The 55,763-nt window shown below is 65.1% G+C and carries 59 protein-coding genes (2 of these 59 running past the window's edge); 26 read left to right on the top strand and 33 right to left on the bottom strand.

Translation table 11 applies throughout. From position 1 onward, the window contains the following. Positions 1 to 497, bottom strand: the 5' portion of a protein-coding gene (locus ACFYOW_RS36955) for a TetR/AcrR family transcriptional regulator (RefSeq protein ID WP_387294695.1). It extends 76 nt beyond the left edge of the window; only the first 497 of its 573 coding nucleotides appear in the window; the start codon lies at positions 495 to 497; the stop codon falls past the left edge of the window. An 89-nt stretch (positions 498 to 586) separates the two neighbouring features. On the opposite strand from ACFYOW_RS36955, the gene ACFYOW_RS36950 reads away from it, so the two are divergent. Beyond that, positions 587 to 1,735, top strand: a complete 1,149-nt coding sequence (locus ACFYOW_RS36950) for an FAD-dependent monooxygenase (protein ID WP_387294694.1) — start codon at positions 587 to 589, stop codon at positions 1,733 to 1,735. 21 nt (positions 1,736 to 1,756) lie between these two features. On the opposite strand, the gene ACFYOW_RS36945 is transcribed toward ACFYOW_RS36950, so the two are convergent. From ACFYOW_RS36945 to ACFYOW_RS36930, 4 genes are all read right to left on the bottom strand, one after another. Beyond that, a complete protein-coding gene (locus tag ACFYOW_RS36945) occupies positions 1,757 to 2,410 on the bottom strand; it encodes a TetR/AcrR family transcriptional regulator (RefSeq protein WP_387294693.1) in 654 nt (217 codons plus the stop codon). Positions 2,411 to 2,520: 110 nt separating this feature from the next. Continuing rightward, complete coding sequence (locus ACFYOW_RS36940; RefSeq protein ID WP_387294692.1) at positions 2,521 to 3,426, bottom strand: carbohydrate ABC transporter permease; 906 nt, start codon at positions 3,424 to 3,426, stop codon at positions 2,521 to 2,523. Next, on the bottom strand, positions 3,423 to 4,328 hold the full coding sequence (locus ACFYOW_RS36935) for a carbohydrate ABC transporter permease (RefSeq protein WP_387294691.1): 906 nt from the start codon (positions 4,326 to 4,328) through the stop codon (positions 3,423 to 3,425). Before ACFYOW_RS36935 ends, ACFYOW_RS36940 begins: the two co-directional genes overlap by 4 nt. Positions 4,329 to 4,410: 82 nt before the next feature. After that, complete coding sequence (locus tag ACFYOW_RS36930) at positions 4,411 to 5,661, bottom strand: extracellular solute-binding protein (protein ID WP_387294690.1); 1,251 nt, start codon at positions 5,659 to 5,661, stop codon at positions 4,411 to 4,413. Positions 5,662 to 5,819: 158 nt separating this feature from the next. On the opposite strand from ACFYOW_RS36930, the gene ACFYOW_RS36925 reads away from it, so the two are divergent. The 6 genes from ACFYOW_RS36925 (at position 5,820) to ACFYOW_RS36900 (ending at position 12,400) form a co-directional block, all read left to right on the top strand. Further along, positions 5,820 to 6,734: an SIS domain-containing protein gene (locus tag ACFYOW_RS36925; RefSeq protein ID WP_387294689.1), complete on the top strand. Its 915-nt coding sequence runs from the start codon at positions 5,820 to 5,822 to the stop codon at positions 6,732 to 6,734. A 30-nt stretch (positions 6,735 to 6,764) separates the two neighbouring features. Next, positions 6,765 to 7,814, top strand: coding sequence for an ROK family protein (locus tag ACFYOW_RS36920; protein WP_387294688.1), 1,050 nt, complete (start codon positions 6,765 to 6,767; stop codon positions 7,812 to 7,814). Positions 7,815 to 7,935: 121 nt separating this feature from the next. Beyond that, a complete protein-coding gene (locus tag ACFYOW_RS36915) occupies positions 7,936 to 9,084 on the top strand; it encodes an N-acetylglucosamine-6-phosphate deacetylase (protein ID WP_387294687.1) in 1,149 nt (382 codons plus the stop codon). Next, the gene (locus ACFYOW_RS36910) at positions 9,081 to 10,031 is read left to right on the top strand and encodes a hexose kinase (RefSeq protein ID WP_387294686.1); all 951 of its coding nucleotides are present in this window, start codon (positions 9,081 to 9,083) and stop codon (positions 10,029 to 10,031) included. Before ACFYOW_RS36915 ends, ACFYOW_RS36910 begins: the two co-directional genes overlap by 4 nt. Next, a complete protein-coding gene (locus ACFYOW_RS36905) occupies positions 10,028 to 10,855 on the top strand; it encodes a class II fructose-bisphosphate aldolase (protein WP_387294685.1) in 828 nt (275 codons plus the stop codon). Before ACFYOW_RS36910 ends, ACFYOW_RS36905 begins: the two co-directional genes overlap by 4 nt. 129 nt (positions 10,856 to 10,984) lie before the next feature. After that, complete coding sequence (locus tag ACFYOW_RS36900) at positions 10,985 to 12,400, top strand: glycosyltransferase 87 family protein (RefSeq protein WP_387294684.1); 1,416 nt, start codon at positions 10,985 to 10,987, stop codon at positions 12,398 to 12,400. A gap of 114 nt (positions 12,401 to 12,514) precedes the next feature. On the opposite strand, the gene ACFYOW_RS36895 is transcribed toward ACFYOW_RS36900, so the two are convergent. The 5 genes from ACFYOW_RS36895 to ACFYOW_RS36875 form a co-directional block, all read right to left on the bottom strand. After that, entirely contained in the window at positions 12,515 to 12,871 is a 357-nt protein-coding gene (locus ACFYOW_RS36895) for a DUF3349 domain-containing protein (protein WP_387294683.1), read from the bottom strand. Between the two features lie 12 nt (positions 12,872 to 12,883). After that, the gene (locus ACFYOW_RS36890; RefSeq protein WP_387294682.1) at positions 12,884 to 13,165 is read right to left on the bottom strand and encodes a hypothetical protein; all 282 of its coding nucleotides are present in this window, start codon (positions 13,163 to 13,165) and stop codon (positions 12,884 to 12,886) included. Positions 13,166 to 13,176: 11 nt separating this feature from the next. Next, positions 13,177 to 14,430 (bottom strand): anion permease, encoded by a 1,254-nt coding sequence (locus tag ACFYOW_RS36885; RefSeq protein ID WP_387294681.1) that lies wholly within the window; start codon positions 14,428 to 14,430, stop codon positions 13,177 to 13,179. Between the two features lie 90 nt (positions 14,431 to 14,520). Beyond that, entirely contained in the window at positions 14,521 to 15,771 is a 1,251-nt protein-coding gene (locus tag ACFYOW_RS36880) for a lipase family protein (protein ID WP_387294680.1), read from the bottom strand. A 213-nt stretch (positions 15,772 to 15,984) separates the two neighbouring features. Further along, the gene (locus ACFYOW_RS36875) at positions 15,985 to 17,496 is read right to left on the bottom strand and encodes an ATP-dependent DNA ligase (RefSeq protein WP_387294679.1); all 1,512 of its coding nucleotides are present in this window, start codon (positions 17,494 to 17,496) and stop codon (positions 15,985 to 15,987) included. 93 nt (positions 17,497 to 17,589) lie between these two features. Between ACFYOW_RS36875 and ramB the strand changes: the two genes are divergently transcribed. Continuing rightward, positions 17,590 to 18,996, top strand: coding sequence for an acetate metabolism transcriptional regulator RamB (ramB, locus tag ACFYOW_RS36870; protein WP_063046967.1), 1,407 nt, complete (start codon positions 17,590 to 17,592; stop codon positions 18,994 to 18,996). 441 nt (positions 18,997 to 19,437) lie between these two features. On the opposite strand, the gene ACFYOW_RS36865 is transcribed toward ramB, so the two are convergent. Then, a complete protein-coding gene (locus ACFYOW_RS36865; protein WP_387294677.1) occupies positions 19,438 to 20,670 on the bottom strand; it encodes an MFS transporter in 1,233 nt (410 codons plus the stop codon). Between the two features lie 75 nt (positions 20,671 to 20,745). Between ACFYOW_RS36865 and ACFYOW_RS36860 the strand changes: the two genes are divergently transcribed. After that, positions 20,746 to 21,591: a TetR/AcrR family transcriptional regulator gene (locus tag ACFYOW_RS36860; protein WP_387294676.1), complete on the top strand. Its 846-nt coding sequence runs from the start codon at positions 20,746 to 20,748 to the stop codon at positions 21,589 to 21,591. 199 nt (positions 21,592 to 21,790) lie between these two features. Then, the gene (locus ACFYOW_RS36855; RefSeq protein ID WP_387294675.1) at positions 21,791 to 21,928 is read left to right on the top strand and encodes a hypothetical protein; all 138 of its coding nucleotides are present in this window, start codon (positions 21,791 to 21,793) and stop codon (positions 21,926 to 21,928) included. A 90-nt stretch (positions 21,929 to 22,018) separates the two neighbouring features. On the opposite strand, the gene ACFYOW_RS36850 is transcribed toward ACFYOW_RS36855, so the two are convergent. The 6 genes from ACFYOW_RS36850 to urtA form a co-directional block, all read right to left on the bottom strand. Further along, positions 22,019 to 22,723 (bottom strand): GntR family transcriptional regulator, encoded by a 705-nt coding sequence (locus ACFYOW_RS36850; protein WP_387294674.1) that lies wholly within the window; start codon positions 22,721 to 22,723, stop codon positions 22,019 to 22,021. Between the two features lie 10 nt (positions 22,724 to 22,733). Beyond that, complete coding sequence (gene urtE, locus ACFYOW_RS36845; RefSeq protein WP_387294673.1) at positions 22,734 to 23,426, bottom strand: urea ABC transporter ATP-binding subunit UrtE; 693 nt, start codon at positions 23,424 to 23,426, stop codon at positions 22,734 to 22,736. Beyond that, complete coding sequence (gene urtD, locus ACFYOW_RS36840; protein ID WP_387294672.1) at positions 23,419 to 24,261, bottom strand: urea ABC transporter ATP-binding protein UrtD; 843 nt, start codon at positions 24,259 to 24,261, stop codon at positions 23,419 to 23,421. The genes urtE and urtD overlap by 8 nt, the downstream gene beginning before the upstream one ends. Further along, positions 24,258 to 25,406, bottom strand: coding sequence for an urea ABC transporter permease subunit UrtC (urtC, locus tag ACFYOW_RS36835; protein ID WP_387294671.1), 1,149 nt, complete (start codon positions 25,404 to 25,406; stop codon positions 24,258 to 24,260). Before urtC ends, urtD begins: the two co-directional genes overlap by 4 nt. Beyond that, positions 25,403 to 26,287 (bottom strand): urea ABC transporter permease subunit UrtB, encoded by an 885-nt coding sequence (urtB, locus tag ACFYOW_RS36830; protein WP_387294670.1) that lies wholly within the window; start codon positions 26,285 to 26,287, stop codon positions 25,403 to 25,405. The genes urtC and urtB overlap by 4 nt, the downstream gene beginning before the upstream one ends. Before the next feature lie 70 nt (positions 26,288 to 26,357). After that, complete coding sequence (gene urtA, locus ACFYOW_RS36825; RefSeq protein WP_387294669.1) at positions 26,358 to 27,638, bottom strand: urea ABC transporter substrate-binding protein; 1,281 nt, start codon at positions 27,636 to 27,638, stop codon at positions 26,358 to 26,360. 356 nt (positions 27,639 to 27,994) lie between these two features. Between urtA and ACFYOW_RS36820 the strand changes: the two genes are divergently transcribed. Then, positions 27,995 to 29,824: an acyl-CoA dehydrogenase gene (locus ACFYOW_RS36820; protein WP_387294668.1), complete on the top strand. Its 1,830-nt coding sequence runs from the start codon at positions 27,995 to 27,997 to the stop codon at positions 29,822 to 29,824. A 1-nt stretch (position 29,825) separates the two neighbouring features. Here ACFYOW_RS36820 and ACFYOW_RS36815 read toward each other — a convergent pair whose 3' ends face one another. Beyond that, complete coding sequence (locus ACFYOW_RS36815) at positions 29,826 to 30,710, bottom strand: nuclease-related domain-containing protein (RefSeq protein WP_387294666.1); 885 nt, start codon at positions 30,708 to 30,710, stop codon at positions 29,826 to 29,828. A 342-nt stretch (positions 30,711 to 31,052) separates the two neighbouring features. Here ACFYOW_RS36815 and ACFYOW_RS36810 point away from each other — a divergent pair, with 342 nt between their 5' ends. Together ACFYOW_RS36810 and ACFYOW_RS36805 are read left to right on the top strand one after the other, a co-directional pair. Beyond that, entirely contained in the window at positions 31,053 to 31,586 is a 534-nt protein-coding gene (locus ACFYOW_RS36810) for a carboxymuconolactone decarboxylase family protein (RefSeq protein WP_387294739.1), read from the top strand. Positions 31,587 to 31,857: 271 nt separating this feature from the next. After that, positions 31,858 to 31,989: a hypothetical protein gene (locus ACFYOW_RS36805; RefSeq protein WP_281197609.1), complete on the top strand. Its 132-nt coding sequence runs from the start codon at positions 31,858 to 31,860 to the stop codon at positions 31,987 to 31,989. Positions 31,990 to 31,999: 10 nt separating this feature from the next. Here ACFYOW_RS36805 and ACFYOW_RS36800 read toward each other — a convergent pair whose 3' ends face one another. Continuing rightward, complete coding sequence (locus ACFYOW_RS36800) at positions 32,000 to 32,767, bottom strand: TetR/AcrR family transcriptional regulator (protein ID WP_387294665.1); 768 nt, start codon at positions 32,765 to 32,767, stop codon at positions 32,000 to 32,002. Positions 32,768 to 32,914: 147 nt separating this feature from the next. Here ACFYOW_RS36800 and ACFYOW_RS36795 point away from each other — a divergent pair, with 147 nt between their 5' ends. Next, entirely contained in the window at positions 32,915 to 33,292 is a 378-nt protein-coding gene (locus tag ACFYOW_RS36795; RefSeq protein WP_387294664.1) for a VOC family protein, read from the top strand. A 362-nt stretch (positions 33,293 to 33,654) separates the two neighbouring features. On the opposite strand, the gene ACFYOW_RS36790 is transcribed toward ACFYOW_RS36795, so the two are convergent. Further along, positions 33,655 to 34,506, bottom strand: coding sequence for an SDR family oxidoreductase (locus ACFYOW_RS36790; protein WP_387294663.1), 852 nt, complete (start codon positions 34,504 to 34,506; stop codon positions 33,655 to 33,657). Between the two features lie 100 nt (positions 34,507 to 34,606). Here ACFYOW_RS36790 and ACFYOW_RS36785 point away from each other — a divergent pair, with 100 nt between their 5' ends. Both ACFYOW_RS36785 and ACFYOW_RS36780 read left to right on the top strand, forming a co-directional pair. Continuing rightward, positions 34,607 to 35,005, top strand: coding sequence for a winged helix-turn-helix transcriptional regulator (locus ACFYOW_RS36785; RefSeq protein WP_387294661.1), 399 nt, complete (start codon positions 34,607 to 34,609; stop codon positions 35,003 to 35,005). A 175-nt stretch (positions 35,006 to 35,180) separates the two neighbouring features. Then, complete coding sequence (locus ACFYOW_RS36780) at positions 35,181 to 35,597, top strand: PPOX class F420-dependent oxidoreductase (protein ID WP_387294659.1); 417 nt, start codon at positions 35,181 to 35,183, stop codon at positions 35,595 to 35,597. Between the two features lie 6 nt (positions 35,598 to 35,603). Here the strand turns inward: ACFYOW_RS36780 and ACFYOW_RS36775 are convergent, their stop codons facing one another. The 3 genes from ACFYOW_RS36775 to ACFYOW_RS36765 form a co-directional block, all read right to left on the bottom strand. Next, positions 35,604 to 36,305, bottom strand: coding sequence for a polysaccharide deacetylase family protein (locus ACFYOW_RS36775; protein ID WP_387294658.1), 702 nt, complete (start codon positions 36,303 to 36,305; stop codon positions 35,604 to 35,606). Positions 36,306 to 36,374: 69 nt separating this feature from the next. Further along, the gene (gene lpdA / locus ACFYOW_RS36770; protein ID WP_387294657.1) at positions 36,375 to 37,775 is read right to left on the bottom strand and encodes a dihydrolipoyl dehydrogenase; all 1,401 of its coding nucleotides are present in this window, start codon (positions 37,773 to 37,775) and stop codon (positions 36,375 to 36,377) included. A 349-nt stretch (positions 37,776 to 38,124) separates the two neighbouring features. Continuing rightward, positions 38,125 to 39,099, bottom strand: coding sequence for a dipeptidase (locus tag ACFYOW_RS36765; protein ID WP_387294656.1), 975 nt, complete (start codon positions 39,097 to 39,099; stop codon positions 38,125 to 38,127). A 169-nt stretch (positions 39,100 to 39,268) separates the two neighbouring features. Between ACFYOW_RS36765 and ACFYOW_RS36760 the strand changes: the two genes are divergently transcribed. From ACFYOW_RS36760 to ACFYOW_RS36750, 3 genes are all read left to right on the top strand, one after another. Further along, entirely contained in the window at positions 39,269 to 41,320 is a 2,052-nt protein-coding gene (locus tag ACFYOW_RS36760) for a prolyl oligopeptidase family protein (RefSeq protein ID WP_387294655.1), read from the top strand. A gap of 99 nt (positions 41,321 to 41,419) precedes the next feature. Further along, complete coding sequence (locus ACFYOW_RS36755; protein WP_387294654.1) at positions 41,420 to 42,298, top strand: alpha/beta fold hydrolase; 879 nt, start codon at positions 41,420 to 41,422, stop codon at positions 42,296 to 42,298. After that, positions 42,295 to 42,933: a TetR/AcrR family transcriptional regulator C-terminal domain-containing protein gene (locus ACFYOW_RS36750; protein ID WP_387294653.1), complete on the top strand. Its 639-nt coding sequence runs from the start codon at positions 42,295 to 42,297 to the stop codon at positions 42,931 to 42,933. The genes ACFYOW_RS36755 and ACFYOW_RS36750 overlap by 4 nt, the downstream gene beginning before the upstream one ends. On the opposite strand, the gene ACFYOW_RS36745 is transcribed toward ACFYOW_RS36750, so the two are convergent. The 5 genes from ACFYOW_RS36745 to ACFYOW_RS36725 form a co-directional block, all read right to left on the bottom strand. Further along, entirely contained in the window at positions 42,930 to 43,361 is a 432-nt protein-coding gene (locus ACFYOW_RS36745; RefSeq protein WP_387294652.1) for a nitroreductase family deazaflavin-dependent oxidoreductase, read from the bottom strand. The genes ACFYOW_RS36750 and ACFYOW_RS36745 overlap by 4 nt on opposite strands. A 66-nt stretch (positions 43,362 to 43,427) precedes the next feature. After that, complete coding sequence (locus tag ACFYOW_RS36740; protein WP_387294651.1) at positions 43,428 to 44,288, bottom strand: alpha/beta fold hydrolase; 861 nt, start codon at positions 44,286 to 44,288, stop codon at positions 43,428 to 43,430. 30 nt (positions 44,289 to 44,318) lie between these two features. Next, positions 44,319 to 44,951 (bottom strand): TetR/AcrR family transcriptional regulator, encoded by a 633-nt coding sequence (locus tag ACFYOW_RS36735; RefSeq protein ID WP_040696569.1) that lies wholly within the window; start codon positions 44,949 to 44,951, stop codon positions 44,319 to 44,321. 227 nt (positions 44,952 to 45,178) lie between these two features. After that, the gene (locus ACFYOW_RS36730) at positions 45,179 to 45,973 is read right to left on the bottom strand and encodes an HAD-IIA family hydrolase (RefSeq protein ID WP_387294650.1); all 795 of its coding nucleotides are present in this window, start codon (positions 45,971 to 45,973) and stop codon (positions 45,179 to 45,181) included. 57 nt (positions 45,974 to 46,030) lie between these two features. Beyond that, positions 46,031 to 46,414 carry a DUF2867 domain-containing protein gene (locus tag ACFYOW_RS36725; protein ID WP_387294649.1) on the bottom strand — a complete coding sequence of 128 codons (384 nt, stop codon included), beginning with the start codon at positions 46,412 to 46,414 and terminating at the stop codon, positions 46,031 to 46,033. Positions 46,415 to 46,474: 60 nt separating this feature from the next. Between ACFYOW_RS36725 and ACFYOW_RS36720 the strand changes: the two genes are divergently transcribed. Further along, positions 46,475 to 47,056, top strand: a complete 582-nt coding sequence (locus ACFYOW_RS36720) for a TetR/AcrR family transcriptional regulator (RefSeq protein WP_387294648.1) — start codon at positions 46,475 to 46,477, stop codon at positions 47,054 to 47,056. 1 nt (position 47,057) lies between these two features. Here ACFYOW_RS36720 and ACFYOW_RS36715 read toward each other — a convergent pair whose 3' ends face one another. Continuing rightward, entirely contained in the window at positions 47,058 to 47,324 is a 267-nt protein-coding gene (locus ACFYOW_RS36715) for a hypothetical protein (protein WP_387294647.1), read from the bottom strand. A 120-nt stretch (positions 47,325 to 47,444) separates the two neighbouring features. After that, positions 47,445 to 47,765 (bottom strand): ArsR/SmtB family transcription factor, encoded by a 321-nt coding sequence (locus ACFYOW_RS36710; protein WP_387294646.1) that lies wholly within the window; start codon positions 47,763 to 47,765, stop codon positions 47,445 to 47,447. A gap of 46 nt (positions 47,766 to 47,811) precedes the next feature. Between ACFYOW_RS36710 and ACFYOW_RS36705 the strand changes: the two genes are divergently transcribed. Both ACFYOW_RS36705 and ACFYOW_RS36700 read left to right on the top strand, forming a co-directional pair. After that, positions 47,812 to 48,081: a hypothetical protein gene (locus ACFYOW_RS36705; RefSeq protein ID WP_387294645.1), complete on the top strand. Its 270-nt coding sequence runs from the start codon at positions 47,812 to 47,814 to the stop codon at positions 48,079 to 48,081. Continuing rightward, entirely contained in the window at positions 48,078 to 48,992 is a 915-nt protein-coding gene (locus tag ACFYOW_RS36700; protein WP_387294644.1) for an MFS transporter, read from the top strand. Before ACFYOW_RS36705 ends, ACFYOW_RS36700 begins: the two co-directional genes overlap by 4 nt. A 45-nt stretch (positions 48,993 to 49,037) precedes the next feature. Here ACFYOW_RS36700 and ACFYOW_RS36695 read toward each other — a convergent pair whose 3' ends face one another. Next, entirely contained in the window at positions 49,038 to 49,496 is a 459-nt protein-coding gene (locus tag ACFYOW_RS36695) for a MarR family winged helix-turn-helix transcriptional regulator (protein ID WP_387294643.1), read from the bottom strand. Between the two features lie 123 nt (positions 49,497 to 49,619). On the opposite strand from ACFYOW_RS36695, the gene ACFYOW_RS36690 reads away from it, so the two are divergent. After that, the gene (locus ACFYOW_RS36690; protein WP_387294642.1) at positions 49,620 to 50,609 is read left to right on the top strand and encodes an SMP-30/gluconolactonase/LRE family protein; all 990 of its coding nucleotides are present in this window, start codon (positions 49,620 to 49,622) and stop codon (positions 50,607 to 50,609) included. Between the two features lie 218 nt (positions 50,610 to 50,827). Next, positions 50,828 to 51,910, top strand: coding sequence for a DUF6585 family protein (locus ACFYOW_RS36685; protein WP_387294641.1), 1,083 nt, complete (start codon positions 50,828 to 50,830; stop codon positions 51,908 to 51,910). A 155-nt stretch (positions 51,911 to 52,065) separates the two neighbouring features. Here ACFYOW_RS36685 and groL read toward each other — a convergent pair whose 3' ends face one another. Together groL and ACFYOW_RS36675 are read right to left on the bottom strand one after the other, a co-directional pair. Beyond that, a complete protein-coding gene (groL, locus tag ACFYOW_RS36680) occupies positions 52,066 to 53,691 on the bottom strand; it encodes a chaperonin GroEL (RefSeq protein WP_387294640.1) in 1,626 nt (541 codons plus the stop codon). A 224-nt stretch (positions 53,692 to 53,915) separates the two neighbouring features. Continuing rightward, complete coding sequence (locus ACFYOW_RS36675) at positions 53,916 to 54,203, bottom strand: hypothetical protein (RefSeq protein WP_245721169.1); 288 nt, start codon at positions 54,201 to 54,203, stop codon at positions 53,916 to 53,918. A gap of 185 nt (positions 54,204 to 54,388) precedes the next feature. Between ACFYOW_RS36675 and ACFYOW_RS36670 the strand changes: the two genes are divergently transcribed. After that, complete coding sequence (locus tag ACFYOW_RS36670) at positions 54,389 to 55,063, top strand: suppressor of fused domain protein (RefSeq protein WP_387294639.1); 675 nt, start codon at positions 54,389 to 54,391, stop codon at positions 55,061 to 55,063. A 44-nt stretch (positions 55,064 to 55,107) separates the two neighbouring features. Further along, positions 55,108 to 55,763 carry the beginning of an NAD(+) synthase gene (locus tag ACFYOW_RS36665; RefSeq protein ID WP_387294638.1) on the top strand. 1,402 nt of this gene lie beyond the right edge of the window, so the window shows 656 of its 2,058 coding nt (coding positions 1-656); its start codon is at positions 55,108 to 55,110; its stop codon lies beyond the right edge, outside the window.

The following is a 55,763-nucleotide window of genomic DNA, read 5'->3' as shown; positions in this document are numbered from 1 at the left end:
GTGTAGATCTGCAACGTCATCAGCCCGGCCACCTCGCCGGGCTCGATATCCGCGCGCATGGCACCGGCGGCCTGCGCCTCCCTGGTCATCCGCGAGACCGACTCGACAATCCGCCCCCGCACCTCGTGTAACCGCGGATCGGCCTGGATCTCGGCATGCAGATTCGGCTCGATCGCCGCCGCCAGCGCCCCGACCCGGCGCTGCGCGCACTCGTGCAGGAACCGCGAAAGCGCAGGCCACGCCGCGCCCTCCTGCTCCAATGCGGTCGCCGCTAATTGGGCCAGATCCGCGAGGTAGGACTGGGCCGTCTCAGCGATCAAAGCATCCCGGTCCGGGAAGTGCCGATACAGCGTGCCGACACCCACACCCGCCCGATCCGCGATCTCCTTCATGGGCACATCGACACCTTGCTCACGGAAGGTCACCAGCGTCGCGGCAATGATCTGATCCCGGTTGTTCCTGGCGTCTGCCCTCTTCGGACCGGTCGTCGCCCTCACCTCCAAGTCTAAGTGGACGAAATTCTTCCGCTTACTGTACGCTCCGTTTAACCGGACGAAATTCGTCCACTTAGCCGGAAGGTGTTGTCATGAACAAGACGGTTCTGATCTCGGGCGCGGGCATCGGCGGCTCGACCCTGGCGTACTGGCTGGCCGACCGCGGCTTCCAGGTCACGGTGGTCGAGCGGGCGACGAGCCAACGCTCCAGCGGAAATCCGGTCGACGTAAAAGGACCCGCCATCGATGTGGTCGAGCGCATGGGCATCATGCCGCAACTGCGTGCCGCGAATTCCGCTGTGTCCCAGATGAATTTCGTCAATGCGAGCGGCCGCCGCGTCGCCCGTGTCGACCTGAAAGCTTTCCAGGGATCGGCGGGCGACCGCGAAGTCGAGGTCCCGCGAGCCGATCTCGCCGCGATCCTGCTCGACGCCAGCCGCGACAATGCCGAATTCCTCTGGGGTGACTCCATTACCGGCCTGACCCAGCAAGCCGACGGTGTCGATGTCACCTTCGAACACGCCCGACCCCGCCGCTTCGACTTCGTAATCGGCGCGGACGGCCTGCATTCGGTGGTGCGCCGCCTGACCTTCGGCGACGAATCCGAATTCGTCCGGCATATGGGCATCTACATCGCCACCATCCGGCTCGATGCACCATTCGGCAGCGACCGCGAAGTTCTCATCTACAACACACCTGGACGGGCGCTGTCGGTGCACCCGACCAAGGACCGCGCCCTCGCGGCATTCATGTTCCGGCACAAGGGCGTACCCGGTTTCGACCACCGTGATATCGAACTGCACAAGCGCCTGGTCATCGAGGCCTTCACCGATCAGGGCTGGCGGGTCCCCGAATTGCTGGACCGCGTCCGCGACACCGATGACCTGTTCTTCGACTCCGTCAGCAAGGGCGAGCTGCCGGGCTGGTCGAACGGACGCGTCGCCCTGCTCGGCGACGCCGCATCCTGCGTCTCACTGTTCGGTGACGGCTCCACCCTCGCGATCTCGGGTGCGCACACGTTGGCGGAGGAACTGGCGGCCACACCCGAGGACCACGAGGCGGCGTTCCAGCGCTACGAAACCCGGCACCGGGTGCTGGTCGATCCCAAACTCAATGGCGTTGCCACTGCTGCATCGATGCTCATTCCGGCGACGAAGGCCGGAATTGCACTGCGCAATACCGCAACTCGGATCCTCCCCGCTGTGACGGCCATCCGCGATCGGGCCCGGTGCGCCGCTTGAAGCACAGGCCGAATCCCGCCGTCAATTCAGCGCAAGCCCGGAATTCACGAAATACGCGATCTCCTCGCATATTTCATCGAGTGACACCTCGGTATCGGGATGGGTGGTTCGCACCAACTCCTGGGCCAGCGAATTCACCGCGCCGATTACCGCGAGCGCGAACAGATCGAACCGGCGAGTCTTGGTCTCGCCGCGCTCGACGGCTCGCTCCGCCTCGCTGATCAGCAGCGATGAGAGCAGGCGGCGCTGCTGCCTGCGCCAATCCTCCACCGCCGAACTGACGCCGACCACTTCGACGTAACACACCCGCGCCGACCGATGATCGGCGCAGGTCACCTCGAGGTAGGCACGAAAGCTGTCGACGACCCGCCTCGAAAGCGGTTGGCCCGCGGTCTTCGACATACTTTCCAGCGACCGTTCGACCGCATGCGCGGTGATGCGATTGACCAGCGCGATCAACAAGGCCTCGCGACTGCCCATATCCTCGTAGAAGCTGCGGGTGGAAACATTCGCGACGGCACACAGCCGTTCGATCGAGGTGGCCGCATAGCCCTGGGTGCCGAATAATTCCAGCGCGGCATCGATGAGTCGTGCCTGCCGCTGGGCTACCCGCTGTTCCTTGGACAGCCCGCCGTAATTGCGGCCCTCCTTGGGTCCGTCATCCTGCCGTGCCACGGATTAGATGCTACCGGTCGGAAGCGCCTACCCCGGGCCATGGACATCCGGCCGCCTGCGCATTCATCGTCGAAAACGGCGGGGGCACAAGACCACCCGCCGTCGGACGATTACTTGACGCTGCCCGCGGTAAGCCCCGCGACCAGGCGCTTCTCGATGAACGCGAACAGGATGACCACCGGAACGATGCCCACCGTGGAGATCGCGAAGACGTACTGCCATGCCGTGTCGTACTGTCCGACGAATTTCGTCAGCGCCACCGACAGCGGCTGGTTCTCCGGCGTGGTCAGCACCACCAGGCTCGCCGCGAATTCGTTCCAGCAGGCCACCACCACGAAAATCGTCGCGGTGACGATGCCCGGCCAGACCAGCGGCAGGCTCACCCGGACGAGGATCTGCCAGCGACTCAGACCGTCGAGCTGCGCGGCCTCCTCGATCTCCACCGGAATGGCGGCGAAGAAGCTGTGCAGGATCCACACCGCGAACGAGAGGTTGAACGCGGCGTTCACCAGGATCATGGCCAGCCAGGTGTCATTGATGCCCAGAGTGAAGAACTGCCGGATCAGGCCGGTCACCAATACCGTCGGCTGCAACATCTGGGTGACCAGCACCAGCGCGAGGAATATCGCGCGTCCCGGAAACTTGTGCCGCGCCGTGTAATACGCGGCCGGGATGGCCACGAAGAGCACCAGCAAGGTGGCGCAGACCGAGATGACTACCGTGCTCACCAGGTTGTACGGCAGCGGTGTCTCCGGCGTGTCCCACATGGTGGAGTAGTTGTCCGGATGCCAGGTCTCGGGCAGATACGTCGGCGGGATGCGCAGGATTTCGGCGCGGCTCTTCAGCGAGCCGAGCACCATCACCACGAACGGGGTCAGGAAGATCACGGCAAGCACGACCCCGACCGCGGTAAGTTCCCACCGCCGCCGCCGAGTTCGGCCGGTCGGGGCCTCGACATCCGTGGTGTCCGGCGGGATGTCCACACCCTCGATGTGAATGTCGGCCTGTGTCGTCATGCGTCCACCTGCTGGGTCGGCTTGATGACCTTCACATAGATCGCGATGATGACCACGATCAGCGCGAAGTTGAGCACGCTCATGGCGGCGGCGGTGTCGAGCTGCTGGTTCTGGCGAATCAGCTTGAAGGTCAACGTCGTCGTCGTATCCGCACCGAAGCCCGCGATACCGCCGGTGATCACCTGCAGGATGGGCAGCGAGTTGAACACATTGATGATGTTGATGATCGTCGCCACCGCGATCGCCGGACGCAATTGCGGCAGGGTGAGATGCCGATAGCGCTGCCACGCATTGGCGCCGTCGACCCGGCCCGCCTCATCGATCTCGGCCGGAATCGATTGCAGCCCGGCCAGGATCGTGTAGGTGGTGAACGGGATCGATACGAAGACCGCGACGCCGATCGCCACCAGGAAGGCCGGTGTCGGCTGTTTGGTGAAGCCGTAGCCCCGGTCCAGCAGCCCGATATCGACCAGGAACCGGTTGGCGATGCCGACATCGGGATCGAGCATGTAATAGAAGATGGTCGTCGTCATCACGACCGAGGCCGCCCACGGGACCAGGATCGCCATCCGCACCGCAGTGCGTCCCGGGAAATCCTTGTTGAGGAACTGCGCCAGGCCCGCCGAGAGCACCAGGGTGATCAGCACGACGCTGACCACCCAGACCACGGTATGTGCCAATACCGATCCCAATTCGCTGATATCGAACAGGTTTCGGTAGTTGGCCAGTCCGGCGGGACCGCGGTCCTGTCCGTAGGCGCTCAGGTCCCGGGTGCTGGTCCAGACCATATAGCCGACCGGGAACGCGACAATCGCCGCGATCAGCACCAGAGTCGGCCCGATCCAGGGGACGGCCCGCAGTGTCGAATTCTTCCCTGAAAGTACCCGGGTTGCTCCGTTCAATTTGCGGCCCTCCCGGGGCCCTGCGGGGTCACGCTCCGCCACCTCCTCCTGGCCCGTCGCTCGGTCCGCTGGGCGCCCCACGCTATTTCGCTGCTTCCTGAATCCGCTGCAACACCTGAGCCGGATCCGCACCCTGGGCGATGGTGCCCATCTGCTGATGCATCGCGCCCTGCACCGCAGCCCATTTCGGGTTATTGCTCGGGTAGAACTTGGCCACCGGCAGGGTCGCCGCGAAGGCCTTGGTCACCGGGTCGTCGGCGAGCACCGCGGTGGCACTGGTCGTGATCGGGATGAAGTGCTCGTTCTTGACGAAGTTCGAGTACACATTCGCCGAGTAGAAGAAGTCGAGGAACTTCTTGATCGTCTCGGCCTTCTTGCCGTCCTTCTTGAATGCCATCAGGTGATCGGCCACGCCCAGTGTGACGGGCGCACCGTCCTTGGTCGGCGTGGGCGCGGTCGCGTACTTCAGACCCGGATTCTTATCGGCGATCTGGGCGATGGTGGGCGGCAGCCCCTCGATCATCCCGACCTTGCCCTGGATGAAGGAGTTGATGACGTCCTTGCGGTTGGTCGCACCCGGATTCGGCTGGGTGACACCGGCGTCGAAGATCTCCCGCATGGCCTTGACCCCCTCCAGATTCTGCGGGGTATCCACGGTGATCTTATCGCCATCGGACCAGTTGCCGCCGGCACCGAAGGTCCACAGCGACGTCTCGGCCTGCGATTCCTCACTGCCCAGCGGCAGACCGTAGCCGGAAACACCGCCGCCGAGCGCCTGGATCTTCTTGGCGGCATCGGTCAGCTCGGCCCAGGTCTTGGGCGGCGTGCTCACCCCCGCCTTCGCGAACAGGTCGGTGTTGTAGAACAGGGTGCGCGTGGAGGCGAACAGCGGCATCGCGTACTGCGTGCCGTTCAGCGACGCGTTCTTGGCGAAACCGGGCTGCACATCCGACAGCACATTCGGGGAGACGACCTCGGACACCGGATAGAGCATGCCGTCACCGGCGAAGCTGGCGTAGGCATCGATATTCAGCAGATCCGGGGTGGTGGACTTGGACTGCAGCTTGGTCTTCACCACATCGTTGATCGACTCCCAGGACTCCATCTGCAGGTTGACCTTGTAGTCGGGGTTCTGCTTCTGGAAATCGTCGATGATGCGGTCCCACAGCGCCTTCGTGCCATTGGCACCGTCGCTGTAGGCGGGAGCCAGGAAGTTGATCGTCGTATCGGAGTCGGCCGAATCCTTGGAGCCGAAACCACAGGACGAGACGGCGAGCGCGAGGCCAGTGACCATCGCGATCCCCGCGAGGACGCCGTGGAGAGGTCTTTTCACGAGCAGAACCTTTCAAATTTTCACTCCGGGCGCTACTGAAGCGCCGATGATGGAGCGAACGAATCGCTTGACCAACAGGCTAGACCCAACCGTGATCACATGTGACTGATTTGCTCGTTAATTTGACATGAACGATCACCGAGAGTGATCCTGTTGTTGTGCCGATTTCCGCTCACCCCACTCCCGTGACTCATCTGGCCGCCGAAGTCGCCACCCAGCCCGACGACTGGGTTCGCGCCGAGACCACCTCAGCCGAACACCGCGCCGTACTGCCCCAGCCGGGCGAGCGTGTCGCCGTCATCGGTTGCGGCACTTCGCTGTTCATGTCCCGTGCCATCGCGTCACTGCGCGAGAGTTCGGGGCAGGGCATTACCGACGCCTGGCCCGCAAGCGAAGTCCGCGGCGATCGCGATTACGACCGCTACCTCGTCATCTGCCGCTCCGGCACCACCACCGAGGTGGTCGATGCCATGCGGGCGATACCGGCGCACATTCCGCGCACCGTCATATGCAGCAGTCCGGGCACCCCGGTGCTCGACCTGGGCGATTCGATCCTGATCGACGAGGTCGACGAGCAGTCGGTGGTACAGACCCGTTTCGCCACCACCGCGCTGGCGATTCTGCGCTGGCATCTCGGCGAGGATCTGCGTCCGGCCATCGAGCAGGCCAGGGCCGTACTCGCCGAGGATCCAGCTACGGCACTGGCCGACGTGCGTCGTGCCGAGCAGATCAGCTTCGCCGGGATGGGTTTCGCGGCCGCGATCGCCGAGGAGGCGGGGCTCAAGCTGCGCGAATCCTGCCAGTCCTGGACCGAGTCGTATCTGCAGACCGAATACCGGCACGGACCGATCAGCATTTCCGCCCCTGGCCGCGCCGTCTGGGCCTTCGGACCGCTGGTCCCCAATTTCGCGGAGGACGTGGCCGTCACCGGAGCGCACTTCGAACATCGCGATATCGATCCGATGGCCGATCTGGTGCGGGTGCACCAGCTCTGTGTGCTGCGCGCCGCCGACCAAGGCCTCGACCCGGATCATCCGCGTAACCTCAACCGTTCCGTCGTTCTGGATCGGTGAGCGGTCGCTACCAGGAACTACTGTGCGGATATGGGAACGGAACAGCCCCCGACCACCGTGCACCGCGACGATCTCGCGGAGCGTGCGGTCGTGGCGACCTCGGCGGTGCCGGACGCCGCGGCAGCGCCGGGGCCGGTAGCGCAACAGCAACCGGTCACGGCGTTGACCGATAATCTGCTGGTGCTCGGCCTCGATGTCGGCGGCACCACGATGAAAGGTGAGGTCACCGATGCCGCGGGCACGGTGCTCGCATCGGGGGTGGTGGCCACGCCGCAGGGCGAGGCGGCCTTCGAAACCATGGGGGCACTCGGCGATCAGTTGCTGGCGGAGTTGACCGATGACCAGCGCGATCGCGTCGCGCGCGCGGCGGTACTACTGCCGGGCATCGTCGATCCGGTCCGTTCGATCGCGGTATTCAGCAGCAACGTCGGTTGGCGCGATGTGCACATCGGCGATCGGTTCACCGATCGCTGGGGTATGCCGGTGCTGATCGAGCACGATGTCGCGGTGGCGGGCTGGGCCGAATGGCGGTTCGGCGCCGGGCGCGGCCACGATGACGTCTGTGTGGTCATTCTGGGCACCGGCATCAGCGGCACCCTTTCCGTCGGTGGCCGTTTGATGCGCAGCGGGTACGGACAGACCGGCGAATACGGACACATCCCGGTGCGGCACGCCGACGGATTGCGCTGTCCCTGCGGCAATATCGGCTGCGTGGAGACCGTGGCGTCCGGCGCAGCCATCGCCCGCGCGTACGCGAAGCGAACGGGTCACGAAACAGCAAGCGCGGCTGATGTTTTCGCGATACTGGATACCGATCCCGATGCCAAAGCCGTGGTCGCCGAAGCGATCAGCGCGCTTGCCGACGGACTGCTCGGCCTCATCCATGCAGCCTGTCCGGAACTGATCATTCTCGGCGGCGGCCTGGCCGGGGCCGGACCCGCGCTGACCGAACCCCTGCACCACACCATTGCCGAACGCCTGCGCGTGGTGCCCGCGCCGCGGGTTGTACTCGGCGAGTTCGGTGTTCGCGCGGGGCTCATGGGTGCGGCATTGTTCGCCAGACAGGGAGCGCTCACGTGACTCGCGTCGAGAGCAGTGCTGGTCCAGTGTGTCGGCGGCGGCGCATCGAACCGATGGATTCGGCCCCACGCTACGAAAAGCTGGCCGGCAATATGGCGCTCGCCCATGCAAGGGTGCCCGCATGAGTCTCGAGATTCGTGGACGGATCGTATCGGCGACATCCGAATTCGACGACGGCGTCGTGTCCGTCCGCGCAGGCCGCATCGACAGAGTGCGCTCGCTCGTGGACTGGATTGCCGCGCATCCGGATTCGACCGTGCCGCCGTTTTCCGGCACCGTACTGCCCGGCCTCGTCGATATTCACAACCACGGCGGCTTCGGCCATCGATTCGACACCGTCGACGGCGCCGAAGCCCGCGCGGCCGCCGAGTTCCATCACACGCACGGCTCCACCACCGTGCTGGCCAGCGTTGTCACCGGCGCCGCGCCGGACATGATCGCGCAGGTCGCGACGCTGCGATCCTTGGCGGCCGACGGCACCATCGGCGGAATCCATGCCGAGGGACCGTTTCTGGCCGCCGCACGGTGTGGTGCACAGGATCCCCGGTATCTGCGCGATCCCGATCTCGAGCTGACCGAACGGCTGCTCGCTGCCGCCGGCGGGCATCTGCGGGTCATGACGCTCGCCCCGGAGCTGCCGGGATTCGACAAGGTCGCCCAACGTCTTTCCGACAGCGATGTGGTGGTGTCGCTGGGCCACAGCGATACCGATTTCCCCCAGTTCGGACAGGCCCTGCGACCCAATGGATTCGGGAGTCTGGTCACGCACTTGGCGAATGGAATGCCGCCACTGCATCACCGAACGCCCGGTCCGGTGGCTGCCGCACTCGTCGCCGCGGCGCAGCGCCAGGTCGTCGTCGAGCTGATCGGCGACGGGGTGCACATCGACTCCGGCTTCGGCGCATTGGTTTTCGCGACCGCACCCGGACGGGTCGCGCTGATCACCGACGCGATGCAGGCAGCGGGCATGCCCGACGGCGAATATCAGCTCGGTCCGCAAGTCGTGCACGTCGCCGATGGCGTGGCCCGGATAGCCAATGGATCCATCGCGGGCGGCACTGCCCACCTCCTGCGCTGCCTCGCCTGGACGGTCCAGGAATGCGGTGTGCCGTTGCGCGAGGCTGTGATCGCCGCCACTTCGGTACCGGCCGCGGCGGCGGGGCTGGCCGATGTGGGCGACCTCAGGACCAACCTTTTCGCCGACCTGCTGATAGTCGATGACAATCTACAGTTGCGCCGGGTGCTCAGACGTGGACAGTTGTTGACGTGATCCTCACCGTGACAATGAATCCCGCCTACGACATGACCTACCGGGTAGAGCATTTCGAGCGCGGCCAGGCCCATCGGGTCCGTTCGGTCGAGCAGCGCATCGGCGGCAAGGGCATCAATGTGACGCGGGTGCTCAATCAGCTCGGAAAATATGCCAGGGCGACGGGATTCGCCGACCACGCCTTCGCGGCCGCCGCCGAGCTGGAGATGCCGGTCGACTTCGTGCACGCACTGCCCTGGGTCCGGCGCACGGTGGTGATCAGCGAATCGGGCGACGGTACCGCGACCGCACTGTGGGAGCCGGGTGCACGGGTGTCGAATCCGCATGCAGCCGAACAGCTCTCGGTCCGCGTTTCGGGCATGCTGCCCGATATCAACGGCCTGGTCATCTCGGGATCACTGCCGGGCGGCATCGCCCACGGCCTGCCCGCCGAAATCGCGCGCACCGCCATTGCCGCCGGTGTGCCGACCGTCTGCGATCTCGACGGCGAGTCACTGCGCTTGGCCGCACAGGTCCCCGGCATCGTGCTGATGCCGAATACCGAAGAGCTGGAACGTCTCACCGGACGGGTCCCGGTAACCCCCGGCGAAGTCGCCACGGCCGCACTGCCGCTCATCGAACGCGGCGTGCGCGCCGTCATCGCCACCCGCGGCGCCGAAGGCATGGTCGCGGTCACCGCCGAGGGCGCGTGGTCGGCGGCCCTGCCCGAACCACTCGCCGGAAACCCCACCGGCGCGGGCGATTCCGCGACAGCCGCGGTGATCGCGGCCCTGTCGGATGCGAAGGACACCCCCGACTGGCCCGCCATTCTGGTAGACGCCGTCGCCACCTCGGCCGCCGCGGTCGTCATCCCGGTGGCCGGTGAAATCGACCGCCGCCTGCGTACCCAGATCGCACCGACGGTGATCGTCGAACGACTAGCCACCCCGCAGGAGACCTCCCCATGACCTCGAGACCCGTCGCGGACCTGATCGCGGCCGCCCGCCCGGGCGGTCTCGGCGCCTTCAATGTGATCACCATCGAACACGCCGAGGCCATCGCGGCGGCCGCCGAGGCGGCGAAACGGCCGGTGCTGCTCCAACTTTCGGAGAATACGGTGCGCTACCACGGCAATCTCGCCCCGATCGCGCTGGCCTGCTCGAGCATTGCCGCCGACAGCAGCGCCGATATCGCCGTGCACCTGGACCATGCCACTTCGTTCGAACTGATTCGCACCGCGGTCGACCTCGGTATCGGCTCGGTCATGTACGACGGCTCCACCCTCGACTACGCCGAAAATGTCGCTGCCACTGCCGATATCGTCCGCTGGTGTCACGACCGCGACGTCTTCGTCGAGGCCGAACTCGGCGAAGTGGGCGGTAAGGACGGTGCGCACGCCCCTGGCATCCGCACCGATCCGGACGAGGCCGTCGAGTTCGTCGCGGCAACAGGTGTGGACGCCCTCGCCGTGGCTGTCGGCTCCTCGCACGCCATGCAAACCCGCACGGCCGAACTCGATAACGACCTGATTGCTCGGCTGGCCGCGAAAGTCCCTGTCCCCCTTGTACTGCATGGCTCCTCCGGCGTCCCTGATGCCGGTCTGCGGGCCGCCGTCGAGCACGGCATGACCAAAATCAATATCGCCACCCGGCTGAATGTCGTTGCCACTGAAGCGATTCGGACCGTGCTCGCGGACAGCCCCACCGTTGCCGACCCGCGCAAGTACTTGAAGCCCGCTCGCGATGCGATCCGGTCCGAGGTCGAACATCTGCTGCGGGTGCTCGCGGGGTAGATCTCACCACCCCGGGGAAAGTATGGGCAGCCGTCGTTGGGCAGCGATGATACGATGGATTGCCTTTAGTTTAGCTAAGGATTTGCTGTCCGCTAGAGCTGTATCACCTGATGAAGGAATAACAACTCCATGGCTGTCATCCTGCAAACAGGAGAACAGCGCGCTGCCGGTGCGGAGACGCAGCTCGAGGTCTCGCACAAGTTAACGCTCAGTGCCGCAATAGTATTCGCCTCCCTGTCCATCGGCGCCTGGCTGCTGTTCGTGCGGCCCAACTGGCAGATGTACTGGCACCAAATCGATCTACAGGTCTACATGTGGGGCGGTACGGCCGCGGCGACTCATCCCGCGCTGCTGTACGACGGCCGCGGACCGATGGGCCTGCCCTTCCTCTATCCCGTTTTCGCCGCATGGATCTGTGCCGAACTCTCGCGATTCCCGATCAACTACATCGGGACCGGCGTCACGGTGCTCACCATGGTGTCGCTGTTCGTAAGCGTCTGGAGCGCGGCCAGACTCCAGCAAATGCGCCGCGGAACGGGTTTGCTGGCATTGAGCATCGCCGTCGCCGGCGCAGCGATCTGGTTGGAGCCCGTCCAGCAGGCGTTCCGGTTCGGTCAGCTCAGCGCGATCCTGATGGCCTTGGTCCTGGCCGATCTCGCCATGCCCAAGGAAAGCCGATATCGGGGCATCCTCATCGGCATCGCGACCGGACTGAAGCTGACCCCCGCGGTCTTCATCGTCTATCTGCTCGTCACCCGCCAGTTCCGTGCCGCCGCGACGGCCGCGGCGACCTTCGGCGCCACGGTCGCGATCGGCTTCTGGTACCGGCCGACCCAGGCACTGCAGTTCTGGACCACGACCACGACCTCGCAGAACCGAATCGGCTTCGCCTATGTGCAGAATCAGTCGATCAACGGCATGTTCGGCCGCCTGGAATGGTCGACCTGGGGCGACACCACGTCCTCGTTCGTCTGCGCCGGACTGCTCGGAGTCGCCGGAATGGCGGCCGCGCGCATCGCCCACCTGCGCGGTGACCAATTGCTGGGCGCACTGCTCGCGGCCACGGTAATGCTGCTGGTCTCGCCGATTTCCTGGACCCACTACTGGGTGTGGATCACACCGGCACTGCTGTGGCTGATCCACGTGCTGCGCCATCGGCCACTCGCCGTCCGTATCGCCGTACCCGGGCTCATCTACCTGTTCGTCTTCGCCTGGCCACTGCGATCCGACCAGGTCGGCGCATGGGATCCGGATCTGCCACTGCTGCCGCAGGGGCTGATCTGGCAGGTACCGCAGACCGATGGGCGGGAATTCCGTTGGACGGTATGGCAATTCCTACTCGGCGATTCGTACACCCTGCTCGCCACCATCGCACTGGTCGCCGCGATCGTCTGGCTGATCCCGCTCCGGCTGAACACCGTGGAGCTGCCCGACGAGGGGGTCGCGGACCGGCGGCGCGAGCGAGGGATGGGCGCCGCCGGTCGGCGGGAAGACGGTCCGAGCAGTGAACCGCCGGGGTCGAGCGAGTTGGAAGCCGTGGGGTAAGGCTCCTGTTTTACGAGGAGCCGCTTCGTTCGCCGACATTGATCATCCTGCTCCGATCACCTCGAGAATGCTGGCAATCCAGCTGTGAATCGTCTGGGAACCGATCAGCCGAAGCTAACAATCTGTCGGATCGGAAGATTCGGTATCGGTCAGTGGGGTCGCCAGCGGCCAGCCGCCGGCCGCCAGATGTGAGGCGACCCTGGCGATATCGTGCGCGTCCGGCTGCTCCTTGGCCATCCGCGCGATCGCCCCTTCGATATCGGCGTGGCTGATCTCGCTGTCCGGATTGGAGTCCACCAACTCCTCGGCGATCACCACCACCTCGTAGTCGGTCAGGTGGCGGTGCAGCACCGCGAACAGGGCGACGTAGTCCGACCGCGGAATCCCCTGTGGATAGCCGGCCCGCAGCCAGCCGATGACCCGGCCGAGCAGATTCGGCCGGACCTGAGCGAATTTCGCCGGATCAGTCACGGGTCACCCTTCTCACGCTCCGAACAGATGGATACCGAATCCAGCGGCCAGAAATGCCTTAGCGGTGTAAAGAATTCCGGTGACGATCGCGGCGACGATCAGCGCGAAACAGACGTAGGCACCGGCCAGTATCGAGTAATTGCGTTGGGCGGCACCGCCTTCCGCAGGCACCGTGTCGGCAGCCGACCAGAGCCGGACTCCGACGGCGAAGACGATCGGCAGGCCTGCGCCGAGCAGCAGAGCGGCGACGGTCACCTTCCACAGCGCGTCCAGATTCGTGACGAGTGTGTGCACGATGCGCCTCCTCAGACCTGGGCCGAACGATCGGTGGTTTCCGGCGCGGGCGATCCGGCGGACACGTCACGTGCCCCGTCCTCGACGACCGGCGTGGCGTCCTTCGCAACCTCGGTACCGGCGTCCGGCGTGTCGCCGGGCCACTCGTTGACATTGCCGGTGTCCACCGGATCCCGCCGCGACCGCAGGTACATCCCCGACGACAGCGCGATCAGCAGTGCGAATACCACCAGCACACCGGGCAGTCCGCCGATGACATGCGCGATGGCCCAGCAGATCGCACCGGCCAGACCCGCGAGCGGCAGCGTCAGCAACCAGGCGACCGTCATCCGGCCCATCACACCCCAGCGCACCTCCGCGCCCTTGCCGAGTCCGGTGCCGAGGATGGATCCGGTCGCGGTCTGGGTGGTCGAGAGCGGCAGCCCGAAATGGGCCGAGGTGAGGATGATGGCGGCGGAAGCCGATTCGGCGGCCAGACCCTGCGGCGAGTCGATTTCGACCAGTCCCTTGCCGAGGGTGCGAATGATCCGCCAGCCGCCGAGGTAGGTGCCCGCCGCGATGGCGACGGCACAGGCCGCCATTACCCACAGCGGCATTTCGTCGTTCTTGGTCAACGTGCCGTGCGCGACCAATGCCAGGAAGATCACACCCATGGTCTTCTGCGCGTCATTGGTGCCGTGCGCCAGCGAGACCAGCGACGCCGAGCCGATCTGGCCCCAGCGGAATCCCTCGTTCACCTTGTCGGGATCGGAATTCCCGGTGATCCGGTAGACGCCCCAGGTGCCTATCGCGGAGACCAGCGCCGCCACGATCGGCGCGAGCAGGGCGGGCAGCACGATCTTGGTCAGCACGCCGTCCGCGCCGTGCGCCCAGATCACCCCGCCCCAGCCGAGTGCGGCGATGGTGGCGCCGATCAGGCCGCCGAACAGTGCGTGTGAGGAACTCGACGGCAGGCCGAACAGCCAGGTGAGCAGATTCCAGAGAATGCCGCCGACCAGACCCGCGAAAACGATGACGAGCAGCGCCTCGCCCTGCACGGCGTCGAGCCGGACGATGCCCTTGGCCACCGTCGCGGCGACCGCGACCGACAGGAATGCGCCGAGCAGATTCAGGACCGCGGATACCGCGACCGCGACCCGTGGCCGCAGTGCGCCGGTGGCGATGGAGGTCGCCATGGCATTGGCGGTGTCGTGGAAGCCGTTGGTGAAATCGAATGCGAGTGCCGTGACGATGACGATCAGAAGTACCAATAGGTCCGCGCTCACCCCTCCAGTGTGCGGCACTCATGATCGGGATTGCCATGCGGTTGCCGCTTGTCGGGACGCATTTTCGATCGGCTACCGTGAATCTTCGCGCTATCTGCTGACCTTCGAGCAGCCGACCGGTTCGGGCGCACCGGCGAAGCGTTGATCGATCCAGGAATTGGCGGCCGAACCCCCGGTGTCGGCGACGATCAGATGCTCGCCGAGATGGGCCTCGAAGCGCACCGGAACCCCCAACCGGCACCAGTCGTCGTAGAGGTGTTCGGCCCCGGCGAACGGAATCCACACCTCGTTGATGCCGTGATACAGGAAAACCGGCACCCTCGGCGCGGCGGTGCCGAGGCGGTTCTCGGCCAGGATCTCCCTGATCATCGGCAGCTCCGTCGGGTGGGCCACATCGGTGAGCGTCTCCGCGGTTATGGGCGCGAGTACGCCGGCCAGCGCCGCGTTCAGAAAGCAGAGATCCTTCGCGAATTGCGATAGCCGCCAACCGTTGTCATTGAACAGGCCCATGATCTCCGGATACTCCCTGGCCAGACCGAGGGTCGCGGCCAGGAATACGCCGGAGGCGGCATTGGCGCCGTTCATCGTATTGATGAGCAGGCCGAAGTCGGCGGGCACGCCACCGACCACCGCACCGGCGAGGTTCAGCTCCCCCGCGTATTCCGGTGCGAGTTGCGCCGCCCAGCCCGAGGCGATGGCACCGCCGGAGTAGCCCGAGACCACCGTGGGCGCATCGGGCGACAGACCCAACTCGGGCGTCTGCACGGCGGCGCGTATCGAGTCCAGCACCGCATGTCCGGCCATGCGACCGGCCGCGTACGCCTGTCGCGGCCCCTGATGATCGGGCACGATCACCGCATAGTTCTTCGACAGCGACAGCTGTACCGAGCGGAGACCGGCCGCTAGCCCCAGCTTGAGCTGCTGCGACGGCGCACAGAGATGGCCGAGTGAATCGATCGGCATGTTGTAGGCGACGAGGGGTCGAGGCCCCGAACCCTCCCACGGTGCGAGGGGCACGAGCATGGTGGCGACCACCGGCACCGGACGCCCCTTGGCATCGGTCGACCGGATCAGCAGTTCGGTGGCGGTGACCGGCGTCGGCTCCGGCCCGATATCGACGACACGGGCCGCGACCACCGCACCCGGACGCAGATTTTCGAAACCCCGCGGCGGTGTATAGAAGGGGTCGGCAAGCGGCGTCGGCATGACGGAGGCGGGATCACGCGCGGGGCGCAAGATACCGGCGACCGGATCCGGCTCAGCCGCAACCGTTCCCGGCATACCGACCGCCACCACTGCCCCGATACAAGTCACCGCACCGAGCACCGCCACCTTCCGCATCGGCCGACCGATGGCCGACCACGTTCCCATCCATCGTTTTCGTGCCGCTGCGCGCAACGCCGAGTCCCCGTTTCCGAGCCTGTACCGGACCGAACCGGAGCCAGTCTGGACTATGACCAGTACAAATGCCGGGAGCAGGACCGCTGGGCCCGCATAACGATTCGGACGCTCGCGCGGATCCCGATGCGGGGCGTGGCAGCACGGACCGCCCGATCACGGCAGCAGCGCGCGGACCGTTTCGATGGTGTCGGCATCGGCGGCGGACTTATCGGGTCGATACCGCACAACGCGGGCGAAGCGCAGGGCGACACCCCCCGGATAGCGCGGACTCACCTGGACGCCGTCGAGGGCGATCTCGACCACGAGTTCGGGCCAGAGGTAGACGGTGTATTCATCGCGGGCACGCTCATGCCGCGGGAATTCGGCGGTCTGCCACTGCAATAGCGCATCGGTGAGGCCCTTGAAGGTCTTGCCGACCATCACCGGATCACCAGTCACGGAATCGCGCGCTCCGAGGTGCAGATTCGACAGATAACCGGTGCGACGGCCGTAACCCCATTCCGCGCCGAGCACCAATAGGTCCAGTGTGTGCGTCGGCTTGATCTTCTGCCAGGACCGGCCGCGGCGACCCGCGGCGTACGGCGCGGTCAACGACTTGACCATGACGCCCTCGTGCCCGGCGGCCAGCGCGCCGTCGAAGTACTCCGCGGCCGCCTCGGCATCGGGTCGGATCAGGGCCGGGATACTGTGTGCGGCCGCGACTTTGGTCAGCGCCGTGCGGCGCTCGTGCAGCGGCGCGTCGAGCAGATCTTGACCGTCGAGGTGCAAGCAGTCGAAGAAGTACGGGTGCAGCAGTAATTCCCTGGTCGAGCTGACCTCGGCGAAGCGGCTCATCGTCTCCTGGAACGGACGCGGCCGTCCGGAATCGGTGAGCGCCAACGTTTCTCCGTCCAGCACCACGCTCCTACAGTCGAGCTGGGCGACCAGATCGACCAGTTCCGGCACACCGGCCGTGATATCGCGCAGTGTCCTCGTGAACACCCACACCCGCGAACCCTCCCGATGCACCTGGATGCGCGCGCCGTCCAGCTTGTGTTCGACACTCACCTCGTCGCCGAATTCGGCCATCGCCTCGTCCAGCGTGGCACCGGGCGAGGCGAGCATGGGTTGGACCGGGCGGCCGACCTCGAGCCGGAATTCGCCCAGCGCCTCGGCCCCGCCGGTCAGCGCGGCGACGGCCGTGACCGGTAACTGCCCGGAGAGCATGTACGCCCGCCGGACCAGTTCGATCGGCACCGCCGCGGCCACCGCGACCGCCTCGGCGACGATCGCGGTGAGCGCGCCCTGGCGCAACTCGCCGCCGAGCAGACGCATCAGGAAGGCCTGCTGGTCGGCGGTAGCCGCGGTCCACAATCCGCGTAGCAATTGCTTGCGCCGGTTGGTCGAGCCGGGGCCGGAGGTGGTGGCCAATTCGCTCAGCGTGCCGTCGACCGACGAAACCGTCAGCGTCGCAAGCTCACTCGGCTCACATTCGAGTGCTGTCAGCGTACGCCAGCCGGTGCCGATGCGCCCCTGCCGTAGTTCACCGGAAACCCAGGCGACCACCGGCTCCAACTCGTCCGGGGCGGCCTCGGACAACAGCGCGGCCAGGGTCGCTATCTTCGTCTTCCGGGACCGGGTCGCACGGACGGTTTCCGAGGCCTGCACGACATCCGAGAACAGCATCACTCGACGGTAACCCGCCCCTGTGACATATCGCTCAGCTCTGCTGCTAATTACCCATTGGCAGGTTTGCGAATCCGCCCATAAACTGGACATATGGCCAAGACTTACGTCGGGGCGCGGCTTCGTCAGCTGCGGACCGAACGAGGGCTGAGCCAGGTCTCACTCGCCCAGAAGCTGGAGATCTCGGCGAGTTACCTCAACCAGATCGAACACGATGTGCGCCCGCTCACCGTACCGGTATTGCTGCGCATCAGCGAAGTGTTCGGCGTCGACGCGACCTTTTTCTCGTCCCAGGACGACACCCGGCTCATTGCCGAACTCCAAGAGGTCGTGATGGACCAGGAGCTCGGCATCGAGGCCGATACCCAGGAGATCGCGGATATGGTCTCCGCGCATCCGAGCATGGCGCGCGCACTGGTCAATATGCACAACCGGTACCGCAACACCTCCGCGCAGCTGGCCGCCGCCACCGAGGACCGCTTCGCCGACGGCTCCGGCAGCGCGGCGATCAGCAAACCGCACGAGGAAGTGCGCGACTTCTTCTACCAGCGGCAGAACTACATCCACGAATTGGATACCGCCGCAGAGGAACTCACCGCCCGCATCCGCTTCCACGGCGGCGATGTGAACAGCGAGATCGCCCGCCTGCTGCGCGCACACGATGTGCACATTATCGAGCGCATCGATCTCGGCGAAGGCGTATTGCACCGCTACGATCCAGAGACTCAGCGGCTGGAGATCGCGCCGCATCTGTCCGGTGGTCAGCGCACCTTCAAACTCGCCGCCGAACTCGCCTACTTCGAATGTGGCGACCTGCTCGAAAAGCTGGTCGAAGAGGGCAATTTCGCCTCCGAGGACACCCGCAAGCTGGCCATGCTCGGACTGGCGAACTACTTCGCCGCGGCAACCGTCTTGCCCTACACACACTTTCACGAGGTCGCCGAGGATTTCCGCTACGACATCGAGCGGCTCTCGGCCTTCTTCACCCAGAGTTACGAGACGATCTGCCATCGCCTCTCCACGCTGCAGCGGCCCAAGCTGCGCGGCGTTCCGTTCTCCTTCGTGCGCGTCGACCGCGCGGGAAACATGTCGAAACGCCAGTCCGCCACCGGTTTCCACTTCTCCTCCAGCGGCGGCACCTGCCCGCTGTGGAATGTCTACGAAACCTTCGCCTATCCGGGCAAGATCATGACGCAGATCGCCCAGATGCCCGACGGTCGCAAATATCTGTGGGTGGCCCGCACCGTCGAACGCCGCGCGACCCGATACGGCCAGGCCAGCAAGACCTTTGCGATCGGTCTGGGTTGCGAGCTGCGGCATGCGGGGCGCGTCGTCTACGCCGACGGCATCGATCTCGACGTGGCCAAGGCCACGCCGATCGGTGCTGGCTGCCGGGTCTGTGAACGCACCAATTGCCCCCAACGCGCCTTCCCCCCACTAGGCAAAGTCCTCGACATCAGCGAACACCGCAGCTCAGTCTCCCCCTACGTCCTCAAATAGCCCCACCCAGCACCCCACCCCGCCGAGCGTAGCGATCAAGATCAGGTGGCAGTGGTGGCGGAGGGTTCTCGGGCGATGCCGCCACAGTTTCCACGTGATCACATGTCCAACTGGGAGGGTCCGGTTCCTGGCGGCGTTCGGGTTGAGGGCTGCGGTGGGTCCTGTTGTTCTGCACCGACTTCTCGGGGTTGCTGGCCCCAGAGGGTTGGGCGTTCCGTGGTTTTGCCGGGGCAGTGCTGGGCGCGTCGGGTGCCGTACCCGGCTTACCTCCCGCAGTTGGGTAGGCAGGCCTGCGGCTTCCAGCTCGGTCGACCGGCTGTGGTTGCGTTCTCGAGAGGTTGCGCAGGGTAGTCAAATGGTCGTTGATGATGGGGTTTTGAGCCACCATTTGACTGCGCTCGACGGCCGCCCCCTTCTGGGGGCGGCCGTTGCGGTGAGTGGTCAGGCTGGTTGGGTTGGGCGCTGGATTTGTGTGCCGAGGAGGGTGAGGGCTAGTGCCAGGACCAGCAGGATTGCCAGGGTCCAGGCCAGGACCGAAAAGCCGTGGGGCGCAGCGGCTGCGGCGACCAGCGGGCCGGCGGTGGCGCCGACGTAGAAGCTGAACATCGCGACCGAGGATGCGGCGGCGCGAGCTTCGCCGCCCAACTCCCCCGCGGTCTGCAGGACCGCCGGTGCGATGACGCCCAGTCCACCGACGAGCACGGCGAGCAGGATGGTCAGCACCGCGAGATGGCTGCCCTCGAAGGTGGCGATCACCATGGCCGTCGCAGCGACCAGCACACCGAGCACCATCTGCCCCGGCTTGGTCAGACGCGAGAGTGGGATGGCCAGCAGCGGCAAGGCGAACATCACCGGCAGCGCACCCGCCCGCAGCGCGAGCAGTTCACCGGAACCCTTGACCAGACCGGTGATTTCGATGCCGGTGTACACACCGACCATCACGGCCATGGCCAGCGCGCCCGCGGCCAGCATCGGCAGCAGCGCCTTGATCCGCAGCACCGCGGGGATCGCAGCATAGCTGTGCACGAGCGGCTTGTCCCGTCCAGTGGGCGCGTCCTCGAGCATGACGGCGCGCAGGATGAATGCGAGCGCCACGAAGACTACGGCCGAGCCGATGAACATGGTGCGCCACGGGAACGAGGCGACGACGGCCTGCGAGGCGATCTGTGCCAGCACGGTCGCGGCGAGGAAGGAGGTGGCGACCGACATGGTCACCACTGCCCGATGCGCCGGTGCGATGCGGGTGGCGATATAGGCCATGATCGCGGGCGGAATCGAACCGACGACAAGTCCCTGCGCGACGCGCAGGCCGACCGCGATCGGCGCACTGAACGATAGACCGGTCAACAGTGTGACCACCGCCGCGGCGATCATGCCGGTGACCAGTACCCGGCGGTGGCCGTAGCGGTCCGACAGCGGGCCGAACAGCACGAAGCCACCCGCATAGCCGAAGGCGAAGGCGCTGATGATCCAGGTCATGACGCCCGCGCCCACATTCCAGTCGGCCTTCATGGCCGTGAACAGGGGGATCGGGATGTACATCTGGCCGGTGGCCAGCAGTGCGGACAGGACGAAAACGGGGAGGGTACGCCCGGTGTGCGCGCGTGGTGAGGCGCTGCGAGTGCGTGCCGGAGCCGGGATACCGGCCGGAAGCTGAAGAGTCGGCGTTGCCATGTGGACGAAGTTAGGCCCATGGCCGAGCAGTTGTCAACCAAATAGTTGGTTTAATGGGATGGTAAAGTCGCGGTCATGACGGTCACGATGAAACGGAGCGACGCGACCAAGCAGGCCCTGCTGCGCGCCGCGCGCGACGAATTCGCCGAACACGGCCTGGCCGGCGCCCGGGTGGACCGGATCGCGGAGGCGGCCGGGGTGAACAAGGAGCGCATCTACGGCCTGTTCGGCAGCAAGGACAAGCTCTTCGACGTCATCCTGATCGACACCATGCGCGAATTCTTGGATGTGGTCCAGCCCCTGGCCGAGACCGAACCCGGCGAGTACGTGGGCAAGCTGTTCGACTACCACCGCGAAAATCCGCAACTGCTACGGCTTTTGCTCTGGGAGGGCCTGCATCGCGGCACCGACGCACACGATATCGACGGCTGGCGCGCCCAGCACTACCTGCGGAAATTCGACCGCGCCAAGGAGCAGTTCGACGTCGACGCCAGCCACGCGGGCCGACTGCTGCTCGCCCTGTGCGGCCTGTCCAACTGGAGCCTCGCCGTCCCGCAGACCACTCGCCTGCTGCTCGGCGCGGATGCCGAGAACCAACAGGCGACCCGCGAATTCATGATGGAATTCGCCAGGGCGGCGCTGCGAACGGATAAGTCGATCCCGCACCGCGAGCCGGTCAACGAGTTGACCACCGAATCGACCAGCGTTGACGGCGCACCCGCGGCCGATGTCCCGACCGATCCCATAGACCGCGCCACGCAACGTCTACGCGAGGCCCAGGCCGCCGCCGACGCTGCCCGCGACGAACTCGCCACCGCTCTGCGCGACGCCCACACCGAAGGCACCAGCGCCAACCAACTCGCCCGCCAGGTGTCGGGCACCCTGTCCCGCCCCGTCGTGCTGAAGCTCCTCGCCGATTGAGCGCATTTCGGTTCTGACACAAGCGATTCGCGGTATCGACGCCGCTCAGGTCACGGCCGAACACTGATCGCACAACATCACGGAAAAGGCATCGAGAGGCCCAATAGACCTTGCGCCTCGCAATATTTGCGACTATCCCGCTTTCTGGTCCTACATACTCGGCACCTTCATCCCCTTCTTCTTCGCACTCGTCTGGGGTGTGCTGTTCGCCGCGATCTGGCCCTATATGCGCAGGCTCGGCCTCGAAGCAACCCTGGTAGCCCTGGACTACGCGATGATCGCGTGGATCGCGATGCACGTGTCGATCGCGATCGTGTCGAACAATCACCCCGACTAGGCGACCCCGCCGTGATCATCGGCGGCTTCTTGTCGCACTTCTGCTGCGCGATTCCTCGCCCGGATCGTGAAATACCTGCTGGCCGACGAGTCAATCTCGCACGGCGCGTGAGAGTTTCGTGAACTCGATCGCCTGCTGGGCGCGCGCGAGTACGTGGGTGCGCGAGCTACCGATGTGCGCGGTGAGCGTGCGCAGGGCGGCAGCGGGATCGCCATCGAGCAGTTGTCCGGCGATAGCGATGTGCTCGGCGGTCATGGTGGCGATCCGCTCCGGCGTCGGCACGTCCAGGGTCCGGACCGGGCGGACCCGGACGTAAACACCGGTGAGCGCGTCCGCCAGCGCTGTATTGCCCGCCGCGGCAAGCAGAGTCGTGTGGAAGTGCTCGTCCGCGGCGACCAGCGCGGGGCCCGGTTCGGGCGGATCGTCGCGAAATCCGCGCCAGACATCGAGTTCCGCACGCACCAGGGACAAGTCGTGTGCCGGTGCGGGTTCCCCGACGATGCCCATGACTCGCTGAATTCCCCTGGTCTCCAGAACAATCCGCAACTCGAACAGATTGCCCAGCTCCTCCAATCGCGGTCGATACGGATACAGTCCATCGGCGTGCCGCTCCACCAATCCGTCGGCCTGCAGCCGGGCGAGCGCTTCCCGCACGGGGGTGCGCGAAACCCCGTACGTCTCGGCCAGGCGTTCCTCGCCGAGCCGTTCGGTGGGCACGATCGTCCCGGTGGCCAGGTCCCGCCGCAGCGATTCGTAAACCTGCTCGCTGAGCGGAACCCGCCCCCTGCGCGTCATGGCGGCCAGCTCAGATCGCCATCGCCGAGCGAACCGAGGTCTCCGCGGCCGCTCCGCCCTCGCCGGCGGACGTCACGCGTCCGGACTGCAGCACGTAATAGCGTTGCGCCGCTTGCAGTGCGAAGCCGATGTGCTGTTCCACCAGCAGCACGCTGAGTCCGCCGCGACCGGTCAAATCGATGATGGTGCGCTCGATTTCGGCGACCACGGACGGCTGGATGCCCTCCGTCGGTTCATCGAGAATGAGCAGCTTCGGCTCGGTGATCAGCGCCCTGGCGATCGCCAATTGCTGGCGCTGGCCGCCGGACAGCAGGCCCGCCTTGCGATTCAACAGTTCGCGCAGCGCCGGAAACAGGTCGAGCGATTCGTCGATCAAGGCCTTACCGCGCTTGCGGCCATCGGCGACGACCTGCAGATTCTCGGCGGTGCTCAGCTGTGGGAAGCTCTGTTGCCCCTGCGGTACGTACGCGATTCCACGCTTGACCCGACGCGACGGCGACATCTTGGTGATCGCCTCACCGTTGAAGTTGATCTGTCCGGATTTGGCGCCGATCAGACCGACGGCCGTGCGCAGCAGCGTGGTCTTGCCCGCGCCGTTGTGCCCCATGATCGCCACCACGCTGTCGTCGGGAACGGTGATCGAGACACCATGAATCACCTCGGTCCGGCCGTATCCGGAATGGATGTCGATGAGCTCAAGCATCGGCGGACTCCTTCGCGATCAGCTCCTGCGCGGTCTGCGCGTCTTCGAGTTCGGTCCCGATGGCCGCGGCGGTGCCGAGGTAGACCTGCTGCACCTTCGGATCGGCCTGCACCTGTTCGACGGTGCCCTCACTGAGCACCTTGCCTGCGGCCAGCACGGTCACCGAGGTCGCGAAGGACCGCATGAAATCCATATCGTGTTCGACCACCAGGACAATGCGTTCACCGCCGATGCGCCGCAACAGATTTCCGGTTTCCTCGCGTTCCTCGGCGCTCATGCCCGCCACCGGTTCGTCGAGCAGCAGCACCGAAGCGTTCTGCACCAGCAGCATGCCGATCTCGAGCCACTGCTTCTGCCCGTGCGCCAGCACACCGGCAGGCTTATCGCGCAACTCACCGAGCCCGGTGATCTCCAGTGCCTCTTCGATACTCGGCAATACCGACTTGCGGCGGCGCAACAGCGTCAGCGCCGAACGGCCCGCACCCGCCGCGATATCGAGGTTTTGCAGCACGCTGAGTTGTTCGAAAACGCTTGCCGTCTGGAAGGTTCGGCCGATGCCCAGCCGGGCGATCTGGTGCACCTTCTTCCCGAGGAATTCGACACCGGACTTCTGCGCTGATCCGGTGGCGGGCACCAGGCCGGTGATCGCATCGATGAGGGTGGTCTTCCCCGCCCCATTCGGTCCGATCAGGAACCGCAGATCTCCTTGCAGCACAGTGAGATCCACATCGGAGACGGCCTTGAAACCATCGAAACTAACCGAGAGTCCGCGGATTTCGAGGTACTCACTCGACATGCCCGCGTTGCCGCCCAGCTTCGGGTCGTGCGCGTTCATCGGGATTCCACCTTCTCCTCGGTCACGACTTCGGGCAGCGGTTCATCGACCGCCACCGGAGTATGCGCGGCGGACTTACGAAACTTACTGTCCAGCAACCCTTTCAACATCGGCCATACCCCCGCCAGACCCGCCGGAATGAACCCGACGACCACAATGAACAGCACACCTTGCAGATAGGTCCAGCTGGACGGGAACTCCTCCGAGAGCGCCGTCTGCGCCCACGCGACGCCGATCGCGCCGAGTACCGGGCCGAGCAGTGTGGTCCGTCCGCCGATCGCCACACCGATAATGAATGCGATGGACGGCACGACACCGATATCGGCGGGCGAGATGATGCCGACGATCGGGGTGAACAGCGCACCCGCGATGCCCGCGAAGAATGCCGCGACAACATAGGCCACGATCTTGATATTGGCCGGGTCGTAACCGAGGAAGCGCACGCGTTCCTCCTGATCACGCACGGCGACAAGTAATTCGCCGTAGCGGCTGTGCATGAGCTGACGCACCGCGGCGACCACCACCAGCAGGGTGCCCGCCGCGATGAAGAACAGCATCTGCCGGTTAACCGGATCCGAGAGCTTGAAGCCGAAGAAGGCACGGAAGTCGGACAATCCGGTGAACCCGCCGATCTTCTGCTGTCCGGTCAGCAGAATCGCGAGCGCCGCGGCCAGGGCCTGACTCAGGATCGCGAAATACGTGCCCTTGACCCGGCGCTTGAATACGCCGTAACCGAGTGCCGCCGCGATCAGCGCGGGCAGCACCAGAATGCCGATCAAGGCGACCGGCGCCGACGCGAAAGGCCGCCAGAACGACGGCAATTCGCGAATACCCGCGATCTCCATGAACTCCGGCACCTCATTGTGCAGCCGGGCCGCATCGGCCATCTGCAGATGCATCGCCATGATGTAGGCGCCGATGCCGAAGAACACGCCTTGACCCAGCGTCAGCATTCCGCCACGGCCCCAAGCCAATCCGATGCCCGCCGCCACGATCGCGAAGCACAGGAATTTGGCGAGCAGGTTGAGCCGGAAGTCGCTGAGCACGGCGGGCGCGACCGCGAACAGCAGGATCGCGGCCACGATGAAGCCGCCCCACGCGGTCATGGAAGGATGTGCGCGCCAACGTTGTCCGAGTGTGGTCATGCCAGACTCCTCGTCCGAACGGTGAATAGCCCCTGCGGACGAACCTGCAGGAAAATGACGATGACGACGAACACGATCACCTTCGCGATCGAGGCCGTCGTGGAGTACTCGATATACGAATTCAGCAGTCCCAGTGCGAACGCCGCGATCACGGTGCCCTTGATCTGCCCGAGCCCGCCGATCACGACGACCAGGAAGGCGTCGATCAGGTAGCTCTGCCCGATGGTCGGGCTGGTCGAACCGATCAGCGTCAGTGCGACGCCCGCGACCCCGGCCAGGCCGGAGCCGATGAAGAAGGTGCTGATATCGGTGACGCGGCTGGAGACGCCGCTGGTCTCGGCCAGACCCCGGTTCTGCACGACCGCGCGGATGCGCCGACCGAGCGAAGTGGTCTTGAGCACAAGGGCCAGCACGGTCACCGCGACGACCGCGAGCACGAGGATGAAGATGCGCGTCTTCGGCACCACCGCACCGAGAATGGTGACACCGCCGCTGAGCCAATCGGGTGCGAGCACGTTCTTGGCGGGAGCGCCGAAGATGTCACGCGCGGCCTGTTGCAGCACGAGTCCGACGCCGAAGGTGACGAGCAGGGTGTCCAGCGGCCGGTCGTACATCCAGCGGATCAGGCCCATTTCCAGGGCCGCGCCGAGCAGTCCGCCGACCAGGAAACCGACGAGCAACGAAACGACCAGCGATACCCCGGCCGACGAGATTACCTTCTGCACGACATAAGTCGTGTAGCACCCGGCCATGATGAATTCGCCGTGCGCCATGTTGATCACGCCCATCTGACCGAAGGTCAGCGAAAGGCCCAGCGCCGCAAGCAGAAGAATGGATCCCAGACTCAGCCCGGTGAAGAGCTGGCCGATCAACACGTCCATATTTGGATTCCTAACGGGGTCGGCCGGGTGCGGGCACCCCCTAACAGAGACCGCACCCGGCACTAGTCGACTACTTCAGGCCCTTGGCCCACTCGTAGGACGTCAGGTACGGGTCCGGCGTCACAGCCTTGCCCGAGTCCCACACGGTGTAGATCAGTCCGTCCGGACGAATTTCGCCGATGCGAGCGGTCTTGGTGATGTGGTGGTTGGAACCGTCGACGGTGACCAGGCCCTCCGGGGCCTCGAAGGTCACGCCGTCGGCCGCGGCCTGAATATCGGCCACCTTGAACGACTTCGCCTTCTCCACGGTGTTCTTCCACAGGTAGACCGAGGCGTAGGCCGCCTCCATCGGGTCCGAGGTCGGCTTGTCGGCACCGAATGCGGCCTTGTAGTCCGCGACGAATTTCTTGTTAACGGGCGTGTCGACCGTCTGGTAGTAATTCCACGCGGTCAACTGTCCGGCGATATTCTGCGCGCCGATACCGGCGACCTCTTCCTCGGCGATGGATACCGAAACCACCGGCATATCAGTGGCTTTCAGTCCCGCATTGGTGTACTCGCGGAAGAACGCCACATTCGAGTCGCCATTGAGGGTGTTGAATACCGCGCCCGCCTTGGCATTTCGGACCTTGTTCACAATGGTGGAGAAGTCGGTGGAGCCGAGCGGGGTGTAGTCCTCACCCTTGATCTCGATGCCGTTCGCCGCCGCGTAGGCCTTGATCTCCCGATTGGCGGTCTGCGGGAAGACGTAGTCCGAGCCGACCAGGTACAGGGACTTGATGCCCTTCTGCTTCAGATAATCCAGCGCGGGCAGGATCTGCTGATTGGTGGTCGCGCCGGTGTAGAAGATGTTCTTGCTGTCCTCCAGGCCCTCGTACTGGACCGGGTAGTAGAGCAGCGAGTTCAGGCTCTCGAACTTCGGCTTCATGGCCTTGCGGCTAGACGAGGTCCAACCGCCGAAGACCGCTGCGACACAGTCGGAGCTGATCAGCTTCTCCGCCTTCTCCGCGAAGGTCTTCGGATCCGAGGCACCGTCCTCCAGCACAAGGTCGAGCTTCTTGCCGAGTACGCCGCCCGCGGCGTTGATCTGGTCCACGGCCAGCTTGGTCGAGTTGGCGACGGTGACCTCGGAGATCGCCATGGTGCCCGACAGCGAGTGCAGCGAGCCGATCTTGATCGAGTCCTTCGAGGTATCGACGCAGGACGAGGCGTTGGACCCGCTGCTGGAGGCGTCATCCTTGGCGCCACAACCGGTCAGCAACAGACCGGCGAGTGCGACGGCCGTCGGCGCGACCAGCGCCTTGCTGACGCGACGCGAGCGCGATCGACGGATATCACGGGATTCTGGCATGGAGCGCCACCCTTCTCACTTCATCAGGTGTGTTCGGCGGCGCTGCGTGCGCCGCACCGAATACGTCCGCCTTTGCCCCGGTCACAGCTGTAGACGGGGTTGTATACAAAGGCTGTATTCGTGGTGCGAACGTTAGACAGAAGTTGTTGCGCCGGAATATCTCTCGGTGACGAGTCCGTTTCGCACGTTTCCGTGATGTGAACGTTTGCGGAAATCACTCGGCAAACCGCTGTGAGGAGCCCCACCTGCCTACGGTTGCGTAGCAAGACAGCGGTACGGCAGGCTCTTTTTGTACAACGTCAAAACGCCGATTCCGCGGCTGCCCGGTCGTGGAGGCGTGAGTCCGAGGAGGACCGGTGGGTCACTACAAGGCGAACGTTCGGGATATCGAGTTCAACCTGTTCGAGGTGTTGGAACTGGACAAGCTCCTTGATACGGGTGCCTATGGCGATCTTGATTCGGAAACCGTGCGGGAGATCCTGGCCGAGGTGAAGCGGCTGGCCGAGGGGCCGGTGGCGGAATCCTTCGCCGCGGCCGACCGCGATCCGGTGGTCTACGATCCGGCCACCTTCTCGATTTCGGTGCCCGAACCGCTACGCAAGACCGTCCAGGCCGTGCACGAGGCCGACTGGAGTCGGCTCGGCATGCCGGAGGGCATGGGCGGCACGCCCGCGCCCGCCGCGGTCATCTGGTCGATCAACGAGATGCTCACCTGCGCCAATCCGGCCGCGAGCTTCTTCAATATGGGCCCGGTCATGTCCTCGGTGCTGTTCAATGTCGGCACCGAGCAGCAGAAGCAGTGGGCCACAAAGGGTTACGACCGCGGCTGGGCGGGCACCATGGTGCTGACCGAGCCCGATGCCGGTTCCGATGTCGGCGCGGGACGCACCAAGGCGGTCCGGCAGGAGGACGGCTCCTGGCATATCGAGGGCGTCAAGCGCTTCATCTCCGGCGGTGATGTCGGTGAGACCGCCGAGAACGTCTTCCACCTGGTGCTGGCTCGTCCGGAGGGTGCAGGTCCCGGCACCAAGGGCCTCTCGCTGTTCTATGTGCCGAAATTCCTGTTCGATCACGAGACGCTGGAGCTGGGCGACCGCAATGGCGTCTACGTGACCGGCGTCGAGCACAAGATGGGCCTGAAGTCCTCGCCCACTTGCGAACTGACCTTCGGCGCGACCGCTGTGCCCGCCAAGGGCTGGCTGGTCGGCGAGGTACACAACGGCATCGCGCAGATGTTCCAGGTGATCGAGAACGCTCGTATGGTGGTCGGCATCAAGTCCACCGGCACACTGTCGACCGGTTACCTCAATGCGCTCGACTACGCCAAACAGCGTGTGCAGGGTGCGGACCTGACGCAGATGGCCGATAAGGCCGCTCCGCGCGTCACCACCACCCACCACCCGGATGTGCGGCGTTCGCTGGCGATGCAGAAGGCCTACGCCGAAGGTCTGCGGGCGGTATATCTTTACACCGCCGCCCATCAGAATGCCGATGTGGCGCAACTGGTTTCGGGTGCGGATGCCGAATTGGCGCACCGGGTAGACGATCTGCTGCTGCCGATCGTCAAGGGTGTGGGTTCCGAGCGGGCCTACCAGTACCTGACCGAATCGCTGCAGACACTGGGCGGTTCGGGCTATCTGCAGGATTACCCGATCGAGCAGTACATCCGCGACGCGAAGATCGACTCGCTCTACGAGGGCACCACCGCCATCCAGGCGCAGGACTTCTTCTTCCGCAAGATCATTCGGGACAAGGGTGTGGCGTTCGCGCACGTCAACGGGCAGATCACGGCCTTCCTGGAGGCGAAGACCAGTCGCTTCGAGACCGAGCGGGCGCTGCTGGCCACCGCGGTCGCCGATGTGCAGGCGATGGCGGCCACGCTGACCGGCTATCTGATGGCCTCCCAACAGGATCCGAAGGAGCTGTACAAGGTCGGGCTCGGCTCGGTGCGCTTCCTGCTCGCGGTCGGCGATCTGCTCATCGCTTGGCGACTGCTGGTGCAGGCCGAGATCGCGGCCGCCGCACTGGCCGCCGAAGCACCGGAGAAGGATCGGGCGTTCTATTCCGGAAAGGTCGCTGTCGCAAGCTTCTTCGCGAAGAACGCACTGCCCGAATTGACCGCGGTGAAGAACATTATCGCCGCGATCGATAACGACATCATGGAGCTGGACGAAGCCGCGTTCTGAATCAGCAGTTGGTCTGGAGGGGCCAGCACTCAGTCGGACGGTACGGCGGCGGCGAGGGCGTCACGCTCGTCGTCGAGGTCTCCGGGTCGCGCGCCGGATTTGCCGAATCGTGCGCGAGCGAGCTCGCGATCACGATGAGGACCACCACCATTCCGACCAGGGCAACCGCGAAGACCACCCATCCCGCCGCCGTCTGCCGCCTGCTCGGCGGCAGCGGCGCGGGGATGACGTGCCTGCGCAGCTCGCGCGCCGACGGCGACGGCGCTTTGGGCTGTACCTCGTCGAAGCCGTCCGCGAGCAGCTCGGCGCGGGAAGGCTTTTCGGTGACGCCGAGCGCATCACAGGCCGCGGCGACCCGATCCGCGGTCCAACTGCGCGGTCCGGCGGAGAAACCCTCGAGGTAGATACGGAGTTCGGTCGCGTCACGAGCATTCGAGACGACGATATCCATGCCGGGGCGCAGGCTGGTTCGAGCAGGCCGCACCGCGACCCCGCGGAACGGCACGAGCACGATGGCGCCGCAGATGTGGCCTGGATCGATCAGCGCCCGCTCCAGCCGGGTCTTCACCGCATGCGTGCTGTGCTCCAGCTGATCGACGGGATCGCCGGAGATCTCCTCGTCCAGATCGGCGGGCTCCGCGCTGATCGTCCACGGACCGTCGCCCGGAATGCTCAGGATCCCGCTCTGGCGGCGCCGGAAGCCCTTGATATCGGTCACGGTAATGCCGCGCGGGGTCAGAATGATCGCATCGACTCGACGAGATCCGTGATCGCCGACCTCCAGGCCGACCAATGCGACACCGGTCGTCGGATACGACCGCAGGCATTCGACGAATTCCTGTTCGGCCCCGGAGAGATCAGCTCCGGTCTTGATCTTCACCAGCATCGCGTATTCCCTACCCTCATCCGGTTCGACCCGGCGTCCCACCGTCCACCGCGCCGGTACTGATGATGACCTGCCGTAGCCGCGAAGACCACCGGAAAGCCAAGAAGACCAGCACAATTCAGCTATAGCAAACCGGCCAGTCGGATATATCATTACTGGCCGATCCCCTAGCGGTACCCCTAGGACCGCGCGGATAAGCCGAGGTCCCGGAACCACGCACCGCACATTCGGTGCCGCCGGGCCGCCGATCGCCGGCCTACCCGCTAGTACGCTCGGATTCGGTCCGGCAGCACGGACCCCGCCACCGGCGGCGGACAAGGAGGCATGAGCATGGTTTCGGCGTTGCAACCACGCATTTCACCCGGTCGGTTCCGCGAGCTGGGGCCGATCAATTGGGTTGTCTGGCAGATACTTTCACGCGCGGCGGGGACGGACGACGCACATCTGTTCAGCACACTCGGCCGCACCAAGGGACTGTTCCGCGGCTGGCTGCACTTCTCCGGGCGATTGATGCCGGGCGGCCGACTGCCCCGGCACGAATCCGAGCTGGTCATCCTGCGCGTCGCACAACTGCGCGACTGCGCCTACGAAATGGACCATCACATTCGACTCGGCAGGCGGGCGGGCGTCACGCCGGAGATCCTGGACCGGGTTCGCACCGGCCCCGCGGCCGACGGGTGGTCGGATAAGCATCGCGCACTGATCACCGCCGTCGACAAGTTGGTCGAAACCCGCGATATCGACGACGCCACCTGGTCCGCACTTGCCGAGCACTACGACGAGCGCAGCCTGATCGAAATCGTGCTGCTCATCAATCAGTACGAGGGGCTGGCCGCGACCATCACCGCGCTGCGGATCCAGCGCGACGGCGTCTGAGCGACTGCGGCGTTGGCGCAATTCGCCACCTCTCGCCAACGCTGCCCATTCTCGATTTAGCAATTCCAGAGCGATCACCCCCGACAGCCCCTAAACTGAAACGCGACACGCACAGAGTGACGATTTCATCCCGTCGTCACGCAGTAACCATAGCTTTCGAGACACATACCGACGTGTGTCGCACGCCATAGTGTGACGGCACCAGGATCGGAAACCCCTCCATCAAGCTAGCTGACCATTTGCTGTCGGCTCGATAGAGAAAGGGGCCGTCATGACTGTCAGCCTCGTGTTGATCGTGGCGGGATTCATTCTTCTGTCCATCGTGATCACCAGCTTCCTGCTTCCCAGCGGTGCGGACACCGCGCGGCATCCGAAACCCCACAACGAGACCGGTGATCAGTAAGCCCTGCGGCTCAGCGGTTTTCGATGAGCTGGGCCAGGCCGTCCAGGACTCGCACCAGACCGAATTCGTAGGCGTGGTCGGCACTGTAGGCGGAGTCGTGCGCCTGCCCCGCGACCGCGCCGACGCGGGCGGCCAGCGGATAGCGCTCGGCATCGAAGAACTGAGCCAGTAGCGGGGCGGCACGTTCCCACCATTGCCGGTCGGACATGGCGCTCTCGGCGGCGGCGCGTTCGGTGTCGATGGCGATGCGCGCCACCGACGTAACGAAGCCGAGGACGTAAGTGACGGCGGCGTCCATTTCGAGGTCGCCAAGACCAAGGCCGTCGAAGGCGCGCAGTTCGTGCTCATATTTGGCGGCGACGCCCGGGCCGAGCGGTGGCCGCGTGGTCGGCAGATAGGCGACCCACGGGTGGCGGACCAGCATGGCGCGATTCTCGGCGGCGATCGTCGTGACACGATCGCGCCAGGGCAGGTCGGTCAGGTCGGCACGCGACATCTCCCGATAGACAGCGTCGATCATGAGGTCGACGAGTTCCGCCTTGCCCGGCACGTAGGTGTAGGTGGCCATCGGGGTCAAGCCCAGCTTGGTGGCGACGGCTCGCATGGTGAGCGCGCCGATCCCATCCGCATCCGCGATTTCGATCGCCGCCGCGACCACGGCATCCACACTGCTGCGCTGCTTCGGTCCGCGCACCGATGCGGCGGGCACACGCCACAGCAGCTCCAGGGTGCGCAAGGGATCGCCCGCGCTGCTGCGGTCCCGTGACTGCTCGGCCATGCCGCCTCCTCGTATTCGCGAGATCCCTTGCGCGAAAAGCTGATCGTATCGACGTGACCCACATAACAGTGCAGCCACTCGGAAATTCCTCTACAACGTACAGCGTACTTAGTAGAGTGTTCGAGTCTCGTTCCCGAGGAGGATCTTGTGCAAATCACCGCTTCCGCCATCTCGCTCAATGTCGCCGATCCGCAGGCCTCGGCAAAGTTCGCCATCGACCACCTCGGCTTCACCGAGCAGATGTCGGCCGACGGTTTCGTCTCGGTCGCCCGACCCGATGCCGGTTTCACCCTGTGCTATCTGCGCACGGGTCTCGACAGCTTCAAGCCGAAAGACAAAGCGGGGAGTGCGGGCGAGGGACTACTTGTCGCATTCGTCGTGGATGACATCGATGCCGAGTACGAACGGCTCCAGGGCGAGGGTGTGCCGATCGTCACCCCGATCGAGACCGAACCCTGGGGTGAGCGCTACTTCCAGACGGCCGATCCGAACGGCATCATCCTGCAATTGGTGCAGTGGGTCTGATTGGAGTCGAGGTCGGTTGATTCACCATGGGCTTGCATGTCGTGTCAACGTCTCGCGGCCGCACCGCGCAAGCCCGGCGAACCTACCCATGGTCGCGTAACGCTGCGGCGGCGTAAGACCCCGCTCAGCTACCAATTCCATTGACATATAACGGGATTGCACGCCGTAACGACGAGCGCGGACAACGCGCGGCCGAAATACGGCGTGCAAGTCCGGTGTCCTGCCTTTCGATGCGTGGAGCTGGGGCGGCATACGACCTCGACGTCTTGGTCAACCAATTCATTTGATGCACACCGGATTTGCACGCGTATCGCTATGTTGCGACGGCGGCGTGCAACCCGGTGAACCCACCCCTGGATACCTCAGGCGAGGGCGGCGCGGAAGACCTCGACGGCGGGGGTGGAGGGGCGACCGAGCAGTTTCTGGAGGTCGCCGGAGTCCACATCGAGGATGCCGTCGCCGACTCCGGCGTCCGCATCCGCGAGCACCGCGGCGTAGTTGCCGGGCAGACCGGCCTGCTCGAGCGCCGCGCTGTAGTCCTGCTTGGACAGGTTTTCATAGCGCACCGGCTTGCCGGAGGCCTGCGAAATCACCTGGGCGAGTTCGGCATAGGTGAGGCGTTCATCGCCGCCGAGTTCGTAGATCCGGCCCGCGTGACCGTCGGTGGTCAGCACCTTGGCGGCCGCCTCGGCGTAGTCGGCGCGCGCGGCACCGGCGACGCGACCCGCACCCGCGGCGCCGTGCAGCACGCCGGACTCGACCGTGTGCCCGAGTGCACCGAAGTAGTTCTCCCAGTACCAGCCGTTGCGCAGGAGTGTGTGCGGGACAGTCGATTCCGCGAGCACCTCCTCGGTGCCCCGGTGCTCCTGGGCCAGGATGAGCGGGTTCTCGGTGGCGCGCGGAATGCTGGTGTAGGCGAGCAGTTTCACGCCCGCACGCTCGGCGGCCCGAATTACGTTGGTGTGCTGGGTGACTCGCGCACCGAATTCGTTGCCGGAGACCAGCAGCACCCGGTCGACACCGGCCAAGGCGCGGTCGAGCGCTTCGGCGTCGTCATAGGAGGCCTGCCGGACATCGACGCCCCGCTCGGCCAGATCGGCGACCTTCTGCGGATCACGCACGATCGCGACCACCGGCGTGGCCCCTTCGCGCAACAGCGCCTCGACGACGAGACGGCCCAACTGCCCACCGGCTCCGGTTACCGCGACGGTCATGACTTACCTCCATGGGTCTGTACGTTTCATCAAGTACTAACTAATAGTTAGCACTATGCATTCTGTAGACACTTTGGTCAAGTTGGGTACTATCGATTCCATGACGACTCAGCGCAAGCCGTTGGTGGATACCGACGATCCGACGCTGGAAGCCGACGTATTCGCCCGGAACTGCACGTCACGACCGGTGCTCCAGAATGTGGCCAGCCGCTGGGGCACCCTCGCCCTGGTCGCGCTGCGCGAGGGGCCGTACCGGTTCAGCGCCCTGCGCCGTCGCGTCGACGGTGTCAGCGAGCGCATGCTCTCGCAGACCCTGCAGGCCCTGGAGCGCGACGGCATGGTCCATCGCGAGGTACAGGAAACCATCCCCCCGCGAGTCGAATACACCCTCACCGAACTCGGCGCCCTGGTCGCCGAACGCCTCGAAGACCTCATCCAGATCCTCGAAACCAACATGCCCCGCGTCCACGAAGCCCAAGCCGCCTACCACCGCGACTGACCTCCACCGCGCAGGTCACGACTTGCTCGACCGATGCGCGCCCCGCCGAGGGGCACTCTGGTCGAATGTTCACTATGTACCGGTGGTGGAGGTCTCTCGACCGATGCCGCAACCATTACATGGTGATCAACTGACCAGGGGGAAGGTCGGGGAGTTGTGGTGGGTTGGTGTGGGTATGGAAATTTCCTCGGCTGTTGATTTCGCGCGGACCACGAAGCGGTCCGTGCTCACGACGATCCGGCGCAATGGTCGCCCACAGCTGTCCAATGTGCTGCATGTAGTCGGTGACGACGGGATCATCCGCATCTCCATCACCGCCGACCGGGCCAAGTATCACAATCTGGTGCGCGATCCGTGGGCCGCCATCCACGTCACCCGCGACGACTTCTTCGCCTACGCCGTCATCGAGGGCACGGTCGATCTCACGCCCGTCGCCGCCGATCCCAACGACTCCACTGTCGACGAACTGGTCGGCTACTACCGAGCGGGCTCGGGCGAGCACCCCGACTGGGACGAATACCGCAAGGCCATGGTCACCGACCGCCGCGCCCTCGTTCGCCTTACACCCACCCACGCCTACGGCATGCTCTGACCATTCTCAGTGCTTCAGAAGCTCCGACACCGTGACGAATTGGTAACCGGCGGACCGGAGTTCGCCGACTATGCGCGGAATGGCGGCGAGGGATTCGTGCCACTGGCCCATGACATGCAGTAGGACGATGGAGCCGGGCCGCACCTTGGAGACGGTTTCGGCGACGATGGCGTCGGTATCGGCCTGCTTGCCCGAGTCGGGTTCCACATCCCAGGTGATCGTCGTGCGGTCGTGGTCGGAGAGATACTTCGGGAGCGCCCAGAGCTTCTTGCCGTACGGCGGGCGGAAGGTGACCGGACCCTGGTAACCGGTTTTCGCGATTTCCGCGTCGGTTCGTTCGATCTCGTCGCGGACGGTATCGCCGGAGACGAGCACCATGCGGCGATGGCTGTAGGTGTGATTGCCGATTTCGTGACCGGCCTGCGCAATGGCCCTGCCGTATTCGGGATGCGCGGCCAGATCCCGGCCCATGAGATAGAAGGTGGCCGGAATTTGGGCTTCGGCAAGGACTTTCAGCACTTCCGGCGCTTTGTCCGTTGGTCCGTCGTCCAGGGTCAATGCGACCACCTTGTCGGTCGTATCGACCCGGTTCACCAACCGCCCCGCCAGTTGGAAGGTGCGCGAGTTCATCAGGTAGTAGCCGCCGACCGCCAGCGCCAACGCCACCACGAGCACCAGCGCACTACCGATCAACCATTTGCGTCGCATTGTTCAGCTCCAATGAAAAACGGTGGCGCCCGGACCTTTCGGCCCGAACACCACCGTCTTCGACACGGATCAGAAGTTGATCATGTGGCCGGCGAGGCCGTGGAACGCTTCCTGCAGGGCTTCGCTCAACGTCGGGTGGGTGTGCACGTTGCGGGTCAGCTCGTTGACGGTCAGGTCCCACTTCTGGGCCAGGGTCAGCTCCGGCAGCAGTTCGGAGACGTCCGGACCGATGAGGTGGCCGCCGAGCAGTTCACCGTACTTGGCGTCGGCGACCAGCTTGACGAACCCGGTCGGATCGCCGAGGCCGTGCGCCTTGCCGTTGGCGGTGAACGGGAAGGTGGCGACCTTCACGTCGTAGCCCTCGTCGCGGGCCTGCTGCTCGGTGAGGCCGAAGCTGGCGACCTGCGGCTGGCAGAAGGTGGCGCGCGGCATCATCCGGTAGTCGCCGAGGGTGACCGTCGGCGCTCCGGCGATGGTCTCCGCGGCGACGACGCCCTGGGCCTCCGCGACGTGAGCCAGTTGCAGCTTCCCGGTCACGTCACCGATGGAGTAAATGTGCGGCACATTGGTGCGCATGTTGTCGTCGATGACGATGGCGCCGCGCTCGAGCGCGACACCGGTGTTCTCCAGGCCGTAGCCCTCGACCCGGGGCGCGAAGCCCACGGCCTGCAGCACCTTGTCGACGGTGACTGTCTCCAGGTTGCCGGTCTTGTTGTCCTTGATCGAGACGGTGACCTTGGAGCCGTCGTCGTCGATCGACTGCACGGCCGCACCGGTGGTGATGGTGATGCCGAGCTTCTTGTACTGCTTGGTGATCTCCTTGGAGACGTCGGCGTCCTCGTTCGGCAGCGCACGGTCCAGGAACTCCACGATGCGCACGTCGACGCCGTAGTTCTTCAGGACGTAGCCGAACTCCATGCCGATCGCGCCAGCGCCGACGATGAGGATCGAGCCGGGCAGGTCGCGGGTGAGGATCTGCTCCTCGTAGGTCACCACATTGGCGCTGAGCGAGGTGCCCGGCAGCAGCTTGGTGACGGTGCCGGTGGCGATGATCACGTTCGAGAAGGTGATCGTCTCGGTGCCGCCGCTGGACAGGGCGACCGAGAGGGTGTTCGCGTCGGTGAAGGTGCCCTTACCGTCGAACTCGTCGATCTTGTTCTTCTTCATCAGGAAGTGGACGCCCTTGACCCGGCCGTCGGCGACCTTGCGGCTGCGGTCGAACGCGACGCCGAAGTCGAAGCTCACGTCGCCGGAGATGCCGAAGGTCTTGGCTTCCTTGGTGAAGATATGCGCGAGTTCCGCGTTGCGCAGCAGCGCCTTGGAAGGGATGCAGCCCACGTTGAGGCAGACACCACCCCAATACTTCTGCTCGACGATCGCGGTACGGAGGCCAAGTTGTGCCGCGCGGATGGCGGCGACATAACCGCCAGGACCGGCACCGAGAACGACAACGTCGTAATGGGAAGTCACGCCGTCGAGCCTAACTCTGTCGAGCAAACTTCACCCACCGTCCCCCCGCAACTATGCGATACGCGCCACATAGTGCCGCGGCTTTCGGGTGCGCGGACCGATACGGAGGCAGATATCGCCTTGGCTGTCGCGCGCGGCCCAGTTCGGCGGTGAACTAAATCCGCTCGTACCGCCATCAGGTTCAATAGCCATTGGCTCTCGGCTCCGTGGCACGCCGGTTGATGTACACGGCACACCACAGCGGCTGTCTCGTGAACATTATTTACTCGAGACGGCGCACTGCCGCACACCCGCGACCGACCCCGGTTCCGAACTGAGGCGGCTTGTCGCCGGCGCGCGACCAGGGACCTCAGTCGCGCCAGACCTGCCGTGCGATACGGGCGAAGTTGCCACCGAACACCGCCGCTCGATCGGCCGCACTGAATCCGCGATCGGCGAGTACGGCATCCAGGCCGGGTAACTCACTCAGTCCGAGCAGATCTTCCGGCGGCACCCATTGCAGCGGCCCCCACTTGGTATACGCGTCGGAAAACGCCCCCGGATCCTGCGTGAGCATGTCGTTGAAATCCTCGGCATCGAAGGAGTAGTCGGATCCGATGCCGATATGTTCGATCCCGACGAGTTCCGCACCGTATTCGATATGCGCGGCCATTGCCGCGACCCGGTCGGCCCGGCCATCGATCGCATTCTGGCCCAGGAAGATCCCCACTCCATTGATACCGATAACGCCACCGGTCCGGGCACAGGCCCGCGCCTGTTCATCGGTGATATTGCGCGGATGCGCCCACAGCGCGGCGAAATTGGAATGGCTGTAGATCATCGGAACTTCGGTGCATTCGGCCAGGTCCAGTCCGGTGCGGCGGGAGCAGTGCGAACCGTCGACGAATATGCCGACCTCGTTCTGTTTGCGGACCAGATCTCGGCCGTAGGCGGTGAGTCCGGTGTCGTCGGTATCAAGACAGCCGCAACCCGCCGCATTGGCGTGGTTGTACGTCGGCAGCATTGAGCGAACGCCCAGTTCGTAGAACATCTCGAGGTTGTCCGGATCACCACCCAGCGGCCCGGAATCCTCCAGGTCGAAGGCCAGCGAAATGGTATCGGCGGCACCGATATCGGCGAACCGCTCGACCAGCCGGAACCGACCGTCGCCCAGCGCATCCCGGCGAAACTTGTGTAGCAGCGCGAGCGAATCCTCGGTCGACTGGTGTGAATACCCGACGTTCACCGATAAATACGACCCCAGCGGATACCGCGCCAGGTCGGCGATCCGAGCGGAATGCAGTAATGGCAGGCAGCAGTGCTGCTCCCAGAGAAACTGTGGCAAACCGGCCACCTTCCGCCTCGGTTCGGTATCGGAGCAGCGATCCTACTGATCCGACCGGTACGTATGTCACTACTCGCACCGATGTCTAGCAACCGGTAACAGGCCGCCCGAATTGCCCGATTCATCGAGTGATATCTCACCTTTAAAGCCTCTCGGCAACAATGTGGACATGACGGGCGTTGAGCAAACTGTGACCGATCCCTACCTGTGGCTCGAAGAAGTAACCGATGAGCGGGCCCTCGACTTCGCCCGCGCGCACAACGAGGTGGTTGTCGAGCGGTTCGCCAGCTCCGATCGGTTCACCGAGCTCGAGCGCCGCATCCTGGACATGCTCGACACCGACACCAAGATCGCCTACCCGGGCCGGCGCGGCCACTGGCTCTACAACTTCTGGCGCGATGCCGAACATCCGCGCGGGCTGTGGCGGCGCACCACCTTCGCCGAATACGCCAAGGAAGCGCCGGACTGGGACGTGCTGATCGACCTGGACGCGCTCGGCACCGCCGAGGGCGAGAACTGGGTATGGGGCGGCGCCGCGGTGCTGCGGCCGGAACAGTCGCGTGCGCTCATCAGCCTGTCCCGTGGCGGTGCGGATGCCAAGGTCGTGCGCGAATTCGATATCGAAACAAGGGAATTCATCGAGCCGGCCGACGGCGGTTACTTCCTGCCCGAGGCGAAATCCGAGATCCGCTGGATCGATATCGACTCGGTGTACGTAGGCACCGATTTCGGGCCCGGTTCGCTCACCGATTCCGGCTATCCGCGAATCGCCAAGCGCTGGCGGCGCGGCACCCCGCTCACCGAGGCCGAAACGGTATTCGAGGGCGAGGCGGGCGATGTCGCGGTCTCGGCAGGCTACGACCGGACACCCGGCTATGAACGGCATTTCGTCGGCCGCGCCACCGACTTCTTCAACGAAGAGGTGTATCTGCTCGAAAGCGACGGCAGTCTGCGGCATCTCGATGTACCGACCGACGCCAGCGAGTCCTGGTACAAGGATTGGTTCCTGGTCCGACTGAAGTCGCCGTGGGAAATCGGTGACAAGACCTACCCGGCCGGTGCGCTGCTGGCCATGGACTTCGAGAAATTCCTTTCCGGCGCAAGGGAATTCGAGGTGATCTTCACCCCGGACGAGCACACTTCACTGCACGGCTACGGCTGGACCGAGAACCATCTGCTGCTGATCACCCTCGAGGATGTGCAGACCAAGCTCTACGTCCTCACCCCCGGTCCGGACGGCTGGCAACAGGAGCCGCTCGCCGACACCCCGCCGATGGCGACCACCAGCGTGATGAATCTCGACCCGCTCGAGGGCGGCGACGAATTCATGCTGACCACAAGCGGATTCACCACTCCCGCCACCTTGCTCGCCAGCGCGGTCGGCGGCCGAACCGAACAACTCAAACAGGAACCCGGCTTCTTCGACGCCGACGGCATCGAGACCGAGCAGTTCTTCGCGCGTTCCGATGACGGAACCATGGTGCCGTACTTCGTGATCCGCCACCGCGACCGTAAGGACTCCCCCGGCCCGACAGTGATGTCCGGCTACGGCGGCTTCGAGGTATCCCGCACCCCCGCCTACAGCGGCGCCTCCGGCATGGGTTGGCTGGAACGCGGCGGCACCTGGGTGATGACCAATATCCGCGGCGGCGGCGAGTACGGACCGCAGTGGCACACCGCGGTGCAGAAGGCCAACCGGCACAAGGTCTATGAGGACTTCTCCTCGATCGCCAGGGATCTGGTGGCCCGCGGCATCACCACGCATGAACAACTGGGTGCGGTAGGCGGCAGCAACGGCGGCCTGCTCATGGGTGTCATGCTGACCCGCTATCCGGAACTGTTCGGCGCCATCGTCTGCCAGGTCCCGCTGCTCGATATGCAGCGGTATCACCTGCTGCTGGCCGGCGCGTCGTGGGTGGCCGAATACGGCGATCCGGACAAGCCCGAGGAGTGGGAGTACATCAGCAAGTACTCCCCCTACCAGAACGTCCGCGCCGACGCGTCCTACCCGCCGATCCTGCTGACCACCTCCACTCGCGACGACCGGGTCCACCCGGGCCATGCCCGCAAGATGGCGGCGCTGCTGGAGGAACAGGGCCACACCATCTGGTACCACGAGAACATCGAGGGCGGCCACGGCGGTGCGGCCGACAACAAGCAGTCGGCATTCCAGGCCGGACTCATCTACGAGTTCTTCACCCAGATGTTGATGGAGCGGTAATCAGGTCCAACCGGCCCGGTGCATCCTGCACCGGGCCGACCTGTTGCGGCGGTATGTCTACGACGTAGACTCGGTCTACGCTGTAGACAAGGAGTCGTCATGCGAATCGTCGATACCCCCGGCGCGCGACTGCACACCGAAGCGGCCGGAACCGGACCGGATCTGGTCCTGATCTCCGGTGGCGGTGGTGATGCCGGAATGTACGAGGCCGTCGTTCCCCTGTTGGCCGACCGCTACCGCGTCATCACCTTCGACCGGCGCGGCAATTCGCGAAGCCCGCTCACGGATTCGCACGCCGCGATCGATGTCGCGACGCAGGCGGCGGATGTCATCGCGGTCCTCGACGCCTACGCGATCGAGCGCGCACACGTCTTCGGCAGCAGCGGTGCCGCGATCATCACGCTCGAATTGCTCGCCGCACACACAGATCGGCTTATCGATGCAGTCGTGCACGAACCGCCGCTGGTCCAACTGCTGTCCGTCGAAAGCCCTGCGCGGCAGGAGATCGCCGACATTGGCGCACTCGCCGTTGCGAAGAGTCCGATGCGCGCGTTCGCGGCATTCGGCGTTATGACCATGCCGAATGTGCCACGGATCCTCCGATCGAATGCGGGACAAGCCCTGATGGCCGGTGCAAGTCGCGCATCGCTCGCGATCGGAGCCGCACTTCGCCGGATCACCCGAACTCAGCCGGCGACCATGAGCCGCCAACTGAACAATGCCGACCTGCTGCTGCGACGCGAACTGCCCGCCTTCTGCTTCGACTACCACCCGGACCTGGCCGCCCTCCGGAAGGTCGACGTGCCGTGGCAGCTGGCGACCGGACGCGAGAGCGTCGGCAAGCCGTACTACGTCGCAGCGCACGCACTGGCCGACGAACTCGGCCGCGACTGTGTGGAATTCCCTGGCGGACATGTGCCCTACCAGTTGCAGCCGAAGGAGTTCGTCACCCGGCTGGTGGAGCTGATCAGCGCATGAAAAAGCCGACTACCCGGATCGCACTGAATCGCGACTATATCGCCGCGGTGGCGCTGACCGTCATCGATACCGCCGGACTCGACGGCTTCACCATGCGGAAATTAGGTGTGGCTCTGGGGGCGGACCCGATGGCGGCCTACCGGCACTTCACCGATCAGCAGGACCTGTTCGACGGCATCGCCGAAGCGATGTTCGACGAACTCGAAATGGAAACCCTTCCGTGGCAGGAAGATTGGCCGGACTTGATGAGCGCCTACGCACATCGCCTCCGTTCCACACTCCGCCGCCACCCGAACGCCGTCCCGATCTTCGCAACAAGACCGGTCCGCAGCGCCGCGGCAATCGAAACCGGAAACTGGATGGTCGAACGCCTCCAAGGCGTCGGCTTCACCCCCACGGTAGCCCTGCAATTCGCCCGCTGCCTACGCGAATACGTAGTCGGACACATCCTCAGCCACACCGTAGCCGCCGTAGCATCCCAACGCAGTCGCAAACCCGCCCCGAACACCCCCGCCTACAACACCCTCGCCGCCGCCGACGACGCCACCGCAAACACCGACCACTTCGAAATCGGCCTAACCGCAATGCTCGACGGCTTCGCAAAACACCTCAGCGAAACCGCCGACCCCACTTAGGAATTGCCGTTCGCCGGAGCCAGGATGACCACCGGGATCTGCCAGGAGACCTTGGCCTGGAAGTCGGCGAGGAATGGCGCGTCGACCAGCTTGCTTTCCCAAAGCTGTTGCCGCTCATCGCCTTCCGCAACCGATGCGAACACCGGCCACGATTCGGTACCGACTTCGACGACGGCCTCGGGGTGCGCGGTCAGATTGTGGTACCACCCCGGACGATTCGGCCGGCCGCCATTGGCGGCGTAGACCACTACCCGGTCACCGTCGCGCTGAAAAGCCAGTGGCCAGGTTCGGGATTCGCCGGTGCGGGCGCCGGTGGTGGTCAGCAGTAGCAGCGGTATGTTCGCGAACTGCCCGCCGACCTTTCCCGCATTGGCGCGGAATTCCGCGATGACATCCAGATGTAGTTGCCGCCGTTGCTCATTCGACACGAGCACCAGCTTATGACAGCTTGCTCGATTGCGCTTCGTCGCGACGTAGGCGCGCGCGGTCCCCATCTAGCGGTCCCGCAACCACTTTTCGATTTGATCGACCGTGCTGCCGTACCGACGAATCCAGCCGTTGTGCCCCAATGGTTCCGGTTGTACCCAGGTGGTCACCTCGGCCTCGGGCATCTTGGCCAGCATATGTGCGGCCGAACTGCTCGGCGTGAGATCGTCGCCGGTCATGGTGATGGACAGCACCGGCAACTTCAGTCTGGCGATCCGCTCCTCGTAGTCGATATCCGCATCGACGGGCACGAAGCGGCCGGTGCGGGCCAACCGAGCCCAGTCCGACATCAGCACCTTCGACTGCCGTCCGAAGCCGCCGAGCGAGATGCGGTCGCCGGGCCAGAAGCCGGCCAGATTGGCCGTCAGCGACATGACCGCGGTGCCGGCCAGCATGCCAGGACCCAAAATACCCCGGAATCCACGGTGATACGGGGTGCCGGAGGCGATCAGGATCAGCCCACCCAGGCGGCCGCGGATCCGCGACGCATACAGCACCGCGAGCTGGCCGCCCATGCTGTGGCCGAGCAGATACGGGGTGCTGTCCGGGAACCGGTCGCGCACCACCGAGAAGATCGCCGGGAAGTCGACCGATGCCAGTTCGTGGTAGCCGAAGGTGCTCGCGGCGCTCGGGCGCGGGCGACTGTCACCCGTGCCGCGCAGCTCACCGATCGCGGCATCGAAGCCGCGCGCGGCCAGCTCCTGGGCGAACAGTTCGTAGTACCCGGCCGGGACACCGAGGCCGGGCACCATCACCACCACCGGACGCGGCGCATCCGGGCGCACCGGATGCCGATGCGCACCGGTCGCCGGGAACAGCCGCACCGGCACGGTGGTGCCGTCCGGCATCTGGATGGGAACCGTCTCCACAGAACGCACGCTAGCCGACGGCCGCCGCAACTACGCGCCGACCGCGCCCATGATCACTCGGCTGAGCACCCGGATCACGTCGTCCAGTGGCGGCCGCGGATCCGAACCGCTCCAGGAATCCACCACGTAGTTGACCGCGCCGATGATGGCCAGCACCCGCATCTCGTAGTCGCCCGTTGGGATTTCGCCGTGCAAGGCGGCATCCTCCGCGGCGCCGGCGAGTAGCGAACCCCAGACGCGACGCAACTCCAGCCGGAACTTCTCCACCTTCGGCCCGGCGCCGACGACCTCTACCAGCGCCACCCGCGCCTTGCGCGGATCGGAGCCGATGGATTCGACGTAGGCGCGCACCGAGGCATCGATGATCTCCAGCGCGGTCGCATCGGATTTCTTCTCGAGGGCGGCGGTCACCGCATCGCGCGATTCCCTATCGATCTGCTCGTAGAGTTCGAGTAGGAGGGATTCGCGGCCGGTGAACTCCTCATAGAACTGCCTCGAGGAGAGTCCGGCGTCCTTACAGATAGCGCCGACCGAACTATTGGCGTAGCCATCGCGCGCAAAGACCGTCAGGCCCGATTCCAGAAAACGCGCACGCCGCTGACGTTGCCGGTCCTCTACGGGTTGCCCGGCATACATTCGTCCCGTATTCGCATCCTGTGACATTGGGGCAGACAATACCGAAGGGCCCGATCCCCTCGTCATGGATCGGGCCGTTCGTCTCAACCTTCGGCCAAACAGGTGTTAGCCGAAAGTTGGCCGCTCGGTTGCTATTGCGCTTGCCGGATGCCGTGCTCCGATCTAACTGCCGCCACAGCGGGCGTCACTGACTGTTTGCCGCAACGGAGGATACCGAGAGGTTCGGCACGCCGAAAGTATTTTGCAGGACTTTTTTAGAATAATTCTTTCGACAGACCTTTCAACAACGCGAGCAGTTCCGCGACGGAATCGATGACGTGATCCGGCGCGGCCGAAGCCGCCGCCAGAACGGCGGGCCGGAATTTGCCGGTGCGCACCAGAACTCCGGTCATACCGGCATGTTGGGCGGCGAGCACATCAGCGTGCAGATCGTCACCGATCATCAACACCTCGGCAGGCTCGAGACCCATAAGGTCAGCGCAGGTACGGAATCCGGCCGCCGCGGGCTTGCCGACCACCGCGATCTCGGCATTGCCCGCCGCCTCCAGACCCGGCAGATACGCGCCCGCGTCGATGCGGAGCCCGGTATCGGTGGCCCAGGTCAGGCCGCTGTGCATCGCGACGACCGGAATACCGTCCAGCATCAGCTCGGCCACCCGGCTCAGCGCATCATGTGTGAATTCCGCACCGGCGCCGCCGATTACGATGACATCCGGATCTTCGTCGTCGAGAGTCAGTTCGGCGAGGTCGGCCGCGATATCGCCGTGATTGAGCACCCATACTGCCGCATCCGGGTAGCGGCGGCCCACATATTCGCCGGTGAGCCGGGCGGCGGTGACGATCTCCGCGGTATCGACATCGAACCCGGCGTCGCGCAGTCGCTCGGCGATCTCATCGCAGGTGCGGGAGGTGGTATTGGTGAGAAACCTTCGGCGCAAGCCGCTTTCGCGCACGCGGCGCACGGCATCGACCGCACCGTCGATCTCATGCCAGGAGGTCACCAGCACGCCGTCGATGTCGTAGAGCACACCGCGTATGTCGCCAGACATGGGTTCAGCCTACGACCGCAGAACAGAGTCGTCCCCGCATCCGTTCGAAACGGCGCGTCAGCGGGCGAAACTGCGGGCGGCGCGCGCGAGCATCCACGGCACGACGCGACTGTGGAATGGCCGCACGACGGCGAAATACCTTCGGCCCCAGTTATTTCGATACTTGACCAGTGAAGTGATGGTGACCGTACCGTCGTCGACGAGAACCGAGACGACAAAGTCGAGGACCGTCATCGCATCGGCGGTCACATGCTCGCGTTCATCGCATTCGCGATCGGGAAAAGGGTTGCCGAAGAATATCTTTCGGGTCCAATTCCGAGGATCGACGGGTGCGCCAGGTGGCAAAGTTATTACGTAGGAATCGATGTAATCCCAATCGGCCTCCGACGAACGCGCCAGCGTGGCTCGTTCGGGAATTTCGACTCGTCGATAACTCGGCATCGCATTCCTCCGATTACCCATACGGGAGCGTATGGAATGACCATACGGTAGCGTACGGGAATGGCACAAGGGGATGCGACCGCGAAGACACGGCTCAGCGCCGGCGATTGGGCACAGGCCGCACTAGACGCGCTGGCGGAGGGCGGTCTGGCGGCAGTCGCCGTCGAGCCCATCGCCAAGCGGCTCGGCACCACCAAGGGCAGCTTCTACTGGCATTTCAAGGACCGCGCGGCCCTCGTCGAGGCGGCACTGGCGCGCTGGGAGCAGCGCAGCACCGACGATGTGATCGCCGAGATCGCCATCGAGACCGATCCGGCCGAGCGGTTGCATCGACTTTTCGCCCAGGTCATCGACTACGCGGCCACCGGACGCATCGAATTGGCGCTATTGGCCTCGGCGGACCAGGCATCGGTCGCCGCGACGCTGCGCCGGGTCGCGGACCGGCGCATCGAATACGTGGCTGAACTGCTACGTGAATTGGGACTGACCGCCGGGCAGGCGCGGACCAGAGCGGTTGTCGCCGTGAGCATTTACCACGGCTTCAACCAACTGGCCCGCGTCTCCCCCGACGCGCTCCCGAGTACCGAGGAACAGCGAAGGATGTTGGTGGACAGCGCATTTCAGAGTCTGCTGCCGGACTGAATCAGCTGCCGCCGCCACAACCACCGCCGCCGCCTCCGCCACAGCCGCCCCCACCGCAGCTAGAGCCACCACCGCAGCTGGAGCCACCACCGCAGCTGGAGCCGCCGCCGCAGCCGCCGCCTGCGTCACCACCGCCGCCCGCGGCCCATCGACTCCGACTGCGGCGGTTGCGGCGTCGCAGATTGTCGCGGTTCGCGCGATTGATCATCACCAGCGCGCCGAACAACAGCACGATGCCGATCACGATCACGACCATGAATCCGTTCATTGTCCCCACCCCCGAGTGACGTTCAAGGCTTGTGCCCACCCCAAGTGCACCTGTTACGGAATCGCCGGTAAAGCCAATACTTTTGGGGCGTTTGAATAGCAGGCGGTCGATGCGCTCGGGTCAGGATTGCGAGCCGTTGATGATCGCATCGAGCAGGCCGGGGAAACGTTCCTCCAGCTCGTCACGCCGCAGTTCGACGAGTCGGTTGCGGCCGGAGACGTAGGTGGTCGTGACACCCGCGTCGCGCAGCACCTTCCAGTGGTGCGATGCGGTAGCGGCGGTGATCTCGACATCGAATTTGTCGATGGCACAACTGAGCGGTTCGCGGACCCCGGCGAGCGAGCGGATCAGCTCCAGCCGGATCGGATCGGCGATGGCGCTGAGCACCCGGATCAGGTCCAGGTCACCGGTGCTCGGCTGCGGTAGCTGGCGCACGTTCATCCTCCGATCGTTTGACAACCATCGAATTATATCTCAGCATCATAAGATGCTTCGACAATCATCGAACAATCTGTACCGATCTCTGATCCCGCTCGCCGTCGGCACCTTCGTGCTGGGCACCGACGGTTTCGTCCTCAATGGCATGCTCCCGCTCATCGCCCGCGACCTGGATGTTTCGGTGGCCACCGCGGGCCAGCTCACCACCATGTTCGCCTGGACCTACGCCATCGCCTCGCCGATCATCGCGGCGCGACCGGGTCCTGGGACCGGCGCTGGGTATTGGGCGGCGGTGCGGCGCTTTTCGTCATCGGCATGATCGGACAGGCTGCGGCGCAGGACTTTTCGGTGATGGCCGCAGCACGCATCGTTGCCGCGATCGGCGCGGCGGCATTCCAGGCCAATGCCTTCGCCGTGGCCGGGGTGGTCGCCGACGACGCGCACCGCGGCCGGGCGCTGTCGGTCGTCACCGCCGGAATCACGCTGTCCGCCGTCGCGGGCGTGCCGATCGGCATCTTCGTGGAGCGTTGGATCGGCTGGCGCGGGGTGCTCTGGGCGATCGCCGCGGGCGGCGCCATCGCGGCCGCGCTGGTGCTGCTGCTGCCGCGCGTCACCTTGCCGAGTACCGGATTGCGCGATCGCGTCGGCGTGCTCGCCCGGCCCGCCGTACTGCGGGTTCTGCTGGTGACGACGCTGCAGATGACCGCGGCCTATACGACCATCGTCTACCTGCCGGTCGTCGTTGCCCCATCGGTGCCGCAGGGACAACTCGCGTGGCTACTGCTGGTCATGGGCATCGGGCAGGTCATCGGCAACTCCCAGGCGGGCCGGGCGGTGGACCGCTTCGGCCCGGCAGGCACACTGACCGTCGGACTCGTCGGCAGTCTCGTCGGCCTGATGCTGCTCGGCCCGGCCACCCACGCCCACTGGGCGGTCTTCGCGGTACTCGGCCTGACCGGTCTCTTCGGATCCGCGATCCTGATCCCGCAGCAGTTGCGACTCTTCGCCATTGCCCATGATGCGCCGACCGTCGCGCTCGGACTCAATGGCTCGGCCATCTACCTCGGCAGCGGCATCGGTTCATTGCTCGGCGGCACGGTGCTCGATTCGTCGGGCGCGAGCTGGCTCCCGTGGACCTCCGCCGCGGTCGGCTTCGTCGCCCTCGCGCTAGGCGTCGCAACCCTGCGCCGACCGGAACGCGCCGAAACGGCGGTGGTCGTTCCGGCGTGAAATCGCCTGTACCCCAATAGCTCCCGGGTCGATACGAGCCGGGAGCTATTTTTTCGGCGCGGATTCGGGGCGGATGGAGTCGAGCAGGTCGGCGCAGCGGGTGAGCAGTTCACGTAGCGCGGCATGTTCGGCCTCGGTGAATTCGTCGGCCAGTGCGCGTTCCACGCGGACGGCATTCACGTCCGCCTCCTGCGCGAGCGCCGCCCCCGCTTCGGTGAGACGGGTCTCCAGGACGTTCTTGTGCCAGGCATGCGGGGTGCGCTCGATGAGCCCGCGGTCCTGGAGATTGGTCAGGATCGTATTCATGGTCGGCGGGGTCACCCCGCACAGCCGGGCCAGCGCGGCGGCATTGATACCCGGATTTTCGATGAGGAACAGCAGGGCCCCGTACTGGGGAACGGTGAGGCCCGCCGGTTTGAGCGCCGCGCTCTTCGCCGAGTTGAGGGCCTGTTCAGCGCGCTTGATATACGAGCCGAGGCGCTCGGAGGAGTGCATGGACGTCATATCCGCATGGTAACTGCCCGTCTACTGATTAGACTCTTGACGTTGATTAGAGTTCTAATATATGTTCGTGAACATCTTAAGATGTGAATGCATCCAGATGTTCGACTATCAGGAGCCAAGGGCATGTTCCGCACCATCTCGACCATCGCCACCGCCATCGCCTGCACCGCCGTCACGGCGTGCGGCACCGCGACGCAGGCCGCGAGCCAACCGGCGAGCCACATCAGCACCGCCTACGAACTGCCCGGTGATCGCGTCTACCCGGAGGGCATCGCCGTCGATCCCCGCACCGGTGACACCTACGTCGGCTCATACGCCAACGGCGCCGTCTACCGCGCAACACCCGGCGCAACGCGAGCCGAAATCTTCCTGCCCGAGGGGACCGACGGCCGCAAAACCGCCAATGGTTTGAAAGTCGATGCGGCAGGACGACTGTGGGTAATCGACTCGACCGCCGGAGTCGCGGTGTACGACACCGGCAGCCGTGCGCTGGTCGCCCGCTTCGATATCACCGGCACCGAACCGAGCCTGGTCAATGATCTGGCCATTACGCCGGACGGCAGCGCATATCTGACCGACAGCCTGCGACCGGTGGTCTACCGGGTCACCCCGGCGCAGGTCACCGCGGCGCACGGCGGAAAGGCGGATCTGACAACGCAATTCGACCTGAGCTCCATTATCGGCCCACACGCGCCCGACGCATTTACCTTGAACGGCATCGTGTCCGACGATTCCGGCCGCTATCTACTGATCGTCGATATGAACTCCGGTGAGCTGTATCGCGTTGCGACCGCGGCGAATTCGCCGGAAATTCGCAAGGTGACCATGCGCGGCCCCGACCTGAAACACGGTGACGGACTGGAACTGCACGGCAGCACGCTGTGGGCGGCCCAGAATGCGAGCAACACCATTACCCGCTGGAAGATCAGCGATGACGGCGCGACCGTCGAGCTGGAACGCACGGTCACCGATGACTCCCTGCGCATTCCCACCACATTGGTACACAGCAATGGTCGAACGCTGGTCGTCTCTTCCCAATTCGATAAGGGCGGGCCGATGGGCCCTGGCACCCCGACCATGCCATTCGCTGTCCTGACAGTCGACGGAATCTGATCCCGCCGCACGGCCGGTTCGTTCAGCGGACCGGCCATCGGCCTATTCGCCATATGACAACTTGATCTAAATCACGACGAAACGCCCGCACCCATCGCAGGTATGCCGCCGCGATGACGTAAGCTCGGCCGACTGACCGGGCACGCGGCTGGGGTGGCGACCTTCGGGCGAGTGTCATACGCTTCGCCGCGGAGGAAAACCGCCTCATGGAGGGACAATTGACCACTCCGAGCCATGGCGATGTCGGAACCGGCGGGCCACAAAAGGTTCCACTGTCGCAGCTGATCCACTTGATGGCCGAATATCAGAAGCTCGGCACGCACCGACAGACCTTTCTACCGGCGCCTGCGAGCGATACTTTCGTGCGTGGCTGCGGGATCGTCGCGGGCGGGTTCACAGCCGTCGGAGTAATCTGCGTGACGGTCGGGGCCTATCCCGGTGCGCTCGCGGTCGGTCTCCTCGGCCTGGTGCCCGCATCGCTGGCATTCTTCCGCGGGCGGCGCAATCGGCGGCACCGCGCCGCGCGGCTGGATCTTTTCGATGTCGGCATGACCGTGTACCGCTCCGGTGAGCAGGTGGCCGGGTTCCGCTGGGACAGTGCCGAAGTGCGGCAGCAGGTCATCCCGTTCCAGAATTCCGCGCACACCGAGTACTCGCTGCGGATGTCGGGCCCCGATGGTGCCGAGGCCGCATTCGACGACACCCTGTTCGGGGACGCGCGTGAGTGGGGCAGGGCCATTCAGTCGGCCGTCACTCTGGCCCAGCTCCCCCGCGCCGTTGCCGCCATCGATGACGGCGCGACCGTCCATTTCGGCGAAATCGCCCTCGACCTGGCCGCGCTCTATTTCCACAGCCGGGCCTACGCCTGGGAGCAGATCCAATTGATCGACGCCCGAAGCGGTTTGGTCCGCATGAAGGTCGACGGCAACTGGGTCTCGCTCACTCCCGTTGGCCAGATCCCCAACTTCTACATCTTCAACGAACTCGCCGAACGTCTACGCCTGGCCGCCGCCGCGGAGTTCGCCGCCGAATCGGCCGCAACCGAACCCGCGGATCCCGAACTGCCGACCGTCACACCGGCCGCCGAACCCGCTCCCCCCACCCCGGCCGTCGACTCCGATCCACTCACGCCGGTAGTCGAATCCAACCCACCCACGCCGGTAATCGACTCCGATCCAACAGTCGACAATGCGCCCGAGACAGCTGCCGATCAACAAATCGAACCCCCCACCCCAGCGGCCAAGGGCACCTCTAAAACCCCCAACCGGCCCACCCCGGACCTGAGCGCCGCCTCGAATTAACCCCCGCCCCAACCATATCCACCGAACCAACAGTCTGGATCCGTTCGGCTATCCCGATTCCATTCATCGTTCTGATCGGCCAACCAAAGACCGAAGGCCGGTCCACCATTGGTGGACCGGCCTTCGGGTCTAGATGTGTTGCAGAGAGGCGGGACTCAGAAGTCCATGCCGCCCATGCCACCGGTCGGGTCGCCGGCGGGAGCGGCGGTCTTCTCCGGCTTGTCGGCGACGACGGCCTCGGTGGTGAGGAACAGGGCCGCGATGGAGGCCGCGTTCTGCAGGGCCGAACGGGTGACCTTGACCGGGTCGGCGACACCGGCTGCCAGGAGGTCCTGGTACTCGCCCGAGTCGGCGTTCAGGCCGTGGCCGGCCGGGAGGTTCGAGACCTTCTCGGCGACAACGCCGGGCTCGAGGCCCGCGTTGAAGGCGATCTGCTTCAGCGGAGCCGACAGCGCGACACGCACGATGTTCGCACCGGTCGCCTCGTCACCGGTGAGCTTGAGGTCGTCCAGCGCCGGAGCCGACTGCAGCAGGGCCACGCCACCACCGGCGACGATGCCCTCCTCGACGGCGGCCTTGGCGTTGCGCACGGCATCCTCGATGCGGTGCTTGCGCTCCTTGAGCTCGACCTCGGTCGCGGCGCCGGCCTTGATCACCGCAACACCGCCGGCCAGCTTGGCCAGACGCTCCTGCAGCTTCTCCCGGTCGTAGTCCGAATCCGAGTTCTCGATCTCGGTGCGGATCTGCGCGACGCGGCCCTTGATGGCCTCCGCGTCACCCGCGCCCTCGACGATGGTGGTCTCGTCCTTGGTGATGACGACCTTGCGGGCCTGGCCGAGCAGCTCGATGCCTGCGGTCTCCAGGGAGAGGCCGACCTCTTCGCTGATGACCTCGCCACCGGTCAGGATGGCGATATCGGCGAGCTGCGCCTTGCGACGGTCACCGAAGCCCGGCGCCTTGACGGCAACGGACTTGAAGGTGCCGCGGATCTTGTTCACGACCAGAGTCGACAGGGCCTCGCCCTCGACGTCCTCGGCGATGATCAGCAGCGGCTTGCCGGCCTGGATGACCTTCTCCAGCAGCGGCAGCAGGTCCTTGACGGTGGAAACCTTGGAACCGACGAGCAGGATGTACGGATCCTCGAGGACCGCTTCCTGACGCTCCGGGTCGGTCACGAAGTAACCGGAGATGTAGCCCTTGTCGAAGCGCATACCCTCGGTGAGCTCCAACTGGAGCCCGAAGGTGTTGCTCTCCTCGACGGTGATGACGCCTTCCTTGCCGACCTTGTCCATGGCCTCGGCGATCAGCTCACCGATGGACGCGTCGCCGGCCGAGATACCGGCGGTAGCGGCGATCTGCTCCTTGGTGTCGATCTCCTTGGCGGTCGCGAGGAGCTTGGTGGTGACGGCCTCGACGGCCTTCTCGATGCCGCGCTTGAGACCCAGCGGGTTGGCGCCGGCCGCGACGTTACGCAGGCCCTCACGTACGAGCGCCTGAGCGAGCACGGTGGCGGTGGTGGTGCCGTCGCCCGCGACGTCGTCGGTCTTCTTGGCGACTTCCTTGACCAGCTCGGCGCCGATCTTCTCGTACGGGTCCTCCAGCTCGATCTCCTTGGCGATGGAAACACCATCGTTGGTGATCGTGGGGGCGCCCCACTTCTTCTCCAGGACAACGTTGCGCCCCTTGGGGCCCAGCGTCACCTTGACCGCGTCGGCGAGGGCGTTCAGACCCCGCTCGAGGCCGCGACGGGCCTCTTCGTCGTACGCAATTGTCTTGGCCATTGCGTTGAGATCCTCCACATGTATATGGCTGACACACAGGTCGATCGCAGGTTGGATCGCCCCATTTACGCTGGCCAGGTTCGGTGCCCGCGACGGACGACCGAGGGTGTCGATGTGACCCGGTCTCACCGTCCCGACCTGGCACTCACACGTCGAGAGTGCCAAGCCCTTTTTAGCACTCTGGGGTATCGAGTGCAAGGTCCGACCCGCTGCTCAGCACCGACTCAGGCCGAGCTGCGGTCGTCCACCCGGAGTATCAATGCGACGAAAGCATCGGCCCGGCGCTCCTCGGGCGTGCGTGGTTCACCCTCATCGACCGTTACGAGTTCCGCGTCGTTCAGCAGCAACTCCGCCTCCACCCGCATGATCGCCCGAATGAACGGTGGCGCGACATCGGGCGGCAGGTCGCCGTTGATGATGTAGCTGCCGTCGGGCTGCGATTCGGTGGAGACATAGGTCAGCGCACGCTCGAGGTCAGCGCGTCGCTCCCCCGCAACTAGGTCGGAATCCATGCCATCCGCCATTGCTATAGCTTACCGGTGCGCCGGATCAGCCCTTTCCCGACAGGCCGACCAGTCCGGGATCCGTGGCGCCGACCCGGGTCGTACGAGCAGCAAATCGCTGTCCGGCAATGGCTTACGATCCGCCGATCCAGCGCAGCGCGGCGCATGATCGGCGCCGACCTTATGGTGTCCAGGTGAGTGAAAGTCCGGGCTGGAACGCTATCGACGCCGCGTTGGAGCAGCTGTACCACGACACCGCACCCAGCCATTGGGGGACGGGGGTCCCCTGGTCGCTCGGCGGGCCCGATCCGCTGGACGGCATCAGCGCCTATCCGCGCACCGAACCGGTCCCGCACTGGCACTACATCAGCTACGGCATGACCGAGCTGTACGAGAAGGAATGGGATAACCCGGACGAATCGGGCTGGGGATTCGAATTCACCTTCCGCTTGCTGCGCACCCCGGCCGACGAGAAACCGCCGGTCTGGCCCGCGAACTTCCTGCAGAATCTGGCCCGCTATGTGTTCCAATCCGGGAATTGGTTCGAACCGGGCCACACCATCAAGTCGAACGGCCCGATCGCCGCGGACCATCCGGATTCGGATATCCAAGCCGTCGCCTTCACCGTCGACCCGGAGCTCGGCACCATCGACACACCGCACGGGCGGATGCAGTTCCTGCAGATCGTCGGCCTGACCATGCCGGAGTACCGGGCCGCGCAGGGCGGGCACACGCTGGCGGTGCTCGACGAACTCGCGCCGCGGCTGCCGCTGTTGGTCACCGATATCGAGCGCGGACCGCTCATGGAGGAACCGAAGACCAAGGCGAAATGGCCGCGCTGGGGCGGGGGCCTGACCGGGCGGGCGTAGATTTCGCCATGGAGGAAGATCAACGATCCCGAAGGGGGACGCCCGTGCCCGCATTGCCGTTCGATTCGCTCTATCGACACGGGTTCGCGCGGGTGGCGGTCGCGGTGCCGCGGATCCGGGTCGTCGATCCCGCGTTCAATGTCGAGCAGACGCTCGAGCTCGCTCGGCAAGCGGCCGCCGACGGCGCGGTGCTGACGGTCTTTCCCGAACTCGGACTCTCCAGCTACACCGCCGACGATCTGTTCCACCAGGATGCGCTCGACGACGCGGTGGCCGCGGCAATCGAGCAGCTCGTCGTGGCGAGCGCGGAGATCGATACGGTGCTGGTGATCGGTGCGCCGGTGCGGACGCAGGGGCGACTGTTCAATTGCGGCATCGCGGTATGCCGCGGCACGGTGCTCGGCGCCGCACCCAAGAGCTATCTGCCGAACTATCGCGAGTTCTATGAGAAGCGCCAGTTCGCGGCGGCACGCGAGACCCTGGACGACCACATCACGATCGCGGGTCAGCGGGTGCCGTTCGGATCCGATCTGTTGTTCACCGCGACCAATCTCGACGGCTTCGTATTCCACCTGGAAATCTGTGAGGACGGCTGGGTTCCGTTGCCGCCCAGTGGATATGCCGCGCTGGCCGGTGCGACGGTGCTGGTCAATCTGTCGGCGAGCAATATCGTCATCGGTAAGGCCGACTACCGGCGCGC

The sequence above is a fragment of the Nocardia sp. NPDC006982 genome, assembly GCF_042869435.1.
GTDB lineage: Bacteria > Actinomycetota > Actinomycetes > Mycobacteriales > Mycobacteriaceae > Nocardia.
The sequence above is the reverse complement of the archived record's forward strand: the minus strand, read 5'-3'. Positions and strand labels throughout refer to the sequence as shown.

What these genes read in the sequence shown, in the direction of transcription:
- ACFYOW_RS36950 (WP_387294694.1), top strand. Translation starts at nt 587, where the DNA reads ATGAACAAGACGGTTCTGATCTCGGGCGCGGGCATCGGCGGCTCGACC.
- ACFYOW_RS36940 (WP_387294692.1), bottom strand. Translation starts at nt 3,426, where the DNA reads ATGACGACACAGGCCGACATTCACATCGAGGGTGTGGACATCCCGCCG.
- ACFYOW_RS36920 (WP_387294688.1), top strand. Translation starts at nt 6,765, where the DNA reads ATGGGAACGGAACAGCCCCCGACCACCGTGCACCGCGACGATCTCGCG.
- ACFYOW_RS36915 (WP_387294687.1), top strand. Translation starts at nt 7,936, where the DNA reads ATGAGTCTCGAGATTCGTGGACGGATCGTATCGGCGACATCCGAATTC.
- ACFYOW_RS36905 (WP_387294685.1), top strand. Translation starts at nt 10,028, where the DNA reads ATGACCTCGAGACCCGTCGCGGACCTGATCGCGGCCGCCCGCCCGGGC.
- ACFYOW_RS36900 (WP_387294684.1), top strand. Translation starts at nt 10,985, where the DNA reads ATGGCTGTCATCCTGCAAACAGGAGAACAGCGCGCTGCCGGTGCGGAG.
- ACFYOW_RS36880 (WP_387294680.1), bottom strand. Translation starts at nt 15,771, where the DNA reads ATGCGGAAGGTGGCGGTGCTCGGTGCGGTGACTTGTATCGGGGCAGTG.
- ACFYOW_RS36875 (WP_387294679.1), bottom strand. Translation starts at nt 17,496, where the DNA reads ATGCTGTTCTCGGATGTCGTGCAGGCCTCGGAAACCGTCCGTGCGACC.
- ramB (WP_063046967.1), top strand. Translation starts at nt 17,590, where the DNA reads ATGGCCAAGACTTACGTCGGGGCGCGGCTTCGTCAGCTGCGGACCGAA.
- ACFYOW_RS36865 (WP_387294677.1), bottom strand. Translation starts at nt 20,670, where the DNA reads ATGGCAACGCCGACTCTTCAGCTTCCGGCCGGTATCCCGGCTCCGGCA.
- ACFYOW_RS36860 (WP_387294676.1), top strand. Translation starts at nt 20,746, where the DNA reads ATGACGGTCACGATGAAACGGAGCGACGCGACCAAGCAGGCCCTGCTG.
- ACFYOW_RS36850 (WP_387294674.1), bottom strand. Translation starts at nt 22,723, where the DNA reads ATGACGCGCAGGGGGCGGGTTCCGCTCAGCGAGCAGGTTTACGAATCG.
- urtE (WP_387294673.1), bottom strand. Translation starts at nt 23,426, where the DNA reads ATGCTTGAGCTCATCGACATCCATTCCGGATACGGCCGGACCGAGGTG.
- urtD (WP_387294672.1), bottom strand. Translation starts at nt 24,261, where the DNA reads ATGAACGCGCACGACCCGAAGCTGGGCGGCAACGCGGGCATGTCGAGT.
- urtC (WP_387294671.1), bottom strand. Translation starts at nt 25,406, where the DNA reads ATGACCACACTCGGACAACGTTGGCGCGCACATCCTTCCATGACCGCG.
- urtB (WP_387294670.1), bottom strand. Translation starts at nt 26,287, where the DNA reads ATGGACGTGTTGATCGGCCAGCTCTTCACCGGGCTGAGTCTGGGATCC.
- urtA (WP_387294669.1), bottom strand. Translation starts at nt 27,638, where the DNA reads ATGCCAGAATCCCGTGATATCCGTCGATCGCGCTCGCGTCGCGTCAGC.
- ACFYOW_RS36815 (WP_387294666.1), bottom strand. Translation starts at nt 30,710, where the DNA reads ATGCTGGTGAAGATCAAGACCGGAGCTGATCTCTCCGGGGCCGAACAG.
- ACFYOW_RS36805 (WP_281197609.1), top strand. Translation starts at nt 31,858, where the DNA reads ATGACTGTCAGCCTCGTGTTGATCGTGGCGGGATTCATTCTTCTGTCC.
- ACFYOW_RS36800 (WP_387294665.1), bottom strand. Translation starts at nt 32,767, where the DNA reads ATGGCCGAGCAGTCACGGGACCGCAGCAGCGCGGGCGATCCCTTGCGC.
- ACFYOW_RS36790 (WP_387294663.1), bottom strand. Translation starts at nt 34,506, where the DNA reads ATGACCGTCGCGGTAACCGGAGCCGGTGGGCAGTTGGGCCGTCTCGTC.
- ACFYOW_RS36785 (WP_387294661.1), top strand. Translation starts at nt 34,607, where the DNA reads ATGACGACTCAGCGCAAGCCGTTGGTGGATACCGACGATCCGACGCTG.
- ACFYOW_RS36780 (WP_387294659.1), top strand. Translation starts at nt 35,181, where the DNA reads ATGGAAATTTCCTCGGCTGTTGATTTCGCGCGGACCACGAAGCGGTCC.
- ACFYOW_RS36775 (WP_387294658.1), bottom strand. Translation starts at nt 36,305, where the DNA reads ATGCGACGCAAATGGTTGATCGGTAGTGCGCTGGTGCTCGTGGTGGCG.
- ACFYOW_RS36760 (WP_387294655.1), top strand. Translation starts at nt 39,269, where the DNA reads ATGACGGGCGTTGAGCAAACTGTGACCGATCCCTACCTGTGGCTCGAA.
- ACFYOW_RS36755 (WP_387294654.1), top strand. Translation starts at nt 41,420, where the DNA reads ATGCGAATCGTCGATACCCCCGGCGCGCGACTGCACACCGAAGCGGCC.
- ACFYOW_RS36750 (WP_387294653.1), top strand. Translation starts at nt 42,295, where the DNA reads ATGAAAAAGCCGACTACCCGGATCGCACTGAATCGCGACTATATCGCC.
- ACFYOW_RS36735 (WP_040696569.1), bottom strand. Translation starts at nt 44,951, where the DNA reads ATGTCACAGGATGCGAATACGGGACGAATGTATGCCGGGCAACCCGTA.
- ACFYOW_RS36730 (WP_387294650.1), bottom strand. Translation starts at nt 45,973, where the DNA reads ATGTCTGGCGACATACGCGGTGTGCTCTACGACATCGACGGCGTGCTG.
- ACFYOW_RS36725 (WP_387294649.1), bottom strand. Translation starts at nt 46,414, where the DNA reads ATGCCGAGTTATCGACGAGTCGAAATTCCCGAACGAGCCACGCTGGCG.
- ACFYOW_RS36720 (WP_387294648.1), top strand. Translation starts at nt 46,475, where the DNA reads ATGGCACAAGGGGATGCGACCGCGAAGACACGGCTCAGCGCCGGCGAT.
- ACFYOW_RS36715 (WP_387294647.1), bottom strand. Translation starts at nt 47,324, where the DNA reads ATGAACGGATTCATGGTCGTGATCGTGATCGGCATCGTGCTGTTGTTC.
- ACFYOW_RS36710 (WP_387294646.1), bottom strand. Translation starts at nt 47,765, where the DNA reads ATGAACGTGCGCCAGCTACCGCAGCCGAGCACCGGTGACCTGGACCTG.
- ACFYOW_RS36705 (WP_387294645.1), top strand. Translation starts at nt 47,812, where the DNA reads ATGCTTCGACAATCATCGAACAATCTGTACCGATCTCTGATCCCGCTC.
- ACFYOW_RS36700 (WP_387294644.1), top strand. Translation starts at nt 48,078, where the DNA reads ATGATCGGACAGGCTGCGGCGCAGGACTTTTCGGTGATGGCCGCAGCA.
- ACFYOW_RS36695 (WP_387294643.1), bottom strand. Translation starts at nt 49,496, where the DNA reads ATGACGTCCATGCACTCCTCCGAGCGCCTCGGCTCGTATATCAAGCGC.
- ACFYOW_RS36690 (WP_387294642.1), top strand. Translation starts at nt 49,620, where the DNA reads ATGTTCCGCACCATCTCGACCATCGCCACCGCCATCGCCTGCACCGCC.
- groL (WP_387294640.1), bottom strand. Translation starts at nt 53,691, where the DNA reads ATGGCCAAGACAATTGCGTACGACGAAGAGGCCCGTCGCGGCCTCGAG.
- ACFYOW_RS36675 (WP_245721169.1), bottom strand. Translation starts at nt 54,203, where the DNA reads ATGGATTCCGACCTAGTTGCGGGGGAGCGACGCGCTGACCTCGAGCGT.